The organism is Akkermansiaceae bacterium, from assembly GCA_024233115.1.
GTDB lineage: Bacteria > Verrucomicrobiota > Verrucomicrobiia > Verrucomicrobiales > Akkermansiaceae > Oceaniferula.
The window spans coordinates 57,672-115,342 of sequence record JACKQB010000005.1 but is presented as its reverse complement, the minus strand read 5'-3'; the positions used below and the strand labels follow the sequence as shown (position 1 = coordinate 115,342).

Annotated in this window: 42 protein-coding genes and 1 pseudogene (2 of these 43 cut by a window edge); 16 read left to right on the top strand and 27 right to left on the bottom strand. The window is 57.4% G+C overall.

Annotated elements, in window-relative coordinates:
• The 6 genes from H7A51_14345 to H7A51_14320 form a co-directional block, all read right to left on the bottom strand.
• Positions 1 to 215, bottom strand: partial view of a type II toxin-antitoxin system RelB/DinJ family antitoxin gene (locus tag H7A51_14345; GenBank protein ID MCP5537398.1) — the 5' portion only. 37 nt of this gene lie to the left of the window's left edge; 215 of the gene's 252 nt are visible here — the first part of the coding sequence; its start codon is at positions 213 to 215; the stop codon falls past the left edge of the window.
• 42 nt (positions 216 to 257) lie between these two features.
• Positions 258 to 518: a toxin-antitoxin system HicB family antitoxin gene (locus H7A51_14340; protein MCP5537397.1), complete on the bottom strand. Its 261-nt coding sequence runs from the start codon at positions 516 to 518 to the stop codon at positions 258 to 260.
• Positions 519 to 784: 266 nt separating this feature from the next.
• The gene (locus tag H7A51_14335; protein ID MCP5537396.1) at positions 785 to 3,265 is read right to left on the bottom strand and encodes a hypothetical protein; all 2,481 of its coding nucleotides are present in this window, start codon (positions 3,263 to 3,265) and stop codon (positions 785 to 787) included.
• 2 nt (positions 3,266 to 3,267) lie between these two features.
• Positions 3,268 to 6,090, bottom strand: coding sequence for a PSD1 domain-containing protein (locus H7A51_14330; protein MCP5537395.1), 2,823 nt, complete (start codon positions 6,088 to 6,090; stop codon positions 3,268 to 3,270).
• Entirely contained in the window at positions 6,087 to 8,525 is a 2,439-nt protein-coding gene (locus H7A51_14325; protein MCP5537394.1) for a PPC domain-containing protein, read from the bottom strand. The genes H7A51_14330 and H7A51_14325 overlap by 4 nt, the downstream gene beginning before the upstream one ends.
• Positions 8,526 to 8,532: 7 nt before the next feature.
• Positions 8,533 to 9,873, bottom strand: coding sequence for a DUF1501 domain-containing protein (locus H7A51_14320; GenBank protein ID MCP5537393.1), 1,341 nt, complete (start codon positions 9,871 to 9,873; stop codon positions 8,533 to 8,535).
• Between the two features lie 174 nt (positions 9,874 to 10,047).
• Between H7A51_14320 and H7A51_14315 the strand changes: the two genes are divergently transcribed.
• Positions 10,048 to 12,624, top strand: a complete 2,577-nt coding sequence (locus tag H7A51_14315; GenBank protein ID MCP5537392.1) for a hypothetical protein — start codon at positions 10,048 to 10,050, stop codon at positions 12,622 to 12,624.
• Positions 12,625 to 12,710: 86 nt separating this feature from the next.
• Positions 12,711 to 15,476, top strand: coding sequence for a family 78 glycoside hydrolase catalytic domain (locus tag H7A51_14310; GenBank protein MCP5537391.1), 2,766 nt, complete (start codon positions 12,711 to 12,713; stop codon positions 15,474 to 15,476).
• Between the two features lie 25 nt (positions 15,477 to 15,501).
• Here H7A51_14310 and H7A51_14305 read toward each other — a convergent pair whose 3' ends face one another.
• Both H7A51_14305 and H7A51_14300 read right to left on the bottom strand, forming a co-directional pair.
• Complete coding sequence (locus H7A51_14305; GenBank protein ID MCP5537390.1) at positions 15,502 to 15,813, bottom strand: DUF4870 domain-containing protein; 312 nt, start codon at positions 15,811 to 15,813, stop codon at positions 15,502 to 15,504.
• 153 nt (positions 15,814 to 15,966) lie between these two features.
• A complete protein-coding gene (locus H7A51_14300) occupies positions 15,967 to 17,466 on the bottom strand; it encodes a peptidase S10 (GenBank protein ID MCP5537389.1) in 1,500 nt (499 codons plus the stop codon).
• A gap of 116 nt (positions 17,467 to 17,582) precedes the next feature.
• Between H7A51_14300 and H7A51_14295 the strand changes: the two genes are divergently transcribed.
• Complete coding sequence (locus tag H7A51_14295; protein ID MCP5537388.1) at positions 17,583 to 18,248, top strand: DUF1080 domain-containing protein; 666 nt, start codon at positions 17,583 to 17,585, stop codon at positions 18,246 to 18,248.
• Between the two features lie 245 nt (positions 18,249 to 18,493).
• On the top strand, positions 18,494 to 20,098 hold the full coding sequence (locus H7A51_14290) for an ABC-F family ATP-binding cassette domain-containing protein (GenBank protein ID MCP5537387.1): 1,605 nt from the start codon (positions 18,494 to 18,496) through the stop codon (positions 20,096 to 20,098).
• Between the two features lie 550 nt (positions 20,099 to 20,648).
• Here the strand turns inward: H7A51_14290 and H7A51_14285 are convergent.
• Positions 20,649 to 23,060, bottom strand: coding sequence for a phenylalanine--tRNA ligase subunit beta (locus H7A51_14285; GenBank protein MCP5537386.1), 2,412 nt, complete (start codon positions 23,058 to 23,060; stop codon positions 20,649 to 20,651).
• A gap of 145 nt (positions 23,061 to 23,205) precedes the next feature.
• On the opposite strand from H7A51_14285, the gene H7A51_14280 reads away from it, so the two are divergent.
• Positions 23,206 to 24,711 (top strand): hypothetical protein, encoded by a 1,506-nt coding sequence (locus tag H7A51_14280; GenBank protein ID MCP5537385.1) that lies wholly within the window; start codon positions 23,206 to 23,208, stop codon positions 24,709 to 24,711.
• Between the two features lie 57 nt (positions 24,712 to 24,768).
• Here the strand turns inward: H7A51_14280 and atpC (H7A51_14275) are convergent, their stop codons facing one another.
• Complete coding sequence (gene atpC / locus H7A51_14275) at positions 24,769 to 25,185, bottom strand: ATP synthase F1 subunit epsilon (protein ID MCP5537384.1); 417 nt, start codon at positions 25,183 to 25,185, stop codon at positions 24,769 to 24,771.
• Between the two features lie 144 nt (positions 25,186 to 25,329).
• On the opposite strand from atpC (H7A51_14275), the gene H7A51_14270 reads away from it, so the two are divergent.
• Positions 25,330 to 25,755, top strand: coding sequence for a DUF5069 domain-containing protein (locus H7A51_14270; GenBank protein MCP5537383.1), 426 nt, complete (start codon positions 25,330 to 25,332; stop codon positions 25,753 to 25,755).
• A 99-nt stretch (positions 25,756 to 25,854) separates the two neighbouring features.
• Here the strand turns inward: H7A51_14270 and atpC (H7A51_14265) are convergent, their stop codons facing one another.
• From atpC (H7A51_14265) to H7A51_14225, 9 genes are all read right to left on the bottom strand, one after another.
• Complete coding sequence (atpC, locus tag H7A51_14265; protein ID MCP5537382.1) at positions 25,855 to 26,271, bottom strand: ATP synthase F1 subunit epsilon; 417 nt, start codon at positions 26,269 to 26,271, stop codon at positions 25,855 to 25,857.
• A 40-nt stretch (positions 26,272 to 26,311) separates the two neighbouring features.
• Positions 26,312 to 27,724, bottom strand: a complete 1,413-nt coding sequence (gene atpD, locus H7A51_14260) for a F0F1 ATP synthase subunit beta (protein MCP5537381.1) — start codon at positions 27,722 to 27,724, stop codon at positions 26,312 to 26,314.
• Positions 27,725 to 27,864: 140 nt separating this feature from the next.
• The gene (gene atpG, locus H7A51_14255; protein MCP5537380.1) at positions 27,865 to 28,761 is read right to left on the bottom strand and encodes an ATP synthase F1 subunit gamma; all 897 of its coding nucleotides are present in this window, start codon (positions 28,759 to 28,761) and stop codon (positions 27,865 to 27,867) included.
• A 64-nt stretch (positions 28,762 to 28,825) separates the two neighbouring features.
• Positions 28,826 to 30,358: a F0F1 ATP synthase subunit alpha gene (locus H7A51_14250; GenBank protein MCP5537379.1), complete on the bottom strand. Its 1,533-nt coding sequence runs from the start codon at positions 30,356 to 30,358 to the stop codon at positions 28,826 to 28,828.
• 44 nt (positions 30,359 to 30,402) lie between these two features.
• Entirely contained in the window at positions 30,403 to 30,795 is a 393-nt protein-coding gene (locus H7A51_14245) for a F0F1 ATP synthase subunit delta (protein ID MCP5537378.1), read from the bottom strand.
• Between the two features lie 46 nt (positions 30,796 to 30,841).
• The gene (atpF, locus tag H7A51_14240) at positions 30,842 to 31,378 is read right to left on the bottom strand and encodes a F0F1 ATP synthase subunit B (protein MCP5537377.1); all 537 of its coding nucleotides are present in this window, start codon (positions 31,376 to 31,378) and stop codon (positions 30,842 to 30,844) included.
• Positions 31,379 to 31,453: 75 nt separating this feature from the next.
• The gene (locus H7A51_14235) at positions 31,454 to 31,690 is read right to left on the bottom strand and encodes an ATPase (GenBank protein ID MCP5537376.1); all 237 of its coding nucleotides are present in this window, start codon (positions 31,688 to 31,690) and stop codon (positions 31,454 to 31,456) included.
• A 90-nt stretch (positions 31,691 to 31,780) separates the two neighbouring features.
• Positions 31,781 to 32,650 carry a F0F1 ATP synthase subunit A gene (atpB, locus tag H7A51_14230; GenBank protein ID MCP5537375.1) on the bottom strand — a complete coding sequence of 290 codons (870 nt, stop codon included), beginning with the start codon at positions 32,648 to 32,650 and terminating at the stop codon, positions 31,781 to 31,783.
• Positions 32,651 to 32,831: 181 nt separating this feature from the next.
• Positions 32,832 to 34,187: a hypothetical protein gene (locus tag H7A51_14225; GenBank protein MCP5537374.1), complete on the bottom strand. Its 1,356-nt coding sequence runs from the start codon at positions 34,185 to 34,187 to the stop codon at positions 32,832 to 32,834.
• A gap of 230 nt (positions 34,188 to 34,417) precedes the next feature.
• Between H7A51_14225 and H7A51_14220 the strand changes: the two genes are divergently transcribed.
• From H7A51_14220 to msrB, 4 genes are all read left to right on the top strand, one after another.
• Entirely contained in the window at positions 34,418 to 34,693 is a 276-nt protein-coding gene (locus H7A51_14220; protein ID MCP5537373.1) for an HU family DNA-binding protein, read from the top strand.
• 281 nt (positions 34,694 to 34,974) lie between these two features.
• Positions 34,975 to 35,283 (top strand): hypothetical protein, encoded by a 309-nt coding sequence (locus H7A51_14215; GenBank protein MCP5537372.1) that lies wholly within the window; start codon positions 34,975 to 34,977, stop codon positions 35,281 to 35,283.
• A gap of 144 nt (positions 35,284 to 35,427) precedes the next feature.
• Positions 35,428 to 36,219, top strand: coding sequence for an ABC transporter permease (locus H7A51_14210; protein MCP5537371.1), 792 nt, complete (start codon positions 35,428 to 35,430; stop codon positions 36,217 to 36,219).
• A 166-nt stretch (positions 36,220 to 36,385) separates the two neighbouring features.
• Positions 36,386 to 36,853, top strand: a complete 468-nt coding sequence (msrB, locus tag H7A51_14205; GenBank protein MCP5537370.1) for a peptide-methionine (R)-S-oxide reductase MsrB — start codon at positions 36,386 to 36,388, stop codon at positions 36,851 to 36,853.
• A gap of 320 nt (positions 36,854 to 37,173) precedes the next feature.
• On the opposite strand, the gene H7A51_14200 is transcribed toward msrB, so the two are convergent.
• From H7A51_14200 to H7A51_14180, 5 genes and pseudogenes are all read right to left on the bottom strand, one after another.
• A complete protein-coding gene (locus tag H7A51_14200; GenBank protein ID MCP5537369.1) occupies positions 37,174 to 38,169 on the bottom strand; it encodes an SUMF1/EgtB/PvdO family nonheme iron enzyme in 996 nt (331 codons plus the stop codon).
• A 310-nt stretch (positions 38,170 to 38,479) separates the two neighbouring features.
• A complete protein-coding gene (locus tag H7A51_14195; GenBank protein ID MCP5537368.1) occupies positions 38,480 to 39,223 on the bottom strand; it encodes a PEP-CTERM sorting domain-containing protein in 744 nt (247 codons plus the stop codon).
• A 234-nt stretch (positions 39,224 to 39,457) separates the two neighbouring features.
• Positions 39,458 to 39,529: pseudogene (locus H7A51_14190) on the bottom strand (PEP-CTERM sorting domain-containing protein).
• A gap of 971 nt (positions 39,530 to 40,500) precedes the next feature.
• Positions 40,501 to 41,961: a retropepsin-like domain-containing protein gene (locus H7A51_14185; protein MCP5537367.1), complete on the bottom strand. Its 1,461-nt coding sequence runs from the start codon at positions 41,959 to 41,961 to the stop codon at positions 40,501 to 40,503.
• Positions 41,962 to 41,983: 22 nt separating this feature from the next.
• The gene (locus H7A51_14180) at positions 41,984 to 45,367 is read right to left on the bottom strand and encodes a sulfatase-like hydrolase/transferase (GenBank protein MCP5537366.1); all 3,384 of its coding nucleotides are present in this window, start codon (positions 45,365 to 45,367) and stop codon (positions 41,984 to 41,986) included.
• Between the two features lie 118 nt (positions 45,368 to 45,485).
• On the opposite strand from H7A51_14180, the gene H7A51_14175 reads away from it, so the two are divergent.
• Positions 45,486 to 46,577 (top strand): substrate-binding domain-containing protein, encoded by a 1,092-nt coding sequence (locus tag H7A51_14175; GenBank protein MCP5537365.1) that lies wholly within the window; start codon positions 45,486 to 45,488, stop codon positions 46,575 to 46,577.
• Positions 46,578 to 46,615: 38 nt separating this feature from the next.
• Entirely contained in the window at positions 46,616 to 47,944 is a 1,329-nt protein-coding gene (locus H7A51_14170) for a sulfatase-like hydrolase/transferase (GenBank protein ID MCP5537364.1), read from the top strand.
• Between the two features lie 147 nt (positions 47,945 to 48,091).
• On the opposite strand, the gene H7A51_14165 is transcribed toward H7A51_14170, so the two are convergent.
• Both H7A51_14165 and H7A51_14160 read right to left on the bottom strand, forming a co-directional pair.
• Positions 48,092 to 49,264, bottom strand: coding sequence for a cellulase family glycosylhydrolase (locus H7A51_14165; GenBank protein MCP5537363.1), 1,173 nt, complete (start codon positions 49,262 to 49,264; stop codon positions 48,092 to 48,094).
• Positions 49,261 to 50,742, bottom strand: coding sequence for a sulfatase-like hydrolase/transferase (locus H7A51_14160; GenBank protein ID MCP5537362.1), 1,482 nt, complete (start codon positions 50,740 to 50,742; stop codon positions 49,261 to 49,263). The genes H7A51_14165 and H7A51_14160 overlap by 4 nt, the downstream gene beginning before the upstream one ends.
• Positions 50,743 to 51,047: 305 nt before the next feature.
• Between H7A51_14160 and H7A51_14155 the strand changes: the two genes are divergently transcribed.
• The 4 genes from H7A51_14155 to H7A51_14140 all read left to right on the top strand — a co-directional run bounded on the left by H7A51_14155 (position 51,048) and on the right by H7A51_14140 (position 54,825).
• Positions 51,048 to 51,392 (top strand): helix-turn-helix transcriptional regulator, encoded by a 345-nt coding sequence (locus H7A51_14155; protein MCP5537361.1) that lies wholly within the window; start codon positions 51,048 to 51,050, stop codon positions 51,390 to 51,392.
• Positions 51,389 to 52,384 carry an ArsJ-associated glyceraldehyde-3-phosphate dehydrogenase gene (locus tag H7A51_14150; protein MCP5537360.1) on the top strand — a complete coding sequence of 332 codons (996 nt, stop codon included), beginning with the start codon at positions 51,389 to 51,391 and terminating at the stop codon, positions 52,382 to 52,384. Before H7A51_14155 ends, H7A51_14150 begins: the two co-directional genes overlap by 4 nt.
• A 35-nt stretch (positions 52,385 to 52,419) precedes the next feature.
• On the top strand, positions 52,420 to 53,610 hold the full coding sequence (gene arsJ / locus H7A51_14145; protein MCP5537359.1) for an organoarsenical effux MFS transporter ArsJ: 1,191 nt from the start codon (positions 52,420 to 52,422) through the stop codon (positions 53,608 to 53,610).
• A 204-nt stretch (positions 53,611 to 53,814) separates the two neighbouring features.
• Complete coding sequence (locus tag H7A51_14140; GenBank protein ID MCP5537358.1) at positions 53,815 to 54,825, top strand: hypothetical protein; 1,011 nt, start codon at positions 53,815 to 53,817, stop codon at positions 54,823 to 54,825.
• Positions 54,826 to 54,883: 58 nt separating this feature from the next.
• Here the strand turns inward: H7A51_14140 and H7A51_14135 are convergent, their stop codons facing one another.
• Positions 54,884 to 57,671, bottom strand: partial view of a sulfatase-like hydrolase/transferase gene (locus H7A51_14135; GenBank protein MCP5537357.1) — the 3' portion only. It continues 707 nt past the right edge of the window; 2,788 of the gene's 3,495 nt are visible here — the last part of the coding sequence; the start codon falls outside the window, past its right edge — the gene reads right to left on this strand; its stop codon occupies positions 54,884 to 54,886.

Sequence of the window (57,671 nt, the reverse complement as noted above, 5' to 3'; positions counted from 1 at the left end):
GAAGTCTCGATGTCTTCACCTCGATCGGCCTTAGCTAGAACGGCGGCCGTCTCCACATTGGGTATTCGCAACTCGACGGGAAACTCCCCTCTCATCGCAATCTGGCGATACAGTAAACGGATGGCTTCAGTAGGCGTGATGCCTAAAGCCGCGAGCCAACCCCCTACCGAGGGCGGGCTGTGATGAACTGATTCATGGTTGTAGTTAGCGCTAATCTGGACTGCTCGGCGGGTAGGGGGTTAGTCTGCTGCGCCTTATTATCCTTTGGGTTGGTACTCCTTGGGGATTTCGTCACCTTCTATAATTTCTCCAGCAGGGACTGCTGACATAGCAGCTAGGAAGTCTTCTCTGGAGCTTTTTTCTGCCCGCCTTGCAATGATGTCATAGGTCTGTAAAGCCGATAGCTTCTCTGCCACAGCCAGACTAATGAATTGATTAACGGAGACACCATCCGTCTCGGCGGCATTCTTGAGGTGACGGTGAAGAGAATCAGGTAGTCTTAATGTTAGTGCGCTCATAATATCAGGAGAAAATCACCGACATACTCAGACAACGCTCCCCGACTGGGAATGGGAGCCAGTGGTGCGCGCCCTAATGGCCTGCAAAGGCTTCCAGGAAGTGGCTGCCATGACATGACCGCGTTGCACAAATTGTCTGGCAATATCAGATAGTGTCTATTTTTTCCTACCTAATCCCCTGGCAGTCCCGTATCTGCGACCAATCAACAACTGATCAGACACCAACCTAGTAGAAGATGGAACATGAAATTGATGTCGTATTGAAGTCAGGGCTCCAGAGCCTTTTGGTAAGCGGCCTTTCGGGCGGTGGCATCACGGGACTTGCCTAACAAATCGGCAGCCGCCAGATCGATGGTTTTACGGAGTTTTTGCAGCGCGCGGGACTGTTCGGCGAGTTGGGCGGGGTCCTTGAGTTGTTGTATTCCGGCGGCGAGCGCGGTGAAGGCGTCCATGGACTCGTTTTGTCTGGCTGTCAATACGGCGGCTTCCCTGGCGAGGCGGATGGCTTCCGTGTTGATGGCGGCGGCTTGCCAGTGCTTGAGGCCAGAGAGGAGATTGCCTTGATGTTTTTTGAGCTGATCGAGGTCTGCAGTCGCTTTTTTCTGGGCAGCGACAGCGTTTGCCAGTGCTTCGCGGGCGGGTTTGATTTTAGGTTCCAACGACTTCGAGAGTTGCTGTGCTTCGGTGATCGGCTTGTTCAGCGCATTGCGTGTATCTTGCAGTGCTTTGCGATTGGCGTGGTGGGCAGCCCACCTGGAGTTGATGTCTTTCCAGGCATTGTCGGCGGCAGCGAGTTGGTTGCCCGGTCCTTTTTGCTGGTCTGTTAGCCGGGCGAGAGCGGTGCTCTTCTGCTCGCTGAGATTTTGTTTGTCCTTGAGCTGCTGCCGATGGGCATCGAGGTCGGCCTTGGCTTGATCGGCAAGTTGTCTGAGGGTGGCGTCCCCGGGTTTGGCTGCGGCCGCCTGGCGGGCTTTTTCTTCGTTTGCCACAAGTTGTTTCTCGTCTGCGGCCATTTTCCGGGCTTCGTTTTCAGCTTGCTGGTGCTCCTTGCGCAGCGCGGCCATGGCGGCGTTGTGGGTGTTTAATACATCCCGCGCGTGGGTGAGTGCTTGCTGGAGTTGCTGCCGTTGTTTTCCAAGAGTATCACCATCGGCGTAGAGTGCTTTCAGCTGAGCGTCGAGCCTGGTGCGTTCGGCCACCAGTTGATTGGATCTGGCGATGGCGTTGCGGTGGTCTGTTTCCACTTTCGTCAGTGCCGTCCGGGCAGCCATCTGTTGAGCCGTGGCAGCTGCGGCCAGCTTTTCCGCGGCGGCTAGTTGTTCGGGGCAGTTTTTCAATTTCGTTTGTAACCACTGGATCCTTGTGGCAATTGTCGGCGGGTTGGCTGAGACCGTTCCTACCTGCTTGGCTGTGGCTACATCCCAGACGGTGATCGCGCCATTCCAGTCGGCTGCAAAAACCCGTTTGCCATCGTGGCTGAAGGCGACCTCTGTGATCATGTTGGAAAATGCGGGCAGCTCCTTCAGCAGGTTAAAGTCGGGTTTCCAGATTTTGACTTTTTTATCCCTGCCGCTGGACACGAGATGACCGTTCTGATTCCAGTCGAGCGATAACACGCCACCACCGTGCGCAGGTATTTTTTTCACCTGGTTGCCGTTGTTCATTTCCCAAACAAGGATGCTGCCATCTTCTGAGGCTGAGGCGAGCAGGTTGGAATCCGATCTCCAGGCAAGGTCGCTGATACCGGCTTGGTGACCACGGAGGTTGTGAAATTCGTTACCGGTATCGGCCTCCCAGATGTAGACGCCGCCGCCGCGACCGCCAGAGGCTAACAGGACACCATCGGGCGAGTAGGCAAGTTGCGTTACCCAGTCGGTGTGTTTTTTGATCGATGTCACCTGTTCATCGCTGGCGGTGTCCCAGAGCTTGACCCGTTTACCGGGCCCCCCGAGGCTGACACCACCGAGGTCGGGCCGCAGTGAGGCGGCGATGACCGAGTCAAAATCCTTGCCCGCGTGCAGGACGGCGTTGCCTGTTTCGATATCCCAGGTGACGGTCGTGCCGGATTTTCCACCGATGCCGCCGCCGGCTAACAGGTATTTTCCAGAGGGATGGAATGACAGGCTTTCAGGCTGGCCGTCATCGAAGGGTAGGACACCGATGAGTTCGAGGGTGTCCGTATGATAGAGCAAAACCTGGCGCTGGCCCGTGATGGCGAGCACGGGAGCCCACGGGCTGGTGGCCATATCAGCGACAGCCGAGGCGCGCGTGGTGGTCACGACGGGTTCCAGCAGAAGGTGCCGGGGCAGTGATATCTTGTCGGGCTTACCAGCAGAGGGAGCGGCACTCAGTGCAAAGGCAGGCTTTTTCTTTTTCTGGGGTTTGCCTGATTTGTTTTCCAGCAAGCCGCCATCGATCCATTCGCGGATGAGGTCGGCTTGCTTTTTCTCCAGCTTATCGCCCTTCGGGGGCATGATGGGTTTGAGGGTGTGGGTGATAACGCCATACATCTTCGAGTCGCCACCTTCGCCCGGCTCGGCGAATTTTCCACCCGAGCCACCGCGCATCGCGGCTGAGTAGGAGGTGAGGTCGAGGTCGCCTTTTTGTTTATCCGGATTGTGGCAGTTGGTGCAGGAGTTCTCGAAGATAGGGCGGATGTGGTCGTCGTAATTGGGCGGAGCCGCGGTCGCCATGACCGCTGACGTGATCAGGAATAGTGAATGTTGAATGTTGAATGTTGAATTCACGGCTAGTGGTTGAAGATGAATTCCTTCGAGTTGAGGAGGGCCCAGAAGATGTCTTCGTAGATCTCGGTTTTGGCCTTGTCGTCCTTGGCCGCATCGATGTGGGTCATGAGTTTCTGTTTTTCCGTCTCGGTGGCAGGACGGGTCAGGCAACGCAGATAGAGGTAGTCGATGACATCGCCGGGCGCTTTTCCCGATTTCACCAAATCCCTAACAACACCACCTTGTTTGATACGGTTATTGACGGTGTCGCCATTGAGAAGGTGGAGAGCTTGCGAGAGACTGGGGTCCATTTTCACTTCACAGGAACAGACCGTCTCACGCGTGGCCCTGCCAAAGGTTTTCAGGAAATAGGTGGTGGTGTTACCGTCTGCAATCTGGACAGCTTTGGAGCCTTTGGGAAGCCCCTTGAACTTGTTTTCGGTATGGGTCGCTTGAGAAATCACATCGAGCAGGACCTCGGCACGGAGCCGCCTGACGGTGGCGTGTGAGAAGTTGCGTGTATCGCTGACATTGGTCGGGTTGGTATGGGTGGACAGCTGATAGGTTCTCGACAGACAGATGTCACGCACGAGGCGTTTGAAGTCGAAGTCATACGCGACAAACTGTTTTGCCAGCGCATCGAGGAGTGCCGGGTTCGATGGGGGGTTGGACACGCGCACGTCGTCGACGGGTTCGACAATTCCCATGCCGAAGAAATGGGCCCAGACGATGTTGGCAACGTTACGGGCAAACCATGGGTTGTCCGGAGCGGCCAACCAGTCGGCCACGAGTTCACGTCGTGAACCTTTGGTGGTATCTGGAATGGCTCCGCCAAGGAATTTGGGGACGGCGTTTTTAAGGGTGACCGGATGCTGGATCTGTCCGCCGCCATCAAACACAATCTGCTCGCGCGGGTCCTCGGCGCGTTTTCTTTTTACCTGGGCAAAAAACGAAGCGAAGCTGTAGTAGTCATCCATCGTCCAGCGGTCGAACGGGTGGTTATGGCACTGGGCACACTGGATGCGTGTCCCCATAAAGACCTGCGCAATATTCTCGGTCAGTTTTTTGGTTTCCAACTCAACCTGGAAGAAGTTAGTGGGTGGTGTAGAGAAGGTTCCTCCTTTCGACCTCAGCAGCTCGCGTATGATTTCATTGAACGGCGTGTTAGAGGCGATACGTTCACGTAGCCAGTTGTGGTAGAGCAGTGCCGCCTTGTAGCTCACCTGGTTCTGGAAGGTTCTGATTTGCAGGAGTTCGGCCCATTTCATCACCCAGATTTCGGTGAAGTCCTTGGTCTCGATCAGTCGGTTGACGAGGGCTTCCCTTTTCCTGGGGTTGGTGTCCTTGAGAAACGCGTCACGTTCCTCGGGAGTGGGAATCCGGCCTACAAGATCCAGGTGGGCGCGGCGGATAAAGACGGAATCATCGCAGACCTCCGAGGGGATCACGCGCAGCTTGTGCAGCTTGTCGTGGACGTGGCCATCGATGTAATTGACCTCGGGGAGTTTGGGTCTTTGGTAATCCATTTTCGAGGGGATGACGATGGTTTGCATGCCTTCGGAAAAGGTATGGAAACGACCCATGAGAAACGCCTCACCACGTTTGGCGGAGGTCATCAGACCTGTATCCGGTTCAATTTTCACCGAGTTGTCATTGCTGGTTGAAAAGGTTGTTAGTGATGTCACATCCCGGTCGGTCCCGTCGGAATAAAGCGCCCGCACGGTCAGCGGGAGTTTTTGGTCCGGGCCCTTGATCACCGCCTGCGTGGGACGCACTTCGATCGAGGTGGGGAGGATGAGGTCTTTGCCTGATTCCTTGTCAAATTCGGCACCCGACTTCACCCAGTCGAGCAAGACCTGGTAGGAGCTGCTGTCTTTTTCAAACAGCTTACCCCCCGTGTGAGGAACCGACTCGGTGGCTTTAGTGAGCAACAGGCTGTCCTCCGGGATGGCCAGGTTGATTCTCCTGCCCGGCATCTCGCGTGTGAGCCGGAAGTGGTCGCCCTGCGGGTCGTAGCCGAAAAGCGACAGCATAAAACCGTCCTGACCGCGTGCCGAGCCGTGGCAGGAGCCAGTGTTACAACCTTCCGCAGTGAGCACGGGCATGACGTCACGCTGAAAACTAACAGGCCTGATTTTCCCGGCCTCTTTGACAGTTACCGGGACTGTTAGTTTTTTGCCCCGATAGCTGACCTCGACCTGTGTGCTGCCGTCTGCTTTGGGAAACAGGGTGGTCGCCTCGATACGGACAATGTGATCACCGGTGATGTTCAGGGTCACCGAAGGCGTGATATCACGGGTGGTGGCATCCTGGTAATGACCGAGGATGATCAAACGATGGAAGTCGGCACTTGTTTCCAGGGCAACCTCCTTGGGAAACACTTCAATGGCGACGAGGTCGGGGTCCGGCTGATCGAGGTTTTTTTCGCGACGGCTTTTTTCCCTGGGCTTCAAGGTCAGGCCCTCCGGCCAGTGGGCACCGGATCGAATCCAGGCATCAAGCAGGGCAATTTGTTTTTTGCTCAGTGGCTCGCCTCCTTTTTTACCGTTTTCGTCGGGTGTGGGAGGCATGACGTCCTCGTCGTCGTGTGCCAGGGAAACCCGTTTGAGAATCAGGCTTTTTTCCGGGTTTTTCAGGTCGACGGCATCACCCGTCTCGCCCCCTTCCATCGTCAGGGCATAGGTATCCAGACGCAACTCGCCCTTGTCCTTATTCTCGCCGTGGCAGCGTACGCAATTCTCCTCAAGGATAGGCTGGATGTCGTTGACGAAGTCGGGCGCGGCGATGGCTGCTTGCGAAACGACGCAGGCGGCAGCGACAACGATGGAATGGAGTGTGGGGGTCATTGTTTTTTACGCTGACGTAATTGTTCGAGCCGGGAAAGAGGCTTGCTGGGCTTGGGTGGAGCTGCTTTGGGGGCCGTCTTAGCCACCGCTGGCTTGGCAGGGCCATTCTTGGCGACCTTGGGTGCGGGGGGCGGTGGATTGATCCTGAGCGTGCCGCCGTGTCCGGTATTGTGCGGGATCAGATAACCCTTTTTCCTCGGCAGGATCTGGCAGAATAACGCGTTGTGTTTGCCCTTGGTGGCATCCTTGGCGACTTCGAGATCAAAGATCACCTCCTTGGTGTTGGCATCGATCTCCCTGGGGGCGGCTTTTACCCCATGGGGAAGGCCGTGAAGAATCATCTGTGCCCTGCCCTGGATAGGCTGATGGTGATTCACCTTGCAGAGGAGAACCGTGTTTTCCCCGGGGATGGTCGAAGCCATTTCCATGGTTACCGTCATGAAGGGTTCGGATACTGTTAGATTTGCCAATGCCGATGACACCATGACCAGTCCCTTTGGGGTGGTCGACTCGGCTACCACACATACCTGATGGTTTCCCACGGCGGCGTCAGCACTTGCGTTGATGTTATAAAACGCCTCGTTTTCCCCCTTCGGAATCGTGATTTCCGTCGGCGAACCAATCCCCGGCGGCTTCCAGGGAAGTGTCACTTTTACCGCGCCATCGAAGCCGGGCGCCCGGCGCAAGGTGACTTTGAGCCGGGCTGTGCCGTTTTGAACAATGGGGACCGGAGGGACAAAGAGATCCACGTGGAAGGGAGCTTCCTCAATGACTGCCACCGTGATCCGGTCGTCATAGGTACTGTGGAATGTGCCGGTATTGTTAATCTCAACGTGGTGGATCATTTCCTCAAGGTCACCACGAACCCTACTCCCCGGGCTGGCATCGAGGATACTAAAATGGTGCAGCCCGCCGGCGATCGGAGCATCGGGGGCCGCTTCAAACAGAGCGAGAAAACTGTTGGCGTTGCTGGGTGCCGCACTATGTTGCATCACCACCCCCTGAGGCAGGGAGTCGGCCTGGAGTTTGCAGTCGCAAGCGACGTTCTGCCGAGTGACATTGACCACCGTCGCGTAACGATTCCCCCTCGGCACACAGATGACTTTACGATACTGGCTGTCGTTTCTCAGCCCAACTGGCAACGATGCTGACAGGGTGGGTTCCCGCTTGTCAATTTCCACCCGGTAAGTGTAATCAGACCCCCCCTTGCCGAGGTGGTCGCGGACATTGACAAAGTAGTCAGCATCGGCGGGTGGTTTGAAATCGATGATGCTGTCGAGGCTTCCCTGGTCATCATTCCGGTTGATCTGCTTGCCTTTGGAATCGCGTAAAATTAGAACGCTGTCGAGGGGTGATCGCAATGACCTTCCGCGGACACGAATCCGAAGGTCCTGTCCTTTCCTGGCATGAAAACGGAACCAGTCAACGTCTCCGGTTTTACTGATGATGCCATGGAAGGCACAGGGCGCGTCCAGGGGGGGCTCAGGTGTCGCCTGCCTGGACTCGTTGTTAGGCTCGCTTTCATTGGCAAAGGGCAAGGCGCTCAGCAGCACCGGGTTAGGCGACGGCGAGCTTAAGCCGTCGCGCTCGGCAAAGAGCCCATGAACTGATCCCTCCTTGCCCGCAGGGGTGGCCTGGAATGCGTAATCCCCCGCCGGATCACCTATCATTCTGAAGGTGGTGGCAACCCCAGGATGGGCGGCCGGTGGATAGACGGCTGAAGGACGGCTGAAGCCACCGATGTGGAGACGGTAGCGGCAGTTGTCGTTTCCCTCATAGGACGACTCCCTGACAAGAACCGTGTATTCACCATCCTCGGGAGCCACGACCGAGACAAAGGCATCCTGGCGGAGAAGCGGAGCATCATCGGAGGTGGCCAGCTCAAACCTCCTGCTGTCGAGAATCGCCAGATAGGGATCGAAAAATACCGCACCGAGCCTCATCCCCTCGACCTCCGCCGAGATGCGCTGGCCTTTTTTAACGGTCACCCCATAGTAATCCGCATCCTCCAGGCCGGCGGTGCCGTGAACGGTGGTATTGAATCCCACCCGCTGCGGTTTGCTAAAATCATTGTTGGGCTCGGCTTCGTTGACGGTTGCAAACTGGCCAACCCAGAATGTGCGCATATAAGTCACCCCGCCCTTACAGCGCAGGCGGACCGGGTGTTCACCCAACTCGGCATCCGGGGCAATGGCGAGCACGGCCTTGACGTGGCTGTCCTTCACCTTGTGGAGTGATTTCACCGACACCCCCGGCTTATAAAAAATAATCTCCTGCGGCTCTATCAATTGCTTGCCGTGGAAATTGAACTCCACCTCGGTGCCCCGCTGACCGCCGCGTGGCAGGATCGTCCCGAGCTCAGGGCTGTAGGCCGACAGTGGAGTCGCCGAAAAAAACGACACCATCCCTGCAACGACAAGTCTGTATATACTCACTTTTTTGTTAGATAAGAAGATCCTTGATAACACTGCCACCAGCGACAATCTCGATGGGGCGACCACCGGGTGCCATCAGTTCCTTGTCGGCATTGATACCTATCTGGTTGTAAATGGTGGTGGCAAAATCGGCGACGCCCACCTTGTCCTCCTCGGGTTCGGCGGCGAGGGCGTTGGACTTGCCGTAGACCAGTCCTTTTTTGACACCACCACCGGCAAGCATCACGGAGAATACCCGCGGCCAGTGGTCGCGTCCGTTGGTTTTGTTGATCTTGGGCGTCCGGCCAAACTCCGATGTCAGCATGACCAGCGTGCTATCGAGCATACCCCGCTGATCCAAATCATTGATCAGAGCCGCCACCGCCTGGTCGACCGGTGGCAGGTTGCTCTGGATTCCCCCCTTGATATTGTCGTGATGATCCCAGCCCCCCGCAGTGAGGGAAATAAAACGAACACCGGACTCAGCGAGCCGACGGGCTAACAGCATCCTCTGACCCGCCGGGGTCCGACCATACACATCCTTCAGTTTGTCCGGCTCCTTGGAGAGATCGAATGCCTCGCGCGCCTCCTGTGAGGAAATCAAACTATAGGCGTGTTTATAAAAAGCATCCATGGAATCCAGCGCATCGGAATCCTCCAGCGACTTGAAATGCTCATCGACGGTTTCCAGCAGCGACTTGCGGCGGTAAAATCGGTCGTCGTCCACACCGGCCGGCATATTCAGATCGCGCACCTTGAATCCTTTTTGGGATGGGTTGGCACCGAGTCCGAACGGGCCGTAGGCGGAACTCAGGTATCCCGAGTTGGCAAAAATATTCGGCACGTTGGGCACGCAGACGTATGGCGGCAGGCTTTTTCTCGAGCCCAGTTCGTGGGCGACCACCGAGCCCATCGACGGATACTGCAGCGCTGGACTGGGGCGGTAGCCGGTAAACATGTTGTGCGTCCCCCGTTCATGAGCCGCCTCACCATGGGACATCGACCGGATCACCGTGAACTTGTCGGCAATTTTCGCCAGATGCTTCAGGTTTTCGCTGAACTCCACCCCCGGAAGGGCTGTCTTGATGGTGCCAAAGGGCCCCCGGTATTCGCTGGGGGCGTAGGGTTTGGGGTCGAACGACTCCTGCTGCGCGATACCACCGGGCAAGAAGATCTGGATCACCGACTTGGCAACGCCTTCCTTCGATTCATAGTGCTTCTGCGCACCGTGGGCCTGCATTTTCAGAAACTCCGGCAGGGTCAGCCCCAGGCCGGCGAGCACCCCGACATGTAAAAACTCCCGACGCGACGACGAACGGGCACCCCACTCTGCAAGTGGGTTTCCTGAACATAATGGTTGTTTTTTCATAGCGGTATCGTTGATGTTCCAAAGGATCCTTACGGACGATGAGTGGTAACACTATCATTGAATCAGAAAAAATCCACCGGCAAACCCCACTGGCCGACTACGGATAACGGCCAATGTCAAACAGGTGCAAAGTTTGGCTGGTCATCCCGTATCATAAAGCTAAAAACAAACCCTATGGTGCAGCCGCAAATCGAAGGTATGGAACTCCTTGGCCTGGTGGGCGAAGGCTCATGCGGCTCTGTCTTTATCGCCCGGGATCTCGAGGGAAGCACTCCCGCCCTTCCCGACACCAAGTGGTATGCGGTGCGGGTCTTCAATGCGCTGGCCGTCAACCGGCCCCTGATCGAAAGCATGGTCCATCGCCTGTCCGGCGGAACCTACCCCAGGGGCGTGGTCCCGATCGTGTGGAAGGAATCCAAACAGGGCACCCGCTGCATGATCATGCCGATGCTCGCCGAGGTGAATGAGGAAAAAGCGACCATCGCCCCAAGATCCCTGCAGGAGCAGCTGGTCGAGTTTCCAACCAAAAACGCCTGGGAGCTGATCGAGAAGATCGCCCACGCGCTTGCCGAGATGCATCACCGCAGAATCTCCCACGGCAACCTGAAACCCGGCAACATCTTCTTCAATGACCAGGGGGAATTGTTCCTGACCGACTTCGCCATGGGCCAAATGCCGGGGGTCGGGATGCTCCCCTACACCGATGCCTTGCTCTACGCCCCCCCCGAGCAGTTGCGTGAACCCGAGGGCTATCTATCAGGAAAAGGCTACGCGTGGGACACCTATGCCTTCGCCGTCCTCGCGTTCCGGCTCCTCACCGGCATGTTTCCACGCTGCGAAGCCACCTTCAGCAAGGTGGCTCCCCGCCCTGGCGAGTCACATGTCACCGGCATCCAGGCTGACGTGATCAAACTGGCCGAGCGACTCGAACACCGCGAGTTGGCCAACTGGACCAACGAAGCCGCAGACGACCGTGAACGCAAACGGCGCGAGGTCATTCAGCAATGCCTCTCACTCAACCCCGAGGACCGGTTCGGCGACCTCAACGAAGTACTGCATGCCTGGGAAACCATCGATTCCAATGCCAGGGCAGCCAATGAAAAAGCCGGGCTTCTGAAAAATGTCAAACTGACCAAGCTGCGCATGACCGGCTCGCTCATCCTCGCTGCGGCGGGGGCGGCGGGGTGTATCATCCTTGCCAGTTTACTTGCCTATGAAAAAAGCGCCCGCAGCTCTGATGTCGCCAACCTGAACCTGGCGATATCGGGACTGCAAAAGGAACGCGACGACGCCAGAACCTCCGAGACCTCTGCCATCGCCGCGAAAAATGCCGCTGAACAACGTGAACAGGATACCATCTCCGGCAACGCCACCCGCGAAGCCCGGCTGCGAGGCCAACTCAACGCCCTGGGCGTGGCTAACGACCACTTGTTGGAATGGATGATGCGCAACGAGAGCACCGAGCTTCCTGAACTGAAGAAATCCGATCCGGGCCGCGACATCATGTTGGCCGAACTTCGACAGTTTCTCAAACTCACCGAGGGGGAGAACCAGTTTCAAGCGGTCCGCGCACGCGTCCTGATGCAGCTCGCCGAACTCGAAATCCATGCCAAAAACCCGGTCGAAGCCGACAAACTGCTCGACCTCGGAGCCGCCGGTTGGGCGCAGGCACAGATCAAGGAGCCCGGCTACAACTCGCGGCTCGCCCGGGCACGGCTTGCCTGTCTGCTCCAGTCGCTTGATACAAACGATCCCGCTTTCACCAACACCCTGCTGCCCAAGGCGCGTAAGGACATCGCCGCCATCACTGCGGGCGACGTCAATGAAACCCGGCGTATCAACGCTGTGATGCAAATCATTGACGGCAGTATGATCCAGGCCAAGGACCCCGCCAAGGCGCTCGAACATTTTCTACTCGCCCTCAAGGACCTTGAAGGTGTGCACAAGGCGCTTCCCGATCACGTTGCGGTGCGCTCTGACCTCGCCCGCTTCGCCCTGCACTCCGCCTCGCTCGCGGAAGGATTAAACTTGTTAGAAGACGCATCGCAGCTCCGCAGCAAAGCCGCCATCCACCTGCGCTGGCTGCTAGAGAAAAACCCCAATCTCAAACTCGCCAAGGTCAAGCTCGCCGAAATCGAGATCATGGCCGCCGAGTCTGATATGCGGGCAGGAAATGACACCCAGGGAGCCGCCAAACTCACTACCGCCGAGAAACTGCTCTCCGGCCTGTCCGCAGATGACACCACCCCCGATGGCGCATCCATGCAGATCGCCACCGCCAAGGGCTTGCGTTCGGTATTACTCCGCGACCGCGGACAGACCACCCATGCCGCCAAAAGCCTGGACGAGGCGATTCTACTCACCGAGCGTATCGTTGCCGCCCACCCGGAGGCCAGCGAGCCGCTCTATCGACTTGCCGTTTTCCACTGGCAGCGTGGTGGCCTCTCGGGTGACGCCGGCGACACCGCAGGCGAGCTCACCCAGGGAGCCAAGGCCGCCGACCTGATGCAACAGTTGCTCAAAAGCGGTGCCGGCAAACGCGACACCGAACTACGCCGCTCCCTTGCCTACCTCTATGGCGACCTGGGGCACACCGCCTACTCCAAGGGAAAAAAGGCCGATGCCATCGCCTTCTTCAAAAACGCCACCACCATGTGGCAGAGCCTGGTCACCAGAAACGGCAAAAAAGAAGAATACACCGAAGGCCTGAAGTGGAGCCAGACCCGCTACCGCGAGGTAGGTGGCCGATAGCAGGCCCAGCAAACAAGACCACCACACCAGACGCCACGAGCCGGGTCACCTTATGGTAGAAAGTTTCGTCACCCATGCCGGTTTCCATGCCCATTCCATCCATCATCCGTCTGTGCACCTTGTGGATGGCATTTCTTCCCACCCTAACAGATGTTTTTGCCGATAACGAACCAACGGAAGGAATGACGGCCACAGGTCTGCGCTTTGAATACCGTGACCGGCCTTTAGGGATCGACCACCCACAACCCCGCTTGAGCTGGGTCCTGGAATCAGAGGTTCGCGGCGCAAAACCGGGTGCCTATCACATCCTGGTTGCCAGCACCGCCGAGGGACTGGAGAACGGTCGAGGTGACCTCTGGGACAGCGGCAAAATCATTTCGAGCCAAAGCGTGGACATTCCCTACCAGGGTAAAATCCCAGGCTCCGGACAGCGTTGTTTCTGGAAGGTGAAGGTATGGGACAGCCAAGGCCAAGCGTCTGATTGGTCGGCTCCCACATTCTGGGAGATGGGTCTTCTCAACGCAGACGACTGGCAAGCCACGTGGATCGGTGATGGTGTCGCCTTGCCGGTAAAGGACGAGGACTTTTTCAAAGATGATCCCGCCCCCCTCTTCCGCAAACCCTTCACGCTAACAGATCCAGTGAAATCCGCGCGTCTCTACATCACGGCCTTGGGATATTTCCGTGCGTCCCTGAACGGGACGCCTGTTGGCGACCAACATCTTGAACCGCTTTGGACCCGACCCGACAAGCGTGTGTTTTACTCCACGTTTGACGTGACAAGAAATCTAGCAGCTGGAAATAACTGCCTGGGTGTCACGCTCGGCAATGGCTGGTACAATCCCCTACCCCTGCGTATGTGGGGTCGTAAAAACCTGCGCGAGCACTTACCTGTCGGACGCCCGCAATTTATCGCCCGACTGCACATCGAATACGCCGACGGCTCCAGCACAGCCATTACCACTGACGCCACATGGAAAGTCACGCAGGGCCCCATCCTCCGCAACAACATTTACCTTGGTGAAAAAGTCGACGCCCGTCGTAACATTCCCGAATGGGATCAGCCTGGTCTGGACGACAGTGATTGGAAAACAGCCAGGGCGGCACCAGCCCCTGAGGGCAGGTTGCAGGCACTACCGGCTCCGGCTATCAAAGTAACAACCAGGTTAACACCCGCTGTAGTCACCGAGCCAAGCAAAGGCGTGTACATCGTCGATATGGGACAAAACTTCGGCGGCTGGGCGAGCTTCGATTTCGATGTCCCCGCAGGAACTAAAATCACGATCCGATACGGCGAGCTACTGCACAAAAACGGCACGCTCAACCCGATGAGCAGCGTCTGTGGACAAATCAAAAATGCAACCAAACCCCAATACCCCGGAGCGCCCCCGGTCGCCTGGCAGGAGGACCGCTACATCGCCCGGGGTGGTGGTGAGAACTATACGCCACAATTCACCTTCCACGCGTTCCGTTATATCGAGCTGACAGGACTACCGGCACGTCCACCGCGTGGCTCCATCGTGGCACTGCGCATGAACTCCGCCGTGGAGCCTGTGGGGTCGTTCTCTTGCTCTAACAAACTGTTCAACCGCATCCAACAAATGTGCCAATGGACGTTTCTGAGCAACCTGTTCGGGGTGCAATCCGATTGCCCGCACCGCGAGCGTTTCGGATACGGCGGCGACCTGGTCACCACGTCCGATGCATTCATGCTCAACTACGATATGTCCGGGTTTTACGCCAAGTCGACCCGCGACTGGGCCGACAGCGCCTTACCCGACGGTATGTTGACCGATACCGCCCCGTCGGTGGGTATCCAATACTGCGGCATCGGCTGGGCCATGGCGCATCCGCATCTGCAAACGCAGCTCTACCGCTATTACGGCGACCGCCGGGTCATCGAGCAGCAGTATGCCGTCTCGAAGCGGTGGTTCGAGTTAGTCAGGGCGAAAAACAAGGACCATATCATCCGCAATGGCCTACACGATCACGAGGCATTGGAAAAGGAGAAGGCGGCACCGATGGTCACCCCGCTCTACTGTGAATCCGCCCGCATGCTTTCGCGCCTGGCTGGCATTCTGGGCAAAAAGGACGAGGCTACGGAATACGCCCAGCTTGCCGGGGACATCAAGAACGCCTATCTCAGGCAATGCATCGCCAAAGGAACAGGCGTGGCCGGCTCGGGAATCCAAAGCGCGCAATCCTTTGCCCTCTTTCTGGACATGCTTCCGGAGAACGAGCGCCCCCTTGCTCTGGCCCACCTCGTGAAGGATATCGAAAAGCATGACGGCCACCTCACCACCGGGATCTTCGGCACCCGCTACATGCTGGATGTCCTGAGCCGTGGGGGCGAAGTTGAGACGGCCAACGCCATGGTCAATAAACGCGATTTCCCCGGCTGGGGGCATATGCTCGAAAACGGTGCCACCACCTTGTGGGAGCACTGGAAACCCAACGACGGCTTCAGTCACAACCACCCCATGTTTGGTTCTGTTAGCCAGTGGTTCTACAACTGGCTCGGCGGTATCGAACCCGCCGCAGACGCGGTTGGATTTGATCGTATCAATCTCCACCCCCGTTTTGTCCGGGGACTCGACTGGGTCAAGTGCTCACACCGATCGATCCATGGTCAGGTGGTCTGCAACTGGAAGCGCACGGGCGATACCGTGACCATCGACATTCGCGTGCCCGTCAACACAAGTGCCGTGCTTGACCTTCCTGATGCATCATCCGTCACCGAAAACGGACAAGCGGCGAAGAATGCAGTCGGTGTGAAAAACCTGCAAGCCCGAGGAGGGGGTGTCAAACTGCATCTGGAGTCCGGAAGCTATACCTTCCAGGTTGCACTTTGATACGCGCCCCGCTTTACCAACAGACTCACTTGATCAAGCGGATCGTCATCGGGTAGCGGTGCCACTCACCACGATTGGCGGCAAGGCAGGCCATCAGTTCAAAGACAAAGGCCGCGATGGAAAGCACAATGATCAGGGGGACCGCGATCAGCATCCCCGCCCCCATGGTGACGATGCCAAACGCCATCAGGGAGAACACATAGATCAGCAATGTGATCTGGAAATTGATTGCCTCCTTGCCGTGGAAATCGACAAAGCGCGACGTGTCTTTTTTGACCAGCCAGAGAATCAGCGTCCCCAGAAACCCGGTCAGCAAGGCTAACAGGTGGACCAGCATCCCCATGGTCCGGTCATCCGCCGTCACCTGAAAAGGATCCGCATGAGCCACCGGCAGCAGCGGTGGTTGCACCGGAGCCGTGTAGGGATTCACCCGGTCACTGGCTGGCATCTGCGGTGGCCTTGCCACATGGATCGGGTCATCATTCATCATTCAATTTTCAGGATTCAAAAACGCCACCAGGTCCTTGCGCATTTTTTCCAGGTCCGGCTGGTTCAAGTAAAACATATGTCCGGCGTCATACCAAGCCACGGATATGTTTTTTCTCTGCGGCGCCGGCACATTCATGTGGGCCACCGTATGCAGAATTCCACCGGCAGGTGTCGCCAGGTCGGCATGACCACACTGCACCAGCACCCGCAGGTGGGGGTTGTCGCGCATCGCGGCTGCCAGCCTTGGAGCCATGTTCACAAAGCCGTTTTTCTTACCCCAGTTCCAGGCACCCACCTGGGCGATGATCTCATAGGGGCGATCGTCCAGCCAGCCAAGGCCGTCGGCCAGATAACCTAACATCGCTGTGGAAAACGCACCCATTGCCACCGACATCGACGGGTCGTAGCTGGGGAAGTCCCCCGCTTTATCCTGCACCGGCCAGGCGGTGCGGGCATCGAAGCGACCTAACACCTTGTTCTCAGACCTCAACAAATCCTTGCGGAACCTGGAGGGGTTGATCCTCAGGTCGTAACGTAGAACCAGCTCTTCAGGGAGGGATGTGAGTGCCGCAAGCTCCGCCGCCACTTTCTTCCGGGAGGCGTCATCCAGCGTGTATCCTTTGAGCAATGCCGTCGCATACGGCCCCGCCGCAAACTCACGGGCGTTCTTTACCAAGGTATCACGGTCCCCCTTCAACTTCCCGTGATAGTGGGCAATGGCCGTATAGGCTGGCAGATACGCGATGTATGCGAGGTCATTGCCATCACCCGGATTGAGGGTGCTGAAGTCCATCAGCCCCGAGAGAAGCACCACACCATTGAGCGTCATCCCATAGCGGCTCTGAAGATGCTGTGCCAGCCCGGCAGCGCGGACCCCGCCGTAGCTCTCCCCCAGGATATACTTGGGTGACGACCAGCGTTTGTTTTCCGTGATCCACCTCCGGATGAAATCGCCGACACTCTCGATATCCTCGTCCACACCGTGAAACCTTTCCTTACTGTCCTCGGAGCGCGAATATCCGGTCGACACAGGGTCGATAAAGACCAGGTCAGCGACATCGAGGATGGAAAATGGATTTTCCTTAACCGTCAGCGGGGGCTTCAAGGCCTCGGTGCCATCGGCTGAAGTCGGCACGATCCTGGGGCCGAGTGCCCCGAGGTGGAGCCAGACAGCCGACGAGCCGGGTCCGCCATTAAAGGCAAACAACACAGGCCGCTTCGAGACGTCCTTCACCCCATTACGGATATAGGCCACGTTGAAAACCGATGCCCGCGCCTTGCCATCCTCCTTTTTCAGCACCAGCCGGGACGTGCGCACCGTGTAGTCGATTTGTTTTCCCTCGATGGTCACACTCGCCTGTTTTTCGACCATTCTTGCTCCCTGCTCCTTCGGGTTTTGCTTCTGCGCCTTGGTTACGGCGTCCTTGGCTGGCGGCTCCGCACGAAGCGGCAGCAGCAGCGCGCCAAACACGATCAGGGTAGTCCATCGGGATAGTTTCATTGTCTTCATAGCGTATTGTATCCCCGTCTTTATCTTGTCATCTGGTTTGTTCAAACATCAATTTTCCCGATACCGGCTGAAAGCAACCCAGCTGCATGCCAGTATCCACAGAAGATATGAAAAAAATCCTCACGCTCACAGCCATCGTTACCCTCAGCCCCCTCGCGTACGCCGATCACCACGGGGAAAAGGCCGGGTGGACCAGCTTGTTCGACGGTAAGTCACTCAATGGCTGGAGCCAGAAGAATGGCACCGCCAGCTACGTCGTCAAAGACGGCAGCATCGTCGGCACCACCACAAAAGGCAGCCCCAACTCCTTCCTTTGCACCGACAAGGATTACGGTGATTTCGAACTCCAATTCGATGTCAAGGTGGACAACGCGCTGAACTCCGGTGTGCAGCTCCGCTCACAAACACAGGGTGGCAAACCCGGAGGCCGGGTCAACGGGCCGCAGTGTGAAATCGAGGCTAGCGACATTCAAAACGGCGGCGAGGCCGGCTACATCTACGGCGAAGCCACCGGCCGCGGCTGGCTCGTCCCCGACGACAAACGCACCCCGCACAAACACTTCAAGGACGGCCAGTGGAACCACTACCGCATTGTCTGCAAAGGCCCCCGCATCCAGACCTGGATCAACGGCCAGCCGATCTACGACCTCACAGACGAAGCCATCTTCAAAACCCACCCGAAGGGCTTCATCGGCCTGCAAGTCCATGGCGTAGGCCAACAAGGCCCCTTTTCCGTCGCTTGGAAAAATATCAGGATCAAGGAGTTGAAGTAGTTTGATAGCCTCTGGAACCGAGGCTTTATGTGGAGTGCGGACGGCTTGCCTCCGCTTTGAGGCTTGATGGGGCTTGCCCCATGAGGCGGGGTTCCATCGGGCAGTGTGAAGAAGATGTGCAGCTGCGCTGAAAGAGAAAGCGGCGGCAAGCCTCAGCACTCCACAACTCCTGCCTCCTGCTACCCGACCCTCGAAAAACGCCGTTTTTGGGGTGACAATCGCCTATTTTAAGGTAAGCACCCCGCGTGCTCATCATTAGAAAACTCACTAAATCCCTCGGCGGCCGCACTCTTTTTGAGGATGCGGACATGACCATCAACTGGGGCGAACGCGTCGCTCTGGTCGGACCCAATGGTGCCGGAAAGTCGACTCTTTTCAAAATGATCCTCAAGGAGGAGGACACCGATGCGGGTAGTGTCGAGGTGGACGACTACGCAATCGTCGGTTACCTCGCCCAGGAGGCAGGCGACCCGGGCGACGAGACGGTTTTGGAAATTGCCATCGGTATCACACCCGAACTGATCAAAGCCGTCCGCACCATGCGCGAGGGTGACGCCACCGGCAAAACCGACACCGACGCATACCACAAGGCACAGGACGCATTCGAAGCTGCCAACGGCTACCAACTTGAGCCCAAGGCGAAAAGGATCCTGTCAGGTCTCGGCTTCGACCCTGAAGCCTTTGACAAACCCGCCCGCGAATTCTCCGGTGGCTGGATCATGCGCGCCCACCTCGCCCAGCTGCTTGTCAAGGAGCCGGATCTGCTGATGCTGGACGAGCCCACCAACCACCTCGACCTCACCGCCCTCATCTGGCTGCAACGCTATTTGCTGAACTACCCGGGTGCCTTGCTGATGATTTCCCACGACCGCGACTTCATGGACGCGCTGATCGAAACCGTTTACGAGATCGATGAGGAACAACTCATTTCCTACACCGGCAACTACACCGCCTACCTCAAGCAGCGTAACAAACGCTACACCCAGAAGGTGCAGGCCTACCGCAACCAGAACAAGGAAATCGAACGCGTCCAGGAGTTCATCGACCGTTTCCGGTCGGTCACCTCCAAGGCCGCCCAGGTGCAGAGCCGGATCAAGACGCTTGAGAAGATGAAGCGTCTCCCCAAGCCCATCGCCCCGCGCAAGGTGTTTAAATTCAATTTCCCCCAGCCACAGCGCTCTAACCAGAAGGTCATTGAGCTTGAAAAAATCCATATGGCCTACGGCGACAAGGTTGTCTACGAGAGTCTCGATCTCACGGTCGAACGTGGCGACCGCATGGTGCTGGTCGGACCTAACGGCGCCGGTAAATCCACCCTGCTAAAAATCCTCGCCGGTGAGTTGGAGTTTCAAAGCGGCACCCGCAACTGCGGCTACAACACCCGCCTCGGCTACTATTCCCAGCACCGCACCGAGTCGATGAACGAAGCCAACACCGTGATCGAAGAAGTCATGGCCAGTGGTGGCGACATGCGTGAGGAGGAAGCCCGCTCGATTCTCGGGTCCTTTTTATTCCGGCGTGCCGATGTCCATAAAAAAGTCCGTGTCCTTTCCGGTGGCGAGAAGTCCCGACTCAATCTGGTGAAGTTCCTGGTCAATCCACCCAACCTGCTGCTGATGGACGAGCCGACCACCCACCTCGACATCATTTCCATCGAGGCGCTGCTGCAAGCACTCAAGCACTACGAGGGCACCCTGGTGTTCATTTCCCACGACGTTCACTTTATCAAGAACCTCGCGAAGATCACCCTACACGTCGACAAGGGCCAGCTGACCCGCTATGCGGGTGGTTATGAATACTACCTTGAAAAGTCAGGCCTCGACGACGACCGCGGCTCGGTGACGGCGTGAGGAGGGTGGACACTCTTGTCCACCGGCATGCCGAATAATGCGGACAAGAGTGTCCGCACTCCCTGGCATCCAAGAAAAACCCCGCTTCTCCAAGGGGATGGAGAGCGGGGGCTTTTTTTCGGAGGGGAACTGCTTTCTTTTCTTGGGGGAACGTCTGTCAGTTATTCATTGTGGGGATATGGAGAGAATGTAAGGGTGCAACTGTGTCCTCTTGGTATCCTTAGTTGTTGGTAGCTAGGGATAGTGTCAACCGTGGGGAGGCTTCGGTTGCCACGAGGACAGCTTCAGCTTGTTTGGGAGGGATGACATTTTCCTTTGCCTTGTCAATCGAGTGAAACGTTTGGGACGTCCCGCTCGACCTGTGTATGTTTACTTACTTTTTTATAAATGTAAACTACTTTCTTCGCCTAATTGTCGTAATTTATGTAATTCCCTCATAAACAAGGGCTTTTAGAGGGCGAAAAATAAATTCAACCACCACAAAATGCCGTCCCAATACGGGAATAAACCATATTTTCTATAATTTTCCGCGTCCTGGTGGCCGCAATTCCTATCGAAATGTGATCGGCAAGGCCTGGCTGAGCTTGTCGAGCAGCTTCTGGTGTGCCTGGTCAACCTCGTTCGCTTTCAAGGTGCGGTCAGGGGACCGGTAGTGGAAGGTGTAGGCGATGGATTTTTTGTCGACGGGCATTTTTTCACCCGTCGGGTCGGTAAAGAGGTCGAAACAGGCCGACGACACCAAAAGCATCTCGTTGTGTTTTTTGACCACCTTTTCAATCTCGGCATTGGCAAGGTCGATGGGAGCCACCATGGCGGCATCACGGCTTGAGCCGGGGAACTGGGGAAGCCCGTCAACCTGGACGGCTCCTGTGCCAAGCTGCTGGCATTTTTTCACATCGAGCTCAACCAGGTAAATGGGGGAGTCGCTTCCGAGGTCACGGCACTTCGCCGGACTGAGCTGGGCAAACACGCCGATCGGCTTGCCATCGCACTGGACGTCCGCGGCGATGATGAACCCCTCGCGGTCACGCGGGGTGAATTGAATGTCCCTGGTCGGAAGCAGCGCGGCGATGGCGGCCTTGACATCGAAGGCGTCAATGCGCCCCTGGCAGCCTGACCTGACCGACCACGTGGCGGGGCGGCGCTCGCCACCTAACAGCATTGCCAGGGAGTCGGCTTCAAGATCATTTGCCTTGCCTCCACCGACGTTACGGAACTGTCGGCCGATTTCGAACAGGCGAAGTGACTTGGCGCCCTGGCGGATATTGCGTGCGGCGGTAGCGACCAGGCCGGGTGTTAGAGACGGGCGCATGATGGCGTGGTCCTCACTGAGCGGAAGCGCCACCCGGATGACATCACCATCCTGGAGAGGGCGGAGGGGGAGCGCAGTATCCATCTGGGCCGTCATCAGATCGGGTGAGCTTGCGGCGATCAGCTTGATGGTTTGCGTTTCATAGAACCCGAGGGCCACGAGCTTGTTACGCACGCACATCTGGTAATCGTAGGCGGCATCGATCTCGCTTTCGTGGGCAAAGGTGCCGCTGAAGCGCGATGGAACGTTGTCGAGTCCGTGCACACGGGCAATTTCCTCGACCAAGTCGATGTGGCGGTGGAGGTCGAGCCGGTAGCTTGGGATACTCCAGAGATTGCCGCCGAGTTGTTCCAATCCGAGGCGGGTTAAAATCCCCTGTGCGTCTGCCAGCGAAATAGAACCGCCCATCAGTTGGTTGAGTTTGGCTTCATCGAGTGCCACCTCACCTGTTAGCTGGGGTGCTTCCCCGGCAAGTGCGGTTGGGCCTTCGATCTTACCTCCGGCGAGCTCGACGATCAGCTTGGCGGCAAAAGCGGAGGATGGGAGCACCTGCTGCGGGTCGCTGCCACGTTCAAAACGATACGAGGAATCCGAGCTCAGCAGCAGGCGGCGTGAGCTGCGGCGGATTTTCGCCGGGGTGAAATAAGCGGATTCGAGGATGATGTCGGTGGTGGTTTCCGTGACCCCGCTGTCGAGCCCCCCCATGATGCCGCCGAGCGCGAGCGCATGGCCGGAGGCGTCCGAGATGACCACATCGTCACTCGTCAGGGTGTAGTCGGCCTCGTCGAGCGCTTTGAAAATTTCGCCGTCTGCGGCCATACGGATATCGAGAGCGCCGTCGACCTTGGCGGCATCAAATGCGTGCAGTGGATGGCCGAGTTCATGGAGTGCGTAGTTGGTGATATCAACGATGTTGTTGATCGGTCGCAGGCCGATGGCTTCGAGTTTGGTTTTCAACCACACGGGGGATTCAGCCACGGTGACGCCTGAGATTTTGACGGCGGTGTAGAAGGGGCAGGAATCGGGGGCGGAGAGTTGGACGACACCTTCACCGGAAGCCGTGTCAGGCTCTGTGATGGCGTGATGTTTGCGCTCGATGCCCGCCAAGGCGGCAAGCTCGCGCGCGATACCGGTGTGGGAGAGCAGATCCGGGCGGTTGGGGGTGACCTCCACCTCGATGATGGTGTCGGTATCAAAGACTTGCTGCAGCGGTTTGCCGATCTCCAGGTCTTGGGACAGGATCATCAGGCCGTCGACTTCGGACACCATGCCAATTTCATCCGCGCCGCAGAGCATGCCCCTGGATTCCACACCGCGGAGTTTGCCTTCCTTGATGACAAAACCGCCTCCGAGATCGGCGCCGGGAAGTGCACATGGGACCTTGTCGCCGACCGCATAGTTTTGCGCGCCACAAACAATCTGGCGCAGTTCGCCCTCGCCGGCGTCGACCATACAGACTTTCAGTTTGTCCGCATCCGGGTGTTGTTCGGCGGACTTGACCTGGGCCACGACAATCCTGTCGGACGGCACTCCCTTTTGATGGATGGCCTCCACCTCGACACCTGCGAAGGTCAGCAGGTCATCCATTTCCTGGAGTGACATGTGGGAGAGGTCGAGGTGGTCGTTAAGCCAGTTAAGTGAGACGTTCATTGAATCAGTGGTCGGTGGTTGGTAGACGGTAGACGACAGCCAGTATGGCGCGGGGGTTTGACCATATATTGCTCGCTTTTTACAGTTATTTTTGTAATCAATGCGAAAAATCGCCGCATTTCAGCCACCCTTGTCGTACATCGCGATGACCGTTCCATTTAAAATTCCACTGCTTTCCCTGGTTGCCGTATGGATGATGCATCCTGCGGTGAATGCCGACTGGAGGACGGAGATTGGTTGGGACAAACTGCAACTCTATGCCGGTGCCGGTATTCCGACCGGCAGCAACCTCTATCTGGAAATGACCGAGGCCGGCACGGATTACATGCCGAATACAGGGACCGGCGCATTTTCCGGTATCACCTTTACCAACATCAGCAACACCAGCTCGAACTTTTCAGGGCACGCCACCACCGTCGGGCTGAATTACTACGGGTCCACCACCAGCCTACTCACCGGCGCCAGCAGCGTGGGGGTGCGGAGTGCGGACGATTTCCTCAACAACTTTCTCAAAACATCCGGATCGGTGGGTACGAGTTCGGCGGCGGTCATGAGCCACGCCTATATCGCCGCTGCCAATGCGCTGCAAGAGACCAGCTTCAACGAACTGATCAAACGTTTCGATTTTTTTTCCCAGGATAGCGGTGTCATCAATGTGGTTGGCATGAACAATGGCAGCAGCGGCACCATCCCGCCGATTTTCGGCAGTGCCTATAACGCGATCTCGGTTGGCCGCACCGACGGTTTACATTCCCATGGCACAACACCCGCCAACTACCCGGGACCGGGGCGACAGAAGCCTGAAATTGTGTCCGTCTCCTCGACCATTGCCACCAGTTACGCCACCGGCGCCGTGTCGTCAGCCGCCGCGCTGCTTTACGCCAAGGCGGCCCTGGCCAGCAATGCCGACGCCACCCACCCGGACACCATCAAGGCCTGCCTGATGACCGGTGCCACCAAGGAGGAATTCCCCAACTGGTCGCAGACAAGCACGGCACCACTCGACACCACCTATGGCGCGGGCGAGTTGAATATTTTCCACAGTTACCGGATTATCGAAAATGCGGAATCCGCCCCAGGCACGGTCAATTTCCGGGGATGGAGCCGTAATAACGCCAGCACCAGCCAGTCGGTGACCTACACGTTCACCACACCCGACTACAGTTCCCCCATCACCCTGTCATCCACCCTGGTCTGGCAGAGGGGTGTTAGAAAAATAGGCAGTTTATACACTTATCGCACCCTCGCCGATCTACGGCTCGAACTGCTCAATCAGTCGGGGACGTTGATCCAGTCAAGCGACAGCACCCTGGACAACATCGAACACCTCTGGAACACCGGATTATCCCCTAACACCACCTACAGCCTGAAGGTCACCAGTAACTCGGGTTCTGCGGATTTCTCCCTGGCGTGGCGGGTCAACGGTATCGCCACAGCCGTAATCTCCTCCGTGGCGAACGGAAACGACGTCGATCTCAGCATGAGCCAGCTGCTGGCATCGGTCGCTTACACGGTCCAGAGGTCAACCGACCTGGCAGGCTGGTCAGACGTCCACAGCTTTACCGCAACAGGCACGACGCATAGCTGGACCGATACCACCGTGCCGACCGGGACACGCGTCTTTTATCGTCTACGTTTCTTCGAGCCTTAGAACCAGGCCAGCCAATACCCTGTTAGAGCATGCATGACTCCCGGGTCCGGGGGGCGATTAAAAGTACTTCCGGTTTTTGACCTTGAGCTTGGCGATCGATTGCTTGAGTGCCACCTCCAGACGCGCTATCTGGTCGGTATCGTGGTCACCATTGACATCGATGCCCGCGAGTGCCCGCTCGGCACGCTCCTTGGCCTTTTTCACGGCTTCCTCATCGATCTCGTGTTCACCGACGGCCATGTCGGTCAACACGGTCACCTTGTGCTGGGTGACATCGGCAAAACCACTACCTACCGCAACCCTAACAACCTCACCGTCTTTGCTGTATCGAAGTTCCCCGGCTACGAGGGTGGTCATCAGGGCGGTGTGCATTGCCAACACCCCCAACTCACCCGACTCACCGGGAAGATAGACTTCTTCTACGGAATCTGAGAAGTACGTCTTCTCGCGCGTGACAATGACAAGATGGATCATGTGACCAGCTGGCAGCTATGGGTTAAAAAGCGGCCGGGGTAACAAAAGATTCCGGCCTGCGACGTGGTTAGACCATAGAATCACCTGCTTTTACAGTGAAAAATAGGAGCTTTCCTGGAATACTGCATCACGTAGACTGGGGCCATGAACTACCCACGCTCCCCCTATGACCGGTCAGTGGCAGACACCATGCACTGGGCTCGCTTGATCGATAAGATCCGACAACACCACGCCGGCGAGTTACCAGAGGAATTTGTTGCCGCCCTGGGGCACCCGCAAGGGGTCGACGGACATTTCCTCGGCCACTTTGGTCTAACAATCGAGCAGGCCATTCAGGCAGTGACTGGAAAAACGGATGCCGAACTCGCAGGGTGGCTGGAGATGTCGGTGGACGGTTTTGAAACAAAGCGGTGTGCCTGGAACGAGCTGGCACCCAATCTGGGCAGGCAGGGGTATCCGATGGACCGCATGCTCAAGATTGCGATGAAACGTCTTTACAAGGGTTTCGACTGGTCACCGGAGATGAGTGTATTTGAACTCATCGACCGTGATGAAGGACGTTCCAGCTGATCTGTTTTCAACCAAAGAAAAAACCCCGGGTGCTGTCAGGCACCCCGGGGTTTTGTAAGACTTGCTTGTAAGGCTTGGGCCTGGGTTTGCGGAGCCAGTTTATATCTGCTTGCGACGCTTGCGCTTCAGGTTGAGCTTGGCGAGGGACTGGCTGATCATCGCTTGAAGGTGGGCTACCTCCTCTGCATTGTGGTCGTGTTTGAGACCGTGCAGGGCGTCTTCCGCGCTCTTGATGGCCGCTTCCACAGCCGCCTCGTCGATTTCCTGCTCACCGATGGCCATGTCTGTCAGGACGGTGACCTTTTCCTGGGTGACTTCAGCGAAACCATTGCCGATGGCCAGCTCATTGACCTCACCGTCCTTGCGGTAGCGAAGCTCTCCGGCTTTCAGGGAGGTCACGAGGGCGGCGTGCATTTCCAACACCCCGAGCTCACCTTCCTCACCGGGGAGGTAGACGTCTTCGACGGTATCAGAGAAGATTTTCTTCTCGGGTGTGACGATTTCGAGGTGGAGCATTGCAATGAACGAATGGATGATTGAAAAATGAACAATTGAATTAGCCGAGGTCGACGGTGTCGAGGCCGCCTTTCATGTAGAAATTGGACTCGGGGACCTTGTCGTGTTTGCCTTCGAGGATTTCATCGAAGCCCTTGACGGTGTCCTCGATGGAAACGTACTGGCCGGGAGTGCCGGTGAAGATCTCGGCGACGTGGAATGGCTGCGAGAGGAAACGCTGGATCTTACGGGCGCGGAACACGATGAGTTTGTCCTCATCGGAAAGTTCGTCCATACCGAGAATGGCGATGATGTCCTGCAGGTCCTTGTAGCGCTGAAGCACGTTCTGGACACCACGGGCGACGCGGTAGTGGTCTTCACCGACGATCTCGGGAGCGAGCGCGTTGGAGACGGAGGAAAGAGGGTCCACAGCCGGGTAGATACCAAGCTCGGCCAGGGAGCGCTCAAGCACGACGGTGGAGTCGAGGTGGGCGAAGGTGTTGGCGGGAGCGGGGTCGGTCAAGTCATCCGCAGGCACGTAAACGGCCTGGAAGGAAGTGATGGAGCCTTTTTTGGTGGAGGTGATACGCTCCTGGAGGTTGGCCATTTCCTCGGCGAGGGTTGGCTGGTAACCCACAGCGGAGGGCGTCCGGCCGAGCAGGGCGGATACCTCGGAACCTGCCTGGGAGAAACGGAACACGTTGTCGACGAAGAGCAACACGTCCTGGTTTTCCTCGTCACGGAAGAATTCAGCCATGGCGAGGGCGGAGAGAGCCACACGCAGACGGGCGCCCGGAGGCTCGTTCATCTGGCCGTAGACCAGCGCCACCTTGGACTTGGAGAGGTCGTTCTGGTCGATAACGCCAGCCTCGGACATTTCCTCGTAGAGGTCGTTACCCTCGCGGGTCCGCTCACCCACACCGGCGAAGACGGAGTAACCACCGTGTCCCTTGGCAATGTTGTTGATGAGCTCCATGATGACCACGGTCTTACCCACACCGGCACCACCGAAGGCACCCACCTTACCACCTTTGGTGAAGGGGCAGATGAGGTCGATGACCTTGATACCTGTCTCGAGGATCTCGGCGGATGTCGACTGGTCAACCAGCAGAGGGGCAGGACGGTGAATGGGGTATTTCTTCTCGTGGGCAACCGGGCCACGCTCGTCCACGGCGTCGCCGGTGACGTTGAAGATACGACCCAGCACACCGGCTCCAACGGGAACGGAAATAGGAGCTCCGGTATCGGTGATCTCGACACCACGCTTGAGACCGTCGGAAGTGCTCATCGCCACGGCACGCACCCAGCCGTCACCGAGGTGCTGCTGGACTTCGAGCACGAGTGTGCTTTCCTCACCGTAGAGGTTGTAGGTGACTTCGAGAGCGTTGTAGATAGCGGGCAGCTTGTCGGCCTTGGAGAAATCAGCGTCGATAACGGCGCCGATGACTTGAACGATGGTTCCTTTGTTAGACATGGTGTTTTAGTTTGAAGTTTTCAGGTGGAGGTTTGAAGGGTTTTTCTTGGATTGCTAAATCAACTTTTAAACCACGGAAGGCACAGAATACACGGAAGCGTCTTACTTGGTTTTTGGAGTTTATAATTTGGAGTTTAACTCTATTCCATGGCTTTCTGGGCCGTGGTGATTTCGAGCAGCTCGGAGGTAATCGCGGCCTGACGGGCTTTGTTGTATTCGAGGGTGAGGTCCTTGACCATCTGCTCCGCGTTGTCGGTGGCCGACTTCATGGCGACCATACGGGCGGAGTGCTCGGAGGCGATGGACTCGACCAGCATCTGGTAGACCTGGAAGTTGATGTAGAGTGGCAACAGGGTGTTCAGCACGGCTTTCGGGTCGGGCTCGAACAGGTAGTCGTTTGCAAGTGCTGCCTCTTTATCGGTTTCCGCGACCATTTCCTTGCCAACGCCTTCGTAGGCGCGTTTTTCGGCAAGGGTGTCTGCCTCGATGGTCAGCAGCTGGGCGACCCATGGGTCCTGGCGCAGGGTGCTGATGAAGTTGGTGAAGGCGACCTGCACACAGTCGTATTCACGGCTGAGGAATTTCTCGGTGAGGAATTTGGCAATCGGCCGGGCTTCGGCAAAGGGCAGTGGATCGGTGATCTGGAAATCGGCGATCAAGGTCTCACCCGTCTTGGCAAGTGCGGTGCGCAGCTTGCGACCGACAGTGACGAAGTGGGTGTTTTTATCCGACTCCCTGCGCACCTTCTTGAGCAGGTTGGTATTGAGACCACCACACAAACCCTTGTCGGTGCTGATCACCAGCATGAGCTTTTTACCGCCCTCGCGCTTCTCAAACAAGGGATGGGAATTTTCATCGACGTTCGCCTTAAGGTTGGTGAGCACCTTGTTGAGCTCGTCGGCGTAGTCGCGGCCTGCGAGTGCCTGGTTCTGCGCTTTCTTCATCTTGGCGGCAGCAACGAGCTGCATCGCCTTGGTGATTTGCGAGGTGCTTTTAACCGACTTGATACGCCGGCGGATGTCGCGAAGGTTGGCCACGGGTTAGAGAATAGTTATTGGTTATCCGTTATTGGGGGAGAGTGTTCCGGCTTTGGGAGCCGGGTTACTTCCAGGAGGCTTTGAAGTCGGCGAGGGCTTGCTGGAGGCCTTCCGTGACACCGTCGGTGAGGGCTTTCTCGTCAGCGATGAGCTGAAGTAGATCGGCCTTGCGGTTGGTGAGGTATTCTTCAAGGGCGTTCTGGCATTCCTTGATGCGCTCGACATCGACATCGTCAAAGTGACCGTTCTGCATGGACCAGAGGACGGCGACCTCGATTTCGAGTGACTTGGGGTTGTACTGGTTCTGTTTGAAGAGTTCGACGATGCGCTGGCCGCGGTCGATCTTGCCCTGGGTGGCATCGTCGAGGTCGGAGCCGAAGGCGGCGAATGCCTGGAGTTCACGGAACTGGGCAAGGTCGAGCTTGGTGGTTCCGGAGACTTTTTTGATCGCCTTGGTCTGGGCGGCGGACCCCACACGGGAAACGGAGAGACCGACGGAGATGGCGGGGCGGATACCCTGGTAGAACAGGTCGGTTTCCAGGAAAATCTGACCGTCGGTGATGGAAATCACGTTGGTGGGAATGTAGGCGGAAACGTCACCGGCCTGGGTTTCGATGATCGGCAGGGCCGTCATGGAGCCACCGCCGGCGGCATCGGAAAGACGCGCGGAACGCTCAAGAAGGCGGGAGTGGAGGTAGAACACATCACCGGGGAACGCCTCACGACCGGATGGGCGGCCGAGAATGAGGGACACCTGGCGGTAAGCCACGGCGTGTTTGGAAAGGTCGTCAAATACGATCAGCACGTCCTTGCCCTGGTCCATCAGATACTCACCAATGGCGCAACCGGTGTAGGGTGCGAGGTATTGGTTGGCAGCGGAGTCAGAGGCGGATGCGGCAACGATGCAGGTGTTTTCCATGGCACCTGCGGCTTCGAGGGTCTGCACGGTGCGGGCGATGTTGGAACGCTTCTGGCCGACGGCCACATAGATGCAGTAGAGGGGATCGTGATCCTTCAGGCGGCCTTCGGCGGCGGCCTTGTTCTGCTGGGCCTGGGCGATGATGGTATCGACGGCGATGGTGGTCTTTCCGGTGGAGCGGTCACCAATGATCAGCTCACGCTGGCCGCGGCCGATGGGGATCATGGCGTCAATGGACATGATACCGGTTTGCACGGGAACGGAAACGGACTTGCGCTTGATGATGCCGGGGGCGATTTTTTCGACCGGGTAGGTATCGGCGGCTTCGATCTCGCCTTTGCCGTCGAGCGGGCGACCGAGGTTGTCGACAACGCGGCCGAGCATGTTTTCGCCAACGGGAACGGAGAGAAGCTTGCCTGTGGTCTTGCATTCGTCACCTTCCTTGATGTGGAGGGAGTCACCGAGGAGCACGACACCGACTTCGGCTTCCTCAAGGTTGAGGGCGAGGCCGACGAGGCCGCCGGGGAATTCGATCATCTCGTTGAGGGCCACGTCACTCAGGCCTTCGACCTTGGCGACACCGTCACCGATGGTGCGGACTGTGCCGACGTTGCTTTTTGCGACCGACGATGATACGTTGGCGATTTCTTGTTCAAGTTCCTGGAGGATACTGCTCATGGCGTTATTAGTTTGAAGTTTTCAGTTTGAAGATTGAAGAGCATTTAAAATGCGTTGGTGAGGCGGTCGAGGCGGGACTGGACACTGCCGTCCCAAACGTCGTTGCCGACGCGGATTTTGACCCCACCGAGGAGCGCGGGATCGGTGTTATAGGAAAAGGAGAGACCGACACCATACTGGGTGTTGAGGCTTTCCTCGATACGGACGCGGCTGGGGGTATCAAGCTCGGTGGCGCTTTCGATAGATGCCTGGCGGCTTGCCTCATCGAGACGGACCAGACGAAGCAAGGAGTGCATGATCGCGCGGTAGTCGCGAGGCTTGGCGGCACCTATCTTTTTAAAGGCAGAGCGCATTTTATCCTCATCGAGTCGACCTTCCGGCGCGCAGAGGCGATAGATCCGGCGGGCGGCGCGGGCGGCATCCTTGGAGACTTTCACTGTATCAGTTATCCGTTAATGGTTATTAAGTTATCAGGAAAGCCCGTTAGCCTTCGACACTTTTGAGAGCCTCCTCGTTGATGCGTTTTTGGTCGGCATCGGTGAGTTCCTTGCCGGTGACGGCGGCGGTGGTGGCGGTGACGAGTCGGCCAAATTCCTTTTTGAGTTCGGCGGCCATAGTCTTGCGCTCGGCCTTGGCGGCTTCCTCGGCCTTGGCGAGGATCTGCTGGGCGTTGGCAACGGCTTCCTGGGCTTTTTTCTCTGAAAGTGAGGCGGCGCTCTCCTTGGCCTCGGAGATGAGGCGTTGGGCGTCCGCGTTGGCTTTATCGATGGCCTCCTGGGTGCGTTGCTCGGAGTCGGCAAGCTGCTGCTCGATGCGTTTCAGTTTGTCTTCGCCCTCGGCAATACGCATACGGCGCTGCTCCAGCATGTTCTGGATGGGACCAAAGGCAAATTTCTTCAGCACGAAAGCAACCACGAGGAAGTTGATCGTTTGCGCGATGAGCAGCGACCATTTGACATTAAACGGGTCGGTTACCTCGGTAATCGCGTTGCTGGCGAGGAAGTTAAAAGAGTCAATCATGCCGGAAAGAGTGTAGAGTAGATAGGAAAAAGAGAGTGTGGGAGTCACCGGATGATGACCCCCACACCAGGTAGATTACTGGGCGTTGTTGGCAAGGAAGATCGCGAAGAACACGATACCTTCCACAAGAGCCGCCAGAATGATGGCGATGGTAAGGATACCACCTTGTGCACCTGGGTTACGACCGGTGGCTTCGGCGGCTTTGGAGCCGATGAGACCGATACCGAGTCCAGCACCGAGGGCTGCGAGACCGACGTGGAGGTTTCCGCGGAGACCTTCAGCTGCAAGCATTTCAATGAGTTCGAGTGTCATGGTTTTTGGTTGGTTGGTTTTGGTTATTGTTGTTTTCATCGACCCCCACGGTTTGCCCATGGTCAGATCGGGGAAAGGGTTGTTTGAAAATTAGTGGGCGTGCTCCTCGTCGTGGGAGTCGCCGTGGTCGCAGATGAGTTTGAGGAAGACCGCGGTAAGGAGCATGAACACAAGGGCCTGGATCAGGCCGACCAGAAGCTCCATGAAGTAGAACGGCATGGGGGGCAGCCAGGCGAGATAGGAGGGCACCGCGTGCATCATCGACTCGAGGATATTCTCACCGGCGAAGATGTTGCCGTAGAGACGGAAGGTCAGCGCGACCGGGCGCATCAGGATGGAGACCACCTCAAGCAGGCCGACGGCGAAGAAGATGACGATCATAAAGATCTTCATCAGGCCGCCGAATTTGCCCTTGGGGGCGAAAATGTGGGCGAGGAAGCCCTTGATGCCGTTTTCGCTGACGGCCCAGTAGACCCAGAGGAGGGCAAAGGTGATGGCCATGCCGGCGGTCATGTTCAGGTCGGCGTTGGCACCGCGCAGGAAGGGGGTGTAATGGCCGTTGTCGATCCGGCCGACCGTGCCCATGCCGGGAATGAGGCCCGACCAGTTACAGACGAGGATCATCAGGAAAATGGTGGCAAAAAACCAGAAGGTCCGCTTGCAAAGATCCTTGCCCAGAATGCCCTCAAGGAAGGTATAGAGGCTCTCGACCACCCATTCGGCGAAATTCTGCAGCCCGGTCGGGACCAGCTTCATTTTCCTGGTTGCGGACCGGCAGAAAACGATGATGATGACGGCCGCCAACCAGACCATGACCATCGAGTTGGTAATCGGCACACCGTCGATGATTTCCTCGGCGTAGAGCGGCAGGGCGTGGGCCTCCTCCCCTGCAAATGCCATACCGGGCAAGAGGAGAAGAAGGGAGGTGATAAGTGTACGCACTGAGAAAAGCTGAGCCATAAAAAGAAGTCGATAGTTCGTCGGGCGGACGGGGCTATATCGCGCTGCCATTGGCACTGCAAGTCTATTTGTGAAATTTTTCACAAAGCCCCCCGGTATCATCCAAGTGTTTGCACAAAAGGGATATAGCCCGTTCCATGGCTCATACCAGCATCAACCCGGCTCGTCTCTTTAAGGCTCCTTAATATACCCGGACGATGTCCTGCTCCACCCCGAAATCCGCGACCCTTTCAAAACCGCCCGAGGCCAGGGCCTGCTCGATGAGGTCTTCCGCTGACAGGCAGGGGCGGCCGGAATGACGCTTCAGCTGAAAAGCAAGCGGCTTCGACGCCGGCCCGATGCCATGGTAGCTGCGGTAGACCACCTCTGTGCAGGCCAGCCGGTCCGCTTTTCGGAAATCGAACATAAAATCGTACAGTTTCCCCTCGTGGCTCAGTGCGCGCTTCAAGGCCTCGGCCCTGAACTGCGGGTCCAGCCTCGGCCTGAGCACCAGAAAAGCATCCACCTGCAGGGTCTCCGCCATCGGGCGGAACAGGACGCCGTCCTTTTTGGCCTCCAGGAAGTGGAACCCGTCCAGACATCGACCGTCCGAATCGCCGAGAAAGACACCCAGCTCGCGCCGTTCCTTTTTCCCCCCTATATATAAAGCAGCGTGTGGCCAGAATCCGGGTAGAAACAGATTACTCATCGCGTCATCGTGCCTGGTGATAAAGACATCACCCGCCCGCAGCAGCGGCTTGATGGTTGCGATCACTTCCGCCGTCACCCGCTTGCCTTGCCCCGACGGCTTGATAAACGGCTGTTTCATCTCCGCGATCGCACTGCCACTGAGTTTCAACAGATGAAACATGACCTTTTTATAACCGGAAACATGGCGTCGCTTGAAGGAATGGAGACGGTAATCCCATTTCCGCTTCAGGTAGTCGCGTTTCCGGTACTGTAAAAAGGGAGCTTCCTCGCCGAGGATGGCGACCAGCTCCCCGACCACCCTATCCTCTGCCAGTCCGGCGATATCCTCACCGTGCACCTCGAAAAACATCATCGCCTCGTGAAACCTCCACATCCTGCGCGACGAGCCTAGGTTTTTATACACCCGGGTAAAACTCTTCACCGGAATTCCATAGCGGGGCTCGGCCTCATCGAGCTTTTTCCAGACCACCGGCCGCTCGCGTGCCAAATCGACGATAAAGGTCGCCGACCTCACCAGCATCGTGGCGGCAGTGAACCCAACCACAAAGGCTCTCAGCCTGGCATTCCAGTCGGCTCCATCACCCGCCGCCGCCTCGCGTGACTCCACCCGGTCGAGCATCGGCTGGATCGACTCGACCACCTCCAGCAGCACCGCCCGCACGGAAAGATACCGCGCGAACACTTCGCGTATCCTCTCATCCTCGTCAGGCAGGAAATACCCCCGCTGCTGGGCCGCCTCGGCATCGGCAAGCTCGGCTTCCATTTGTTGCCTCAAGGGCATCGCTGAAGCGACCGACCTAACAGACCTTGCCGCGCGCTCGATTCCAGTCACCGCATCCATTCCCATATACCCTTTTTTTCGCACATCGTGCAGCTTGCGTCAATGACCATTGCACGGAGGGAATATGCGCCTCTAACACATACTAACAGAGCGACTTTCCCTAAAACAGGGGGCTACAGCCAACGGGAATATCCGCCGCCGGATCAAAAAAACGCCACAAGTCAAGCAATCCCTAGTGAAAATAGATAATTATTTAACTTTACATTACGAATGATCAATGGCAAAAAATCACCGTTATGAACAAATCCGAACTCGTCGAAGCAATTCAAAAGAAAATGGGTAAAGACGCCACCAAGCGTTGTGCCGAAGACTCACTCGCAGCTGTGCTTGAAAGCATCGCCAAAGGTGTCAAGAAAGATGGTAAAGTCCAACTTATTGGCTTTGGCACTTTTGAAGTCAAATCACGTGCAGCCCGTATGGGACGCAACCCCAAGACTGGTGAAGCCATGAAAATCAAGGCTTCCAAGACCGTTGGTTTCAAGTGCTCATCCAGCTTGAAAGGTTCCCTCTAAGCATTTTTTCTCATTTTTTTGAAAAGATACTTTTGCTAAGTCATCAACCAGCCCCGTGTCACCCTGTGTGGCGCGGGGCTTTTTTTGCACGGCGATCAAGCCAGCATTTTTGGGGTCATCTTTTTTTTTTTTTTTTTGTTGCGCGGCGTCAGAAATGGCATATCGTACTGGAAGTATCTCGTACCGGCTTCAGCCAACGGGATACGTTTGTCAGCCAACAGACCTGGCAAGCCAAGCTAATAAACAACCCGAAAACCAAACAACCTACCAAACCATACCCAATGAAACTACTTATCGCATCCGCCTTTGCCCTCGCCGCCACGTTCTCTTCCGTATCAGCCGACTGTTGTAAAGACGGCGGCTGTAAAAAGAAAGGTGACGGCTGTAAAAAAGACGACGAGCCAGCCCTGACCGTAACCTTCAACAACAAGTGCAAGGACGGCGGCTGCAAAAAGAAAGGTGACGGCTGTAAAAAAGACGACGAGCCAGCGCTGACCGCATCCTTCGACAACAAGTGCAAGGACGGCGGCTGCAAGAAAGACGGCGACGGCGCTAAAAAAGACGACGAAGGCGCCAAGAAGGCTGAGTAATCGACCCGCCATTTATTTTTACCCGCAAACCGCTTCAGGAAACTGGAGCGGTTTTTTTGTGTGGCAACGCTGGAAAGGCAGGCGTCGGCGGTTTAATCAAATTTGGTGTTTGGTGTTTGCTGTTTGCAACTTATAATCACGGTCATGCCACTCCGCGCCCTCGGCCGCCCCATGTTGGGTTTTCTTGACTACCTCGGTCAACTCACTGACCTGTCGTTGAAGATTGGTGAATCCCTGCTGTTCGGCAAACGAAGGTGGTGTCGATTCTTCGACCAAATCGTCGAGATCGGCTTTCACTCCCAACCGGTCGTCCTGATCACCGGTGCCTTTGTCGGCGCCGTTCTCGCGGCCCAGGGATTGTTCCAGCTGAGCGGGCTGAAGATGGAATCCATGGGCGGGGCATTGGTCAGCGTAGGTATGCTCAGGGAGCTGGGGCCGGTCCTCACCGGCGTGATGTTATCGGGTCGGGTGGGTGCCTCGATGGCCGCTGAAATTGGCACCATGCGTGTCACCGAGCAGATCGACGCGCTGCGGTCGATGAGTGTCAACCCGATCGATTTCCTGGTCACCCCCCGGTTTCTTGCGATGCTGGTTTCCGTGCCCCTGCTGATCACGGAGGCCGCCGCACTGGGTATCGGTGCGGCATGGATTGTCGGCACCCAGGCATTCGGGGTCTCCGAAGCCTGGTGGGTGTATCACACCCGCGGGCATACCGAGCTGGCTGATATCTACATCGCCCTGATCAAGGGTTTTATCTTTGGCATCCTCATCGTCATCATCTCCTGTCACCAGGGTCTCCAGGCCACCCATGGCGCCGTCGGGGTTGGCAAGGGAACCACCCATGCGATGGTCTTCTCCTCACTCGCCATCCTGATCACCAATTTTTTCCTGACCATGCTGCTGAATATCTTTTTCCCCATCGGCCTGGCCGGTTGAACCCGGCAAGACGGCACGCATTGACCGGGATGCATCGCCGGGGGAATAAACCGGCCCGCCCATGCATCCCACCCCTAAGATGAAAACCCCGTTACGTATCCTTCTCATCCTGGTCGCAGCTGGTGTCGCCGCCACGCTGATGATCAACGCACAATCCCAGCAAGCCATGGCCACATCCGATCAAACACCCGCACAGCCCGCCAAACCCGTCAGGAAATCCGATGCCGAATGGCGCCAGCAACTTACTCCCGAGCAGTACCGGGTAGCCCGCCAGTCGGGCACCGAGCGGCCGCACGGGGAGGTTTACAAACAGTTCAAGCAACAGGGTGCCGGCACCTACTACTGTGTCGGTTGTAACGCCGAACTGTTTTCCTCCAAAGTGAAATTCGACTCGGGCTGCGGCTGGCCATCGTTTTACGATCCGTCCAAGGCTAAAAACGTCAAAGTCATCCCCGACCCCGACGGCTCACGCACCGAGGTCCGCTGCGCCGTCTGCGACGCCCACCTGGGACATGTTTTTGTGGGTGAAGGATACAACACCCCGACCGATAAACGATACTGCATCAACGGGATTGTACTCAAGTTTGTGCCTGCCAAAGACCCGGCTCCCAGCAAAAAGCCAGAAGGCAGGTAGCCCGGGATGCAATAAAGTTCTATTCTTCCATAGGCGTCGAACTATACCTAGCGTTGCATGTGATCTGTCCTGGCTCTCTTTGGAGTGCGTGTGGCTTGCCACCGCTTTTGTCTGAGTCGGCTTGCCGATCTCTGTTCCGGTGACAACCGCACTTCATCTTCACTCCCAGCACGATGAAACCCCGCCACACGAGACAATGCACTATCTCTTTCCAGTCCGACGGAGGAGGAGGGCTGCAAGTCAGCATGGAGTGAGTAGGCGAGCGCAAACCTCGACCAGCCTCAAAGCGGAAGCAAGCTTCAGCACTCCAAACCTGCTGACTAGCGTCTTCTCAGGAAAAGTCCGCAGAGGCCGACGATGCAGGCTATGGCGGGAACGCCGGGCTCAGGCACCTCGGTGGCGACGATGCGGAAACCATTGTGGTCGTTTTCTCCGCCAAAGAGTGTGTATTGACCGATATTGCCATATCCGCTGGCTAACATCTGATCCGAGCCAAAGGCCCAGCCACCCCCCTTGGCAAAGGCGTCACCGCCATCCGTGGTCTGGTTCACCCACTCATAGAGGTTGCCGCCCTGGTCAAAGGTGCCGTAGTAGCTGGCGCTGTTTGCAAAACTTCCCACCGCCGTCACCTTCGGGTTGGAGCTGCCTGTGTAACCGGGTGCGAAATTGGCCTGGTTCGGATCGGTCAGCGAACTGTTGCCCGGGGCGGTGTCGCTTTGCGTCGGATAATCGTAGTAGCCGCCGATGCCGTCTTTGGTAGGATCATAATAAGCGGCCTTGTACCACTCATCCGCCGTGGGCAGCCTGAATTTTGCGGCCGCATCGGGGGTCATTCTCGCAATACCTGTCAGACTCATATCGTAGACCCCGCTCTCGGTGTCGCCGCTGCCCTTGCCATTGTGCATCCAGTTGACAAAACGTGCCGCGTCCAACCAGTTGACGTAGGCCACAGGATTGTTTTCACTGCCCGAAACAGCCGTGTACGAATATGAGCCCAGGGATCCACTCCGGGTGATCCCGTAAACGGTCGGGTTGTTTTCGTGGTAAAAATGGTAAAGCCCGCCACCGAACCCACCGGCATCGTTCTGGGCCTTGGCATTGAGAAACTCGGTGTACTGCGCGTTGGTCACCTCGTATTTTCCAATGCGGTATGCGTGGCCTACGGCGCCGTAGCCATTGCTGTCGGCTGCATTGCCCGCATCCCCGACGGTTGCCCATTGCATCGTTACGCTCTGGCCGACCACTTGACTGGTCAACGAACCTGCTGCAATAAGAAATGCAGCCCAACAATACCTGTGGCATCGCTCTATTTTCATGGTGATAAGGGTGTTTTTAAACAAGAAAATGAGGTGAGGCCAGGGAGTTCATCCCCCCGTGGTCAGCTCCGGTTCCTTGGTTCGTGTGTTTCCTAACACATATCCATTTATTTACAAGCCTTAAATAAATCGATTTGCCTCGCCTTCAGGGAGACATCCGCTTTGCCAAAAGCTTACCCGGGAAGTTCTCCTCAACCTGACAACAACAAAGACCACCCCCGGGTGCGGGGGTGGTCTTTGTGTTAGGTCTTTCTGTCAACGGCGATACAGTCAGTCCGCTTGCTTGCGGCGGCGCAGGACCGTGTGCTCCTTAGCCTTTACGGCGGCGGAGCATCAGCGCGAGGCCACCGAGGCCGAGAAGCGCGGCGGCGCTGGGCTCGGGCACAACGGAGGTGATGGTGATGTTGCTCGGCCCGACGAATTTGCTGTCTGTGCGGATATACAAACCATCGGCATTGGCGGCAAGATTGGCGGCGGATACCGAGCTGTCCATGGCGTAGTCATCGATCAGAACCGTGCTGGAGCCACCGGTGGTATGGATGAGATCGATGGTCGAGGTGCCGTAGTCGAGCACCAGGCGCAGGCTGTTTTCGATGTTGGTGCTACCGCTGAAGCCGCCCACTCCGCCGGCACCGCTCGAAGCGGTGCCGTTCTGGACGATGGTCCAACTGCTGCCGCTTTTCTGCACACCCAGCAAAAGGGTCGTGCCGTCGGCGATCCCCGTCGCCATGATCGGGGTGCTTGTTCCGCCGAAGCGACCGGTGATGTCGATGCTTAGGGTTGTGTTTGATGTACTCAGGACGGAAAACAGGCTCGTGGCCCTGGTGATGGTGTCCTCACCGTTATCATTTTGATTCCGAGCGAAAGGGGCACCGGTGTAGGCACCTACGACCCAGTTGTCAATATCGTCGCCAGTCCATCCATCGGTAGAGAGCAGGGTGTTCTGCGCACCGACGCTGGCTATATCGTAAATGAAAGTCGCGGCGGAAGCCTGGGACAGGCAGGCGGCGGCTGACAGGGCCAGCGCAGGGAGTATCGTGTTTGTTTTCATCATGTTTTGTATCTTGGTGGTGTGAGAGTTTCGTTGGTTCCGGGTACCAACGATGCAACTTGGTCAGAACGTACTCTAGGCAAAAGGCAGCGCCCTACAAGCAATCGATGCGCGATTTTACTGGTACCTTCCGCGTACCACTTGGAGCTGAAAACTTGGGCTTAAAAAAAAGACCGTCCACCTGAGCGGGGACGGTCCTGGGTCGGGGAACAATCCCCATGATGAAAAGCAGGTCGCCTACTTGCGGCGGCGCAGAATGAGCGCCAGTCCACCGAGTCCGAGAAGGGCGGTGGAGGATGGCTCGGGTACGGTCGTGATGGTGAGTCCATCAACGCCCACACTTGAGTGGTTTGACCGCATATACAATCCATTTGCAGTGGTCATGTCCGTCGATCCAAGACCCAAGTTCCGGCCATCCATCACCTTGACATTATTGACATACAAATCGCCGGATCCGTTTCCTGAATTAGCGAGCAAGTCAAGCTCCAGACGCACGTCAAAGACACCAGCCGAGGCAAAGCTACCTGGTCCCGGACCTGTACTGGTGCCGGTGCCGGTTTCAAAATACCGAGATCCACCACGGATGATATAGGCATCTCCATCGCCGAAATTACCGCCCACGCCGATCAGAACGTTAGCACCATTAGCCAATGCAATGGTCCAGTTTTTACTACCGGACACACGAACTGTCGTCTCAAGTGTCAGATGAGTGTCGGTTGGAAGAATGCTGTAGGTGAAGTTTGCATCGTTCGCCCGGGTCGTGATGCGGTTTGTGTCCGCTGTGTTGCTTGCGTAGTCCGTTAGACCACCACCATCAGCAATTTTCCAGTCGGCGACACCGGTTCCGGTCCAGTTGTCCGTGGAAATGAGAGTTCCGTTTGTGGTGCCGACCTGGGTCGCGAAGTCGTAAACGTAAGTGGCGGCGGAAGCCTGGGACAGGCAGGCGGCGGCTGAAAGGATCAGCGCGGGGAGTATTGTGTGTGTTTTCATCATGTTTTTTTTGGTGTGTGTTTTCATCATGTTTTTTTGTGTGATACGAATGTTTCGTAGGGTTAGGAAACCAAAATGCAACTTGGTCGGTCCGCACTTTAGTATAAAGTCACCCCCTTACAAACCATCAATGCATGATTTTACTGGTACCCTCTGCATACCACATCGTGCATAAAAAAGACCGCCACCTGAACAGGGACGGTCTTGGGTCGGGAACATTCCCTATGACGTAGTATGAGTTACGGCGTTTGCAAAAAGTGATTATTGGAGGCGGCGCTTCGTGAGGCGGATTACTTCGGGTCTACCCCATTGATCGCCTGCTGGAGATCGCGGCGGCGTAGCGGGCTGTCGGTGTAGATGCTGCCAGATGCGGGCGAAGGTGTAATCTGGCCGTCCTTGCCCACCGACAGGAAAACGATTTTCTCCGGATTGCGCGCCAGTGTTTTCATCAGGTTGTCTCGGATGGCGGCCTCGCCTTTGACGCGCGGGATCACGGTGACAAAACTGAACTCGCCGCCTTCAGGATAGTCTGTGCCCTTGTCGGCCTTGAAGGACTTGACGATCTTGGCGTGCACCCTGGCGGCCATGTAGGCTTGGCCGTAGGAGGCGGTGACCTCCACTTTGGGCAGCACGGAAAACGATTCCACCGCCAGGGCCAGGATGACATTGTTTTCGCTGACCTTTTTCGCCAGCTTTTCCGGGGAAATCCCGAACTTTCCGGCCATCAGCATGGACTCGTGCAGGGGGATGGTCTTCGGCTCCAGAAACAGGCTGGCACTGCCGATGTCATAGATCGCCTGCGATGCAAACAGGAACTCGGAGCCAATGATGCCGTCGAACTGGTCGACGTTGATCGCATTCAAATCGATCACCAGCATGGGGTAGTCTTGTAGTTTAAACGAGCCTATTTCCAGCTTATCGACCGAGCCGATGCGGATCGCGCTCTGGCCGTCACCGATGCCCACCGCCTTGACGGGGGATGGCATGGAATCGATGCCGGCCTCCTTGGCAAACTTGGATGAAATGACCGACTGCTGGGCGCCGGTATCCAGCACAAACGAGCCTTTGCGCCCGTTGATCGTGACCTGCACCACCTGGTGTGTGCTTCCCTGCCCCGCTTTTGTTAGCGGGACACGCACCCAGCCCAGCTCGGCGGCCTTGGCGATGATGTCGGGGGCTTTTTTCGTCGACGGATAGTGTAGTCGGTCGGTTTTATAATCGATCAATGCGCGGGCGGGTTGCAGGATATCGATGCCCACCTGGCCGCAATTCTTCACAGGCTTGCCATCGATGAGGATGCCGGACTGCGTGCCTTTTCCTGCGTAAACCGTAAGCTCGACCTCACCGATATTGATGTGGGGGCCGACACGGAAAGCCGGAACTTTGGCGAGGCGTTTCTTTTCGGCACCGCCGATACCGATCACGGTCTCGTTGGTATCGCGCGTTGTCAGGCCGAAGAATTGCACGCCATGTCTGGTGATGCAGGAGCTGATGGCTCCGGAATCAATGTGGAACCAGCCGTTTTTCTCGCCGACGGTTCCCTTGATGTAGTGCTGGGTGCCCTTGACATCGGTCACCAGCCTGGTGCCGGCATAGTTTTTGCGGACAAAGGCGTGCAGATCGCCGGAGGTCTCGCCTTGCTCTTGCCTGGCATTATTTTTGTTAGAATCATTCTTGTCGAGATCCTTTGCCCACCCGTTCAGTGGCAGCAAGGAGGTCATCAGGGGAATCATGTAGTATGCTTTGATCATAGGAGTTGGTTGTGACGTGTGACTATGGAGTGGCGACGACGTGGACAAACAATTTTCCGTCGTCGACAACGGCGGCGGGGATAACGACCTCGACGCGGTCAATTCCGTCCGCGTAATAGTCGTCCGTGGTTGTTACCGTGATGCGGACGTCTGATGTCACTGGTGTCCAGAGTTCAAGATCGCTACTAAACTCAGCGTGATGATTCACCAGGCTGTTGGCACGATAGGTCAGGGTGACATCACCGCTGGAAGGATCGCTTACCACGGTGGGTAAAAGCGATCTGGCTGCCAGGCCGGGATTGTCCGCACCGAGCAGGAATGCGATACCATTGGATACTCCGTCACCGTTGGCATCGGCTTCGAAAGCAGCATCAGGCCCGGAGACGCCGGCATGCTGCATCCAGGATTCAAAGGCGGTCAGCGGGACGATGGCAATATGGTTGGATCCACTGCCATCATCGAATGCATAGTCGATTTTATGCGTGGCGGGCAGCCCGTTGATGGCGGCAAAAACCCCGGTAAGCTGGCCGTAGCTGGCGATGACCACGGGGGACTCCGTGAAACCACCACCGAGGTCGATGAGATCAAGTGTGCCATTGGTAAGGTCGAGCGTGCCTGAGACTAACAACTGGTCGGCTGAGGTGGCATCGAGCTCAACTTGCAGTTTACCAAGCGCAACATCACCTGCAGCAGTTAGAGTGCCGATGGATTCACCCGGCGCAATGGTCCCCGCTCCGGTGATGTTCGCCCCCACCTGCCCGTTTCCTCCCAGGGTTCCGTCGATGCCAAGCACCACCGCAGAAGTGGCATTGAGTGCCGCAGTCTGCTCAACGATGAGTGTGCCGCCGGTCACCGAGGTCGGCCCGGTGTAGGTCGGCGAGCTTGCCAGGCGGAATGTCGATGCGCCGGTCTTGGTGACGCCGACGGGAGCATAGTCATCCGCAAGCACCCCGGTCATTCTGAATTGTGCGTTACCGTCGCCGGAAACCACCAGGTCATTGTGCAATTGGAGATCCACATCGATTTCAAACGTAAACCCAGCCCCGTTAGCAGCAAGGTCGAGCGAGGGCGCGGTGCCGTCGAGCGCGTTTGTCAACAGCACCGGCAAACCGTGCAGACCTCCCGACTGCGGCGAGGTGCCGGCAAAATTTCCTGTAAAACGCAGGGAGTTCGCCATGAAGTCACGTTTCGACAGCCTCGTTCTGTCATTTTCCACCAGGTAGGAAAAGTCATCGCGCACCGGAAAATCCAGCACACACCCGGCAAAGGAGTCGGTCACGAACAAGTCCACCGCGCTATCGTTCTCCGGGTTTTTCCAAACGGATGCGTCCGACCACTTGAGGTTCGCCGTGGGCTGGCTGGCAGTGATGACTCCGCGTTCTAACACAAAGTTATCAAGACGGGCAAAACCGCTGCCTGATTCCGCGGAATCAACCATGACAAAAAGCGACTTGCCTACTGCCGAGGCAGGGATCGGATCAAACTGGGCTATCTCGGATTGCGCCGCACCATCCACTGCGGACAGGTTCGAATCGACCGACTGAATGACCGTCCGGGTTCCATTGATTTGGTTATCGGCCGTCGTGAAAAGCGTCACGCGGATCCGGTCCGACAGGTCGTCCCAGCTGGAGGAATCCTTCCAATCATAAGTGGCGCGGAAAACCTCTCCATTACCCAGGGTGTGTGCGGTAGCGAGTCCGAAACTACGCGTCGTGCTCTTGGAAATCACCGCATTCCGGCTACCATCAATCGCATCGTCTGTGCGCGTTGCAACCGAGTCCTGATCCGCGTTTGCGCCAATGTTCTCCCAACTGGGCGTGTCCGCATAACTGACATTGCCGGAGCTCGATGTGGTGTTGAAATCGCCATTGAGAGTCGTCCCGCCCACAAGAGTCAAATCCGCAACAAACGATGTACCTGCACCAGGAGAAGCGGGGTCGAGCACAAAGCGGTCGTTCTGATTAATCGTCGATGCCGTCTTCCCTAGGGTTGCATGCCGGGGCTTCTCATTTCTGGCTTCAAACTCGGTGTATTCGTGCAGCAACTCCGCCAGCTTCTCTGGCTCGGAACCCGCGAGATCGGTCGTTTCGGAAATATCGTTGACGAGGTTATACAGCTCAAAGCCACCACTACCATTTGCACTCTTAACGATTTTCCAGTCGCCCTTGCGAAGGCTACAGTTTGAGCCAAAACGAATCGCGATGGTTTCGTGGGGTGGGGTGGTCACCGTGCCGTTGAGATAAGGCAGCAGGTTGATGCCCTCGATGTCGGCTGGCACAGCTGCCCCCGCTGCGGCGAGACAGGTCGGTAGAATATCCATACTGTGGACTGGCTGGTGGTAACTGCCATTCACCGGGATGCCGGGGCCGGCCAGAATCATCGGCACGCGGATGCCACCCTCGTAGGTAGAGCCTTTGTTATCGCGCAAGGGACCATTGTCAGCCCCGATGCCGTTTGCACCGCCGTTGTCGTTGATGTAGATGATGACCGTTTCATCGGTGATATCGACGGAGCCGTCGCCGGCAGGGTCAGCCAGTTGATCGAGCAACAGACCGATTTCCTTGTCCATGGTCAATATCATCGAGGCGTAGTTTTTCCGCGTGCCGGACAGCCCGGCGAGCCGTGGGTCATCGATGTCCGGAGAGGCACTGATCGGTGAATGCGGGCAGGTGTAGGCGATATAGAGGAAAAACGGTTGCGCCTCCGCATAGTGACGGGAAATGAACTGCTGGGCGCCTTCACCAAAGCAGTTGGTCACGTAGGCGTTGAGGTCCGGACGGGCCGACGAGGAGGGAATCAAATCGACATTCCAAGGAGACTGCGTTTCGACCTCAGTATCCGAAAAGGGACTGCGGATGGTTTCGCGCAGCGCCAGCGTGCCTGATAAGGAACCAACATTGTAGTTGCGCGAGCCCCCCCAAACGCCAAAAAACTCATCGACGCCCTGCTTCTCAGGCCGGTTGCCTGTGCCATTGTCATCAGCCGCGTTGCCGATATGCCACTTGCCGATGGCTCCCGTGGTGTAACCCGCCGACTTCATCCGGTCGAAAATGGTGAGTTGGCTATCAAACAAGCCGTCACGCGAGTTCGCCCCGCTGAGGTTGTTGATGTTGTATTCGTAGCCGATACGGTTCTGATAGCCGCCGGTAACAATGGCCGCACGTGACGGCGAGCAGACGGGTGCCGTGTAGGCATTGGTGCAAAGCACCCCCCGCGCCCTCAGGGAATCAAGGTTGGGTGTCGGAACCGGAGTCGCCGGATGACTTGCATCCAGCGTTTGCAGGTAACTGTCCATGAACCCCCAGTCGGCATAACCACCATCGTCTGAGACGATGACAATCACATTGGGGGCTGCAAACAGCAGTGTCGGAAACGCGAGGATGGCGAGGATGCGTGCTACTAACATGAGATAATGAATTGATTTTGAAAAACATGACTACACGCCTAAGTAGCCTCTCCCGCGGCACTCGGCAAAACTTTCCCCTTGGGTTTTAGTGGTATCCTCGCTATACCGCCTGGAGTCAATGAGCCATCACATCAACCGAAACTACCTGCCGGTGCAGGTTGCGGAGCGCATGCACCAGGAAATCCTGGCCGGTGCCTGGTCAGGGCGGCTGCCGGGGAGGCGGGTGCTTGCCAAGCGCTACCAGGTCAGCGAAAAGACCTGCGCCGCCGCCATTTCCATCCTCGCCAAACAGGGCGTATTGACCAGCGGGGGGCATGGTAAGCCATGGCAAATCAAGCCGTCCTGGAAACCCGCCACAACCACGATTCGGGGCAAAAACCTGCTCATCCTCTACAACACCTCGTCGCCACCAACCCACGAGGACGACTCCCTGCTGCACTCGATTGAGACCGCCTGGCAAGGAGCCGCCGGGCACCCGCTCCGCAAGGGGGTGGATTTCGATTATTACAAACATCCCGCCAGTTATCTCAAGGAGATGATTCATCGCGATGCCGCCGACGCCTTGTTTCTACTGAGTCCTCCGATCCAGTGGGCGAAAGCGGCACATCAGATGCTCCCCGTTTTCCAGATTAGCGGGACTCTATGCAGCGACACCCCAACCAGCTATTTCCCCTATAGCACCGAGGTGGAAATCGCTCGACTCACACGTTATCTCGCCGGTCTTGGACATCGGAAAATCCTCATTCCGTGGCGTGAGGAGATTGTCCTTCCATTCATCATGAAGGGGCTCCATCAGGGCTTCGAGGGTCAATTTACGGAAAAGCAATTAGCGCCTTATTGTCCCCTGGTCACCGGCGACACCCCTGAGGCGTGGACGCGTTTCTGGCACCAATCGATGTCCACACTGGAGCCCAGCGCCATCATTGTCTTTGATGATCGCCACCTGGTGTCTCTGTATAGTTTTTGCTCGCGCGCGGGTATTCAAATCCCCACGCACCTGTCAGTCATCCTGGTTACCTACAACCCACTGTCTGAATGGTTTCGGCCCATGCCTACGATGGCCTGCTTCCCTAACAACACCGTGCTCGATCACTTCGAACGCTGGATGAGCAACGGCTACCAAGCCTGCGGCGTGCATTACCTCCCACTGGACCGCATTGACGGCGGCAGCGTCGCGCGGCCTTCGTCGGTGGAGGATGGCGAACAATAACATTGCCACACGGGTGGCAGCTGTGCTTTTTTGCCGCCATGAAACTGCGTGTCCTGCTGCTTGCCCTGCTTTCCTGTGTTTCCCCGCTTCTGGCAAAACAACCCCACATCATCGTCATTGTTTCAGACGACCAGGGTTATGCCGACGCCGGCTTCCAAGGCTCCAAACAAATCCCGACCCCGCACCTGGATGCGATGGTGAAGGACGGGGTTCATTGCACCCGCGGCTACGTCACCGCGCCGGTGTGCAGCCCCTCGCGCGCCGGATTGCTGACCGGTCGCTACCAGCAGCGTTTCGGACACCACAACAACATCGTCAAACAGGCGGCGCTGCCTCATGCCCACACGCCACTGGACGAAACACTGCTGCCCCAGGTGCTGAAAAAGGCGGGCTACCACACGGCGATGGTTGGAAAATGGCACCTCGGCCTGCAGGACAAGTGCCGACCCTACGAGCGCGGGTTCAACGAGTTCTTCGGTATGATCAACGGTGGCCACGACTACTTTATCAACAACCCGAAAGTCCGTGCCACCAGTGACAACTCCTACAAAGCGCGCATCGAGCGCAATGGTCCGGTCGGCGAGAAGGTCCCCGGCTATCTAACCGATGCCTTTGGCGATGACGCCGTGCGCATCATCCGCGAGACCAAGACCAAGCGCTCCGGCCAGCCGCTGTTCCTCTACCTCGCCTTCAACGCGCCGCACACCCCGGCCCAGGCACCGAAAAAGCTGGTCGAACAGATGCCGGAGTCAATCAAAGACAAAAAACGCCGCGTTTACGCCGCCCAGATCGCTTCCATGGACGCCGCCATCGGCAAAGTGCGCGCCGCCCTCAAGGAAACCGGCATGGACAAGGACACTTTCCTCCTTTTCTTCTCCGACAACGGCGGTGCGAAATACCCCTACTTCGACAACACCCCCTTGCGCGCGAGCAAGGGCACCGTTTACGAGGGCGGCATCCGCGTGCCTTTTTTTGCTGTCTATCCAGGCGTCATCCCCGCCGGCGGCAGCTGTGATGTGCCGGTCACTTCGTTAGACGTGTTTGCCACCGCCTGCGCGCTGGCCGGGGTCACTCCGGAAACCACGCACCCACTCGACAGCCAAAACATGCTGCCCGTGCTCAGCGGTAAAACCAAGACCCCGACGCACCCTGCGCTGTTCTGGGAGTTCCCCGCCAACGGTCCGCAGGCCGTCGCCCAGGGCAAGTTCAAGCTCATCGTGCAACGCACAGGCAAACCCGAGCTCTACGACCTCTCCAAGGACGTCGGGGAAAAACACGACCTCTCCGCAGAACTCCCCGAGGTGGTCGCGCAACTGCAAAAGCAGCTCAAGCAATGGCGGGCCAACAACGTCAAAGCCAAGTGGTGAATGGCGCCAACGGTCTCGGTATTTCCCGTAGCGAAGGGTTTGCACCCTTCGTTGGTTAGCGCGTTGATTACCTTGAATCAAACGAAGGCTGCATACCCTTCGCTACGGGAGAACGCCCAGGGTCCAGACCTAACACATCTTGCATGATTACCGGGTCTTGACACGCTCCGGTTTATTCTTGTTAGACGAGGTCATGCGCCTGATGAAATCGATTTCCTCCTTCGAGTAGGGGGTGCCGTCGATGCGGTAGATGTCATGGAACCAGAGCTTCGGTTCGGGGTAGGCTTCGCCGGGTTGGACGACCTGGTCTTTTTGTTTCCGCAGGGCGTTGACATCCTTGCCTTTGTTGGCACTCCACGGCCAGACGGTGCCGGTTTTCCCCGAGACAAAACCCCAGTTGATGGCGGCGACGCGGTTTTTTTTCAGGATCGGCATGGCGACCTGGAACGTGCTGGTGGGCCGCGCCATGTACTCCGTGCAGAGGGCGGGGCGTGCCCGTTTCGCGTAGTGCGCGACCAGGGCGGGGAGGTCTTTGTCCTGGTAACAGTGGAACGAAATGACATCGGAGTTCGCCCGCGCGATATCGATAAAGACCTTGCCCTTGGAGCCTTCCGCGGTGGAGCAGAGCGGCTGGCTGGGGTTCACTTCACGCGCCCACCTCCACGCGTCCATCAGCAGCGGGACCGATCTCTTTCCAGCCGAGCGACCGGGTTCGTTGTAGAGCTCCCAGAGCAGCACACGCTTGTCGTCCTTGAACCGGCGCATGGTTTCCTGGACATAGCCCTTCAGGTAGGCCTTCTCCTCCGCGCTGGCCTTGCCGTCGTGATAACGCATCAGCAACTCCCTCGCCGGAGACTTCGCCCAGCCGGAGTTGTGAAAACTTTTCACACAGGGAGGCTGGACGCCGGCGACGGGGTCGGGGCGGTGGCAGTCGTCGAAAAAAACGAACAGCACCTTGATGCCGTTGTTGTCGCAGAGTGTTAGAAACCGGTCGATGCGTTGATAGAGACCGGCGGCATCCTGTTTCCAGACGAGGTCGTGCAGGTAAACCCGCAGGGTGTTGAAACCGAGGTCCTTCGCCCAGCCCAGCTCCCTGGTCATGGTTTCCATGTCAAAGGTGTCGGCCTGCCACATCTCCAACTGGTTGATGGCGGTCGCGGGGATGTAATTGCAGCCGACCAGCCACGGCTGGGCGTCGTACCAGGCGCGGGCTTTTTGGGCGGGCCAGCGTCCGGGGACTTGCTCCACTTCCGCTGATTTGCCGCGGGCCGGAAACAGCAGGAGGACGAGGGCAAGCGCGGTGAGGGTGCTGCGGCTCATCGTTTCAGCGACCAGATGTTTTCCTTGCTGTCGGGCTCCGGCTGGGTGAGTGAGTATGTTTTCTTGTAGAGCCCGGCGTTGTATGCGCCCCACATGGGGGCCGACATGAACATGGGAACACGCTCGAAGCTGGCTTCCCACTGCATTTGTTTGTCGAGGAGCCTGCGGACGATGTCGGGGTGCTCGGCCGCGACGTTTTTGGTCTCACCGATGTCCTCGGCCAGGTTGTAGAGTGCGGTCGGCATGCATGCCGCCTGCAGCAGTTTCCAGTCGCCCATGCGGATGGCGGACTGGCGCAGTGCCGTCCGCCATGCGAGGAACGCGTGGGGCGCGTCCGTTTTTTCTCCGGTCAGAAAAGGGGTGAGGTCAACGCTGTCGTAGATGGTGGTCGCCTTGTTGGCCCGGCCTTTTTGGGGGGAGCGGGGAATGCGCTTGCCCGGCGCCGGTGGCGTGCCTCCGGCGGCGGCCACGAATGTCGCCATAAAGTCGAGCGAGATCAGCGGCTGTTGGTAAACTCCGGGTTTCAGTTTCGCCGGCCAGTGGAAGATGGTGGGGACGCGAATGCCGCCCTCGTAGTAGGTGCCCTTGGTTCCGGTCAGCGGGGCATTGACCGCGTGGCTGACCTCCACCGAGCCTCCGTTGTCCGAGATGAACACGATGAGGGTGTTCTCCAGCTGCTTGTTCGTCTTCAGGGTATCGATAACCTTGCCGATGTTCCGGTCCATGCAGTCCTGCATCGCGCAGTAGATGCGGCGGGTTTTGTTGTGAATGTGGGCGTATTTTTCCAAGTCCTCCTTCTTCGCCTGCATCGGCGCGTGCGGGGTGTTGTAGGAGAGGTAGAGGAACCACGGCGCATCGGTTTTCCGGGTGGCCGCCTTGCCGCGGTTGTTGATGAAGTCGATCGCCTCCAGGGTGAACCAGTCCGTCAGATAGGGGGTGCGGATTTCCGTGACCTTGTCGCGGTTGAAAAGGAGTTGGTTCTTGTCCGGCGTCGGCCAGTAATCGTGGTGGCCGCCCAGCATGCCAAAAAAGAATTCGAAGCCGCGCGCGTTCGGATGATGCCCTTCCACACTCTCGCCGAGATGCCATTTCCCGATCATTCCGGTGCGGTAGCCGAGCGCCTTCATCCGGTCGCTGACGAGTGGCTCGTCGAGCGGGATGCCCGCGAATTCAGGCTTGAGGTAGTCGGGTTGACCCAGGTTGTGCTCAAAGCCGAAACGCGAGCCGTAGCGACCGGTGAGCAGCCCGGCGCGCGATGGAGCGCAGACGCAGTTCGTCACGTAGCCGTCGGTGCAGCGGATGCCGTTTTCCGCCAGCTTGTCCAGGTTCGGTGTCTTGATTTGTTTCGAGCCGTAGCACGACAGGTCGCCGTAGCCCATGTCGTCCGCAACGATGAGCAGGATGTTGGGTTTTTCCCCTGCCAACGACAGGGGGGCGAGGACTGCGAGGACGAGGGAGAGAATGTGGGTGCGTTTCATCGTGTTTATCAGGGTTGGGACAATGGACAGACCATCATCTAACAACAAGGTCTGCCTGTTGCTGATCCATTTGTAAAGCCCGCCACGTCACTTTGCAAGAGCATCAGCCCGCATTTGTCTGGTGCTCTCAATATACCACTCAATCTACCACGCGCATCCCGCCAAGTTCCGCCGTCCGCGCAGGGCTGATGGGTTAAAGGTCCCATTGTGGCTGTGGCGTGCTGAGGCTTGCCTCCACATCATGCATGAAATAGGCACTGAACTTTGTCTTGACGACCTGGATCGTTTTCTATATTTCCATAACCATGGAACTTAACGAAGCGACCACCGCGTTGGCAGCGCTTGCCCAGTCGTCACGGCTTGAGGTATTCAGACGACTGGTTAAAGCGGGGGATGAAGGCCTCTGTGCCGGTGAGATCTCCCTGGAACTGGATATCCCCAAACCCACGCTCTCCTTTCATCTCAAGGAACTCAGCCACGCTGGCTTGATCACGTCGGAACGCAACGGTCGGTCCATTTTTTACCGGCTCAACGTGACGGGAATGAAACAATTGATGGATTTCCTTATGGATGACTGCTGCCAGGGTCGCCCCGAGCTCTGCAATATCCCGTCGGGCTCCCGCAACGAATTACCCACCAACTTATTATGAACATCGCCATTAACGGATTCGGCCGCATGGGCCGACTCGGCTTCCGCGCCGGCTGGGATCACCCAGGCTACACCATCACCAAAATCAATGAACTCCGTGGAGGCCCGGCAACGGCCGCCCATTTGCTGGAGTACGACACCGTGCACGGTCGCTGGGACCGCAGCATCAGCCACGACGATAACAGCCTGTCCATCGATGGGAAACGGGTCGAGTTTTCAGATGCCGCATCACCCGCCGGGATGGATCTCACCGATGTGGACATCGTCATCGACTCCACCGGCGCCTTCCGCACCCCGGAACTGCTCCAGCCTTACTTTGATGCAGGGGTGAAGAAGGTCATTGTCGCCGCACCCGTTAAAAAGGACGCTCTGAACGTCGTGATGGGCTGTAACGATGACTTCTACGACCCGGAAGTCCACCACCTGCTGACGGCGGCGTCCTGCACCACCAACTGCCTCGCGCCGGTGGTCAAGGTGATGCATGAAAAGCTCGGTATCAAACACGGCATGATCACCACCATGCACGACCTCACCAATACCCAGACCATCGTCGATGCCCCGCACAAGGATCTGCGCCGCGCCCGCTCCTGCATCAACTCCCTGATCCCCACCACCACCGGCTCCGCCACCGCCATCACCATGATCTACCCCGAGCTGAAGGGCAAACTGGATGGTGTTGCCGTGCGGGTGCCGCTGCTCAACGCATCTCTAACGGATTGTGTGTTCGAGTTGGAAAAAAGCACCACCGTCGAGGAGGTCAACGGCCTGCTGAAGCAAGCGGCAGAGGGGGAATTGAAGGGAATTCTCGGCTACGAGGAAAAACCGCTGGTGTCGGCGGACTACACCAACGACCCGCGCTCCGGCATCGTCGACGCCCCGAGCACCATGGTGACCAACGGCACCCAGGTTAAGCTGTTAGTGTGGTATGACAACGAATGGGGTTACGCCAACCGCATGATGGAGCTGGCCGCCAAGGTGGCTCACTCGCTATAGGTCTTATAAGTCCTATATGACTTATTCCAGTTCCAATGAACATCAAAAACTACGCCATTGTCACCGCCTCCTACTGGGGGTTTACGCTCACCGACGGGGCATTGCGCATGCTGGTGCTGCTGCACTTCCATGCGCTGGGCTTCTCCCCGGTCACCCTGGCATTCCTTTTCCTGCTTTATGAATTCTGCGGCGTCCTCACCAACTTGTTAGGCGGCTGGATTGGCTCGAGAGTCGGCTTGAAATTCACCCTCTACGCGGGGCTGGCGTTGCAGGTGGTCTCACTGGTGATGCTGTCGCTGCTGAACCCGGAGTGGACGATCGCGCTGTCGGTTAGTTACGTGATGGCATCGCAGGCGCTCTCTGGAATCGCCAAGGACCTGACCAAGATGAGTTCGAAGAGCGCGGTGAAATTGCTCGTCAATGAGAGCGAGGGAGCGCTTTTCAAATGGGTCGCTATCCTCACAGGCTCCAAGAATGCGCTGAAGGGAGTAGGATTTTTGTTAGGCGGCCTGTTGCTGACCTGGCTTGGTTTTGTCTATTCGCTCTGGCTGATGGCGGGTGCCCTTGGTGCGGTGCTACTGGCGGCTCTGTTGTTCCTCAAACAAGACATGGGGAAAAGCAAAGCGAAGGTGAAGTTCACGCAGTTGTTTTCCAAGAGTCGGGAGATCAACTGGCTGTCGGCGGCCCGGTTTTTCCTGTTTGCCTCACGTGATGTCTGGTTTGTGGTGGCGTTGCCCGTTTTCCTCAAATCGGGACTGGGCTGGAGCTTTAACCAGGTCGGCTCGTTTATGGCGGCCTGGGTGATCGGCTACGGCATGGTACAGGCGGGCGCACCCAAATTTGTCCGTAAAAAAGACCCCCGCAAGGCGGCGGGCCTGTGGGTGGCCATCCTGACCATTGTAACCGCCGCACTCGCCCTAGCGATGCAGGTGGAATTCCACCCCGTCGCCACCTTACTCACCGGGCTTACTGTGTTTGGCATCGTGTTTGCGATCAACTCCTCGGTGCACTCGTACCTGATCCTGGCATTCACCGACGACGACCAGGTCGCGCTCAACGTCGGGTTTTACTACATGGCCAATGCCTGGGGCCGACTCGTCGGCACCTTGCTCTCCGGGGTGATGTTCCTCGTCGGCGGACTCAGCGCCTGCCTGTGGACCAGTGCCGCGATGCTGCTGGCTGCGGTGCTCTTCACCCTGCCGCTTAAAGCCACGGCCAAACCCTGACCCGCCACTGTAACCGGGATGCCACTTGATGGGCCTCTCGATCCAGGCGTTAGATGGTGGCCAGCATTTTCCAGAATGTTTCGTCCTTGCTGAAATTAGCTTGAAATATCGACTGTTTTGGGCTCTAACGGAACCGTGTCTCAGAGTCAAGGAATCACGTGGTGGGGCCGGTCAGCGGCGGTCTGGTTTTTCATTTGTGGGTTTATGTTTTCCGCATCGGTGCAGGCGGTGGAGTGGCACACGTTTACCGATACCAAAGGAAGGCAACTGGTCGCACAGGTGGTAGCGGTCTACGGGGAGACAGCGGAGGTGAAGCTGAAACGCAACTTCTCGACCGTAACGCTCCGATTCTCCCAATTATGCGAGGCCGACCGGGTCTACCTGAAAAACTGGAACGAGGGTAAACGGGAGCCCGGCGAGGAAGAGGACTCCGGGGAGGCGGATACAGCCGTTGACAAATTCCACCCACGCAGCAAGTCGGATATCAAGGCCACGATGAAAAAAATCTCATCCCGCAAGGCGCCGGCCGGGATTGACAAGGCCCAGCAGGACGCCGTCAACGAGCTTAATATTTACCGCTATCTCTGCGGAGTCGACTACGATGTCGTCGCTGACGCCGATTGTATCAAGTGGGCGCAGGAAGCCGCGGAGATCTGTCACAAGAATCGCAAGATCAAACATGACCAGGGTGCCCACACCGACAAGTGCAACCTGTCCGCCGGCCTGCCGACTGTCGCGGGTACGGTCAAGCAGTATATCACGGATGCCGGAGCCAACAACCGTGTCGCACGCGGTCACCGGATGTGGTGCCTGCACCCGGGTATGGGGAAGACGGGATTTGGAAAAAAAGACAAGTACAGCGCCATGTATGTGTATGATGGCTTCGGCCGCAAGAAACCCAGCAGCGGCTGGTCCTACCCCGGGAAGGGGTTTTTTCCCGTGGACCGATTACACAAGGAGTCGTGGACCTATTTCCACACTGAAAAACTGCCAAAGGACCTGGAGGTTGAGGTTTACAAGCTCAGCAATGCGCCCGACAAGCCGTATTCAAAAAACGATGAGATCCCCGGCAATCAACTACCCACGGAATTCATCAAAGTGCTCGGTGCCCGAGTCAATTTTGAACCTAAGAAAGACACCGTCGGTCGTGGCATCTACTGGGTAAGGATCAAGGGCGAGGGGTTCCAAACCGGTTATCTGGTGGACTTGTATTAGCCCCTGCTCTGAAGAATCCTGAGGACAAACTCCTCCACACTCCGGCGAGCCGTCCGGCCTACGGGTTCAGTTTGGCGCGCACGAAATATCGTGTTTTGAGGGTCATGTCCACGCTCAGCTCGAAGGTCCATCGTGCCGTCTGCGCATCGATCACCTCGACCGTGGGTAGGACGGCATTGAGGTCATTCCAGTTAGGCGACAGATCCTCGTTCGACTGAAGAAACAGATCCGGCTCCCGGTTCCGGGGGATGACGAACTCGAATGAGAAGGTGGTGTTTTCGCCTGCACCTTGCGTGGCTGAACTTGTGTGATTCAAGCTCGAATCATCGACCAAGGGATTGGACCCGAACAACCATTCCCATGCATTGTTCCAGGCGTCACCATCGGGATTATCCTCGGCTCCATCCTGACCGGCGGGAAAAGAAATGCCGTCCGCCCACTCGGCGTAGGTAAACGGAGCCACGGTAACGGTCATTGCGTCAAACACCTTGACCTCCCCATCATCGGCCTCGAGCCAGAGCTGATGCGTGCCCGGCAGGCTGAAACTTGCTGTCGTGGATTGCGCATTGATGTCGCCAAACGCGGGGCTCGCGGGGCCTGCATACAAACTCCATGCTGTGGTCAATGAACCCGATGCAGGTAAACCATCATCAGTGGCGGAGCCCACCAGATTGGCACCGTCGGTGTAGGCGACGCTTTGGTCGGCACCAGCGGCAACCACCGGCGCAACATTCAGGGTGATGTCCGGAGTTCTTGGCCCCGACGCCAGATCGGTAATCTCACCCGCCGTGAGTGCTTTGTCATAAAACAGGTAATGCGCCACCATGCCAGCAAACGGGTTATGGGTTCCGCTGAGCAGCATGTTTCCCCCGAGGTGACTCTGACTGCTTGTTTCAACCACGCTGCTGTCAGTGATCGTCCCGAGGCCGGACCCACTGACGCCGGCCCAGTCTGTGACACTGGCGATCGCCTTGGTATCGACCAGCGCGCCATCGATGTAGAGTTTGATCTGGTCGTTTGCCAAATCGATCACGCCCACGCAATGCACGAAGCCATCCTGTGCCGAGGCGGGCGAGAGCGTGCCTTCCGCAATGGCACCGCTGGCTTGGGCGTCGACCACAAAGCGGAGCTGGTTCCCGTCGAGGACAAAGGAGGCTCCGGTATTGCCGCCGGTTTCCCAAAGCACCTGCTGGGTGGCTGTGGGAAGGCTTGCGGGCTTGAACCAGAATTCGAAGCTGGCGTTGCCGAGGCTGTAGGCATCGTAGTCCGCCGAAACACCACCGGAGGGAATGGCACCGCCGCTGAATGTCCATGCGGCGTCGATGAAGTCGAGTTGCGGCGCCGGGTCTGCCGTTGTGCGTGTCACGTTTGCGGCGAGCGCCCAGTCCCGCGTTCCGGGCGACTGCACATTTTCCCAAACAGAATCACCGTCGGTGTCCTCCGTCGCATCGTGCGCCAGAAGCGGAGCATACTTGAAGGCGCCCGGAGTGACTGCCCCCGATGCTCCTACGGTTGCGGTGAAATCAACGGTGTCAAAGCCACCTGCGCCGGGGTGGTTGGCTTGGAATCGCAGCCGGTATGTGCCCTCCATTCCAAAACTGACCCCGGTCCTTGGCGCGGTCGGGTCGGTGAAGGTGACGGCACCCGGACCGGACACCTTGAGCCATTGGAATGTCGAGCCTGCGGGGTTCTGCGAGGCACCCACCAGCACACTGCCTTCCACCAGGAGCTTGACCGATGCGTTCTGCGTGACGACGGAATCGACTTTCGGCCACTCCAGTGATGTTTCCACGGCAGCCGCGGCATCATCGTCGACTTCAAACGCAAACAGCTCGCGCACCTGGAGAATGTCATCCGTGGTCAGACGGAAGGTCGCACCGGAATGCGCGGTGTCCGCATCCTGGGACGCGGCCAATGTCACCGTCTGAGGGGTGTTCCAATTTCCTGTGGTGAACGTCAGGCTGGCACCCGAGGCAACGGAGAGGTCAGCGTCTCCGCTGAAATGCGACACCGTGACCACGACCGTCTTGCCGGGATTGGCGGAAAGCTGGACATCGAGTGTCGCCGTGCCGCCCTCGGCGACCTGCACATCGTTTGCGGAGAGCAGCACCTCGTAGTTGGTAAAGATTCCGCGCGGGCTGGTTTCGGCACTGATGGATGCGGCGATGCTTGCCTTTTCCGCATTCATATCGTTCATCACCGCGGTCTGGGAGCCCGCGAGATCCGTCTGCTCCTGAACATCGCTGGCCAGGTTATACAGCTTGCCGTCTCTCAATTTCCAATCTCCCTTGATCACCGCTTCCAAATTCCCGTCGCCATCGAAGAGCGCGTATGCGGAACGCGGTGACGTCCATCCTGGCTCGGCCTCCCAGTGGCCGGAAATGTCCACACCATCGATCGTGCGATCGCCAGGCACGGTGCCTCCCGCCATGGTCACGCACGTGGGTAATAAATCGACCAGACCCGCCACCTGGTTAGAGACGGTGTTGGCGGCGATTTTACCCGGCCAGCGGACCAAAAACGGCACGCGGCAGCCCCCTTCCCAGGTCGTGAACTTGCCATCCTGCAGAGGATAGGCAGAGCCGACGGAGCGGTCCGTGAGATTGATGTTGGATAGCCTGAGCCACGGCCCGTTGTCCGAGGTGAAAATGACCACGGTGTTGTCGGCAATGGCAAGGTCGTCCAGTTTGCCGAGGATGCGGCCGACACTGTGGTCGACTTCCTTGACCACATCGTAGTATTGGCTCACGCCGCTGGAGCCGAGGAACTTCGGCCAGACCGTGCCATCCGCGTTGGTGAATTCCCGGTCGGACGGCCAGCAGGGAATATGCGTCATGCTGTGCGCA

Coding starts and splice junctions, on each gene's coding strand:
- H7A51_14235 (MCP5537376.1), bottom strand. CDS start 31,690: ATGACACTCGAACTCATTGAAATGCTTGCAGCTGAAGGTCTCCGCGGA.
- atpD (MCP5537381.1), bottom strand. CDS start 27,724: ATGTCTAACAAAGGAACCATCGTTCAAGTCATCGGCGCCGTTATCGAC.
- H7A51_14155 (MCP5537361.1), top strand. CDS start 51,048: ATGGAACTTAACGAAGCGACCACCGCGTTGGCAGCGCTTGCCCAGTCG.
- H7A51_14300 (MCP5537389.1), bottom strand. CDS start 17,466: ATGAAACTATCCCGATGGACTACCCTGATCGTGTTTGGCGCGCTGCTG.
- H7A51_14250 (MCP5537379.1), bottom strand. CDS start 30,358: ATGAGCAGTATCCTCCAGGAACTTGAACAAGAAATCGCCAACGTATCA.
- atpF (MCP5537377.1), bottom strand. CDS start 31,378: ATGATTGACTCTTTTAACTTCCTCGCCAGCAACGCGATTACCGAGGTA.
- msrB (MCP5537370.1), top strand. CDS start 36,386: ATGGCCACATCCGATCAAACACCCGCACAGCCCGCCAAACCCGTCAGG.
- H7A51_14185 (MCP5537367.1), bottom strand. CDS start 41,961: ATGATCAAAGCATACTACATGATTCCCCTGATGACCTCCTTGCTGCCA.
- H7A51_14340 (MCP5537397.1), bottom strand. CDS start 518: ATGAGCGCACTAACATTAAGACTACCTGATTCTCTTCACCGTCACCTC.
- H7A51_14140 (MCP5537358.1), top strand. CDS start 53,815: ATGTTTTCCGCATCGGTGCAGGCGGTGGAGTGGCACACGTTTACCGAT.
- arsJ (MCP5537359.1), top strand. CDS start 52,420: ATGAACATCAAAAACTACGCCATTGTCACCGCCTCCTACTGGGGGTTT.
- H7A51_14175 (MCP5537365.1), top strand. CDS start 45,486: ATGAGCCATCACATCAACCGAAACTACCTGCCGGTGCAGGTTGCGGAG.
- H7A51_14195 (MCP5537368.1), bottom strand. CDS start 39,223: ATGATGAAAACAAACACGATACTCCCTGCGCTGGCCCTGTCAGCCGCC.
- H7A51_14320 (MCP5537393.1), bottom strand. CDS start 9,873: ATGAAAAAACAACCATTATGTTCAGGAAACCCACTTGCAGAGTGGGGT.
- H7A51_14180 (MCP5537366.1), bottom strand. CDS start 45,367: ATGTTAGTAGCACGCATCCTCGCCATCCTCGCGTTTCCGACACTGCTG.
- H7A51_14215 (MCP5537372.1), top strand. CDS start 34,975: ATGAAACTACTTATCGCATCCGCCTTTGCCCTCGCCGCCACGTTCTCT.
- H7A51_14210 (MCP5537371.1), top strand. CDS start 35,428: ATGCCACTCCGCGCCCTCGGCCGCCCCATGTTGGGTTTTCTTGACTAC.
- H7A51_14315 (MCP5537392.1), top strand. CDS start 10,048: ATGGTGCAGCCGCAAATCGAAGGTATGGAACTCCTTGGCCTGGTGGGC.
- H7A51_14280 (MCP5537385.1), top strand. CDS start 23,206: ATGACCGTTCCATTTAAAATTCCACTGCTTTCCCTGGTTGCCGTATGG.
- H7A51_14200 (MCP5537369.1), bottom strand. CDS start 38,169: ATGAAAATAGAGCGATGCCACAGGTATTGTTGGGCTGCATTTCTTATT.
- atpC (MCP5537384.1), bottom strand. CDS start 25,185: ATGATCCATCTTGTCATTGTCACGCGCGAGAAGACGTACTTCTCAGAT.
- H7A51_14160 (MCP5537362.1), bottom strand. CDS start 50,742: ATGAAACGCACCCACATTCTCTCCCTCGTCCTCGCAGTCCTCGCCCCC.
- atpC (MCP5537382.1), bottom strand. CDS start 26,271: ATGCTCCACCTCGAAATCGTCACACCCGAGAAGAAAATCTTCTCTGAT.
- H7A51_14285 (MCP5537386.1), bottom strand. CDS start 23,060: ATGAACGTCTCACTTAACTGGCTTAACGACCACCTCGACCTCTCCCAC.
- H7A51_14310 (MCP5537391.1), top strand. CDS start 12,711: ATGCCCATTCCATCCATCATCCGTCTGTGCACCTTGTGGATGGCATTT.
- H7A51_14225 (MCP5537374.1), bottom strand. CDS start 34,187: ATGGGAATGGATGCGGTGACTGGAATCGAGCGCGCGGCAAGGTCTGTT.
- H7A51_14270 (MCP5537383.1), top strand. CDS start 25,330: ATGAACTACCCACGCTCCCCCTATGACCGGTCAGTGGCAGACACCATG.
- H7A51_14330 (MCP5537395.1), bottom strand. CDS start 6,090: ATGACCCCCACACTCCATTCCATCGTTGTCGCTGCCGCCTGCGTCGTT.
- H7A51_14165 (MCP5537363.1), bottom strand. CDS start 49,264: ATGAGCCGCAGCACCCTCACCGCGCTTGCCCTCGTCCTCCTGCTGTTT.
- H7A51_14170 (MCP5537364.1), top strand. CDS start 46,616: ATGAAACTGCGTGTCCTGCTGCTTGCCCTGCTTTCCTGTGTTTCCCCG.
- H7A51_14220 (MCP5537373.1), top strand. CDS start 34,418: ATGAACAAATCCGAACTCGTCGAAGCAATTCAAAAGAAAATGGGTAAA.
- H7A51_14305 (MCP5537390.1), bottom strand. CDS start 15,813: ATGCTGGTCCACCTGTTAGCCTTGCTGACCGGGTTTCTGGGGACGCTG.
- atpB (MCP5537375.1), bottom strand. CDS start 32,650: ATGGCTCAGCTTTTCTCAGTGCGTACACTTATCACCTCCCTTCTTCTC.
- H7A51_14150 (MCP5537360.1), top strand. CDS start 51,389: ATGAACATCGCCATTAACGGATTCGGCCGCATGGGCCGACTCGGCTTC.
- H7A51_14295 (MCP5537388.1), top strand. CDS start 17,583: ATGAAAAAAATCCTCACGCTCACAGCCATCGTTACCCTCAGCCCCCTC.